At 73.6% G+C, this 56,547-nt stretch carries 54 protein-coding genes and 1 pseudogene (1 of these 55 only partly in view); 35 read left to right on the top strand and 20 right to left on the bottom strand.

Annotated elements, in window-relative coordinates:
- The 8 genes from Mco01_RS25690 to Mco01_RS25655 all read left to right on the top strand — a co-directional run.
- A protein-coding gene (locus Mco01_RS25690) for a DEAD/DEAH box helicase (protein ID WP_239103913.1) crosses the window boundary here: on the top strand, positions 1-1,352 show its 3' portion. Its footprint begins 190 nt before the window's first position; 1,352 of the gene's 1,542 nt are visible here — the last part of the coding sequence; the start codon falls outside the window, past its left edge; the stop codon is at positions 1,350-1,352.
- A 302-nt stretch (positions 1,353-1,654) separates the two neighbouring features.
- Positions 1,655-2,620, top strand: a complete 966-nt coding sequence (locus tag Mco01_RS25685; protein ID WP_204059439.1) for an acetylxylan esterase — start codon at positions 1,655-1,657, stop codon at positions 2,618-2,620.
- Positions 2,621-2,736: 116 nt separating this feature from the next.
- A complete protein-coding gene (locus Mco01_RS25680) occupies positions 2,737-3,000 on the top strand; it encodes a phosphoribosyl-ATP diphosphatase (RefSeq protein WP_036318526.1) in 264 nt (87 codons plus the stop codon).
- Between the two features lie 62 nt (positions 3,001-3,062).
- A complete protein-coding gene (gene hisG / locus Mco01_RS25675; RefSeq protein ID WP_204059438.1) occupies positions 3,063-3,908 on the top strand; it encodes an ATP phosphoribosyltransferase in 846 nt (281 codons plus the stop codon).
- 85 nt (positions 3,909-3,993) lie between these two features.
- Positions 3,994-4,878 (top strand): ABC transporter ATP-binding protein, encoded by an 885-nt coding sequence (locus Mco01_RS25670; RefSeq protein ID WP_204059437.1) that lies wholly within the window; start codon positions 3,994-3,996, stop codon positions 4,876-4,878.
- Positions 4,875-5,618, top strand: a complete 744-nt coding sequence (locus Mco01_RS25665) for an ABC transporter permease (protein WP_204059436.1) — start codon at positions 4,875-4,877, stop codon at positions 5,616-5,618. Before Mco01_RS25670 ends, Mco01_RS25665 begins: the two co-directional genes overlap by 4 nt.
- A gap of 31 nt (positions 5,619-5,649) precedes the next feature.
- The gene (locus tag Mco01_RS25660; protein WP_204059435.1) at positions 5,650-6,810 is read left to right on the top strand and encodes a sensor histidine kinase; all 1,161 of its coding nucleotides are present in this window, start codon (positions 5,650-5,652) and stop codon (positions 6,808-6,810) included.
- A 19-nt stretch (positions 6,811-6,829) separates the two neighbouring features.
- Entirely contained in the window at positions 6,830-7,435 is a 606-nt protein-coding gene (locus tag Mco01_RS25655; RefSeq protein ID WP_036322608.1) for a response regulator transcription factor, read from the top strand.
- Positions 7,436-7,463: 28 nt separating this feature from the next.
- Here Mco01_RS25655 and Mco01_RS25650 read toward each other — a convergent pair whose 3' ends face one another.
- On the bottom strand, positions 7,464-8,699 hold the full coding sequence (locus tag Mco01_RS25650) for an EAL domain-containing protein (protein ID WP_239103912.1): 1,236 nt from the start codon (positions 8,697-8,699) through the stop codon (positions 7,464-7,466).
- A 318-nt stretch (positions 8,700-9,017) separates the two neighbouring features.
- Here Mco01_RS25650 and menC point away from each other — a divergent pair, with 318 nt between their 5' ends.
- The 6 genes from menC (at position 9,018) to Mco01_RS25620 (ending at position 15,954) form a co-directional block, all read left to right on the top strand.
- Entirely contained in the window at positions 9,018-10,118 is a 1,101-nt protein-coding gene (gene menC, locus Mco01_RS25645) for an o-succinylbenzoate synthase (RefSeq protein WP_204059434.1), read from the top strand.
- A 67-nt stretch (positions 10,119-10,185) separates the two neighbouring features.
- Positions 10,186-10,839 (top strand): acVLRF1 family peptidyl-tRNA hydrolase, encoded by a 654-nt coding sequence (locus Mco01_RS25640; RefSeq protein WP_204059433.1) that lies wholly within the window; start codon positions 10,186-10,188, stop codon positions 10,837-10,839.
- A 167-nt stretch (positions 10,840-11,006) separates the two neighbouring features.
- Positions 11,007-12,605: an ABC-F family ATP-binding cassette domain-containing protein gene (locus Mco01_RS25635; protein WP_036318542.1), complete on the top strand. Its 1,599-nt coding sequence runs from the start codon at positions 11,007-11,009 to the stop codon at positions 12,603-12,605.
- A gap of 114 nt (positions 12,606-12,719) precedes the next feature.
- The gene (locus Mco01_RS25630) at positions 12,720-12,935 is read left to right on the top strand and encodes a helix-turn-helix domain-containing protein (protein WP_030904785.1); all 216 of its coding nucleotides are present in this window, start codon (positions 12,720-12,722) and stop codon (positions 12,933-12,935) included.
- Between the two features lie 198 nt (positions 12,936-13,133).
- Positions 13,134-13,988, top strand: a complete 855-nt coding sequence (locus tag Mco01_RS25625; RefSeq protein ID WP_204059499.1) for an enoyl-CoA hydratase/isomerase family protein — start codon at positions 13,134-13,136, stop codon at positions 13,986-13,988.
- 55 nt (positions 13,989-14,043) lie between these two features.
- Entirely contained in the window at positions 14,044-15,954 is a 1,911-nt protein-coding gene (locus Mco01_RS25620) for an ABC transporter ATP-binding protein (RefSeq protein ID WP_204059432.1), read from the top strand.
- Here the strand turns inward: Mco01_RS25620 and Mco01_RS25615 are convergent.
- Positions 15,932-16,810 (bottom strand): sulfotransferase, encoded by an 879-nt coding sequence (locus tag Mco01_RS25615; protein ID WP_204059431.1) that lies wholly within the window; start codon positions 16,808-16,810, stop codon positions 15,932-15,934. The two genes, Mco01_RS25620 and Mco01_RS25615, sit on opposite strands and share 23 nt — an antisense overlap.
- A gap of 154 nt (positions 16,811-16,964) precedes the next feature.
- Here Mco01_RS25615 and Mco01_RS25610 point away from each other — a divergent pair, with 154 nt between their 5' ends.
- From Mco01_RS25610 to Mco01_RS25600, 3 genes are all read left to right on the top strand, one after another.
- Positions 16,965-17,864 carry a S66 peptidase family protein gene (locus Mco01_RS25610; protein ID WP_239103910.1) on the top strand — a complete coding sequence of 300 codons (900 nt, stop codon included), beginning with the start codon at positions 16,965-16,967 and terminating at the stop codon, positions 17,862-17,864.
- Positions 17,865-17,917: 53 nt separating this feature from the next.
- Positions 17,918-18,814 (top strand): hypothetical protein, encoded by an 897-nt coding sequence (locus Mco01_RS25605; RefSeq protein WP_239103909.1) that lies wholly within the window; start codon positions 17,918-17,920, stop codon positions 18,812-18,814.
- 96 nt (positions 18,815-18,910) lie between these two features.
- Positions 18,911-19,579: a hypothetical protein gene (locus Mco01_RS25600; protein WP_204059429.1), complete on the top strand. Its 669-nt coding sequence runs from the start codon at positions 18,911-18,913 to the stop codon at positions 19,577-19,579.
- A 177-nt stretch (positions 19,580-19,756) separates the two neighbouring features.
- On the opposite strand, the gene Mco01_RS25595 is transcribed toward Mco01_RS25600, so the two are convergent.
- The 4 genes from Mco01_RS25595 to yczE form a co-directional block, all read right to left on the bottom strand.
- The gene (locus Mco01_RS25595; protein ID WP_204059428.1) at positions 19,757-20,431 is read right to left on the bottom strand and encodes a class I SAM-dependent methyltransferase; all 675 of its coding nucleotides are present in this window, start codon (positions 20,429-20,431) and stop codon (positions 19,757-19,759) included.
- A gap of 153 nt (positions 20,432-20,584) precedes the next feature.
- Positions 20,585-21,226, bottom strand: coding sequence for a PadR family transcriptional regulator (locus Mco01_RS25590; protein WP_239103908.1), 642 nt, complete (start codon positions 21,224-21,226; stop codon positions 20,585-20,587).
- Positions 21,227-21,316: 90 nt separating this feature from the next.
- Positions 21,317-23,071 carry a glycoside hydrolase family 15 protein gene (locus Mco01_RS25585; protein WP_204059427.1) on the bottom strand — a complete coding sequence of 585 codons (1,755 nt, stop codon included), beginning with the start codon at positions 23,069-23,071 and terminating at the stop codon, positions 21,317-21,319.
- Between the two features lie 9 nt (positions 23,072-23,080).
- Positions 23,081-23,686, bottom strand: coding sequence for a membrane protein YczE (yczE, locus tag Mco01_RS25580; RefSeq protein ID WP_204059426.1), 606 nt, complete (start codon positions 23,684-23,686; stop codon positions 23,081-23,083).
- Positions 23,687-23,750: 64 nt separating this feature from the next.
- On the opposite strand from yczE, the gene yczR reads away from it, so the two are divergent.
- The gene (gene yczR, locus Mco01_RS25575; protein WP_204059425.1) at positions 23,751-25,178 is read left to right on the top strand and encodes a MocR-like transcription factor YczR; all 1,428 of its coding nucleotides are present in this window, start codon (positions 23,751-23,753) and stop codon (positions 25,176-25,178) included.
- Positions 25,179-25,188: 10 nt separating this feature from the next.
- Here the strand turns inward: yczR and Mco01_RS25570 are convergent, their stop codons facing one another.
- Positions 25,189-26,703 (bottom strand): peptide MFS transporter, encoded by a 1,515-nt coding sequence (locus tag Mco01_RS25570; protein ID WP_204059424.1) that lies wholly within the window; start codon positions 26,701-26,703, stop codon positions 25,189-25,191.
- Positions 26,704-26,884: 181 nt separating this feature from the next.
- Between Mco01_RS25570 and Mco01_RS25565 the strand changes: the two genes are divergently transcribed.
- From Mco01_RS25565 to Mco01_RS25550, 4 genes are all read left to right on the top strand, one after another.
- Complete coding sequence (locus Mco01_RS25565; protein WP_204059423.1) at positions 26,885-28,726, top strand: AMP-dependent synthetase/ligase; 1,842 nt, start codon at positions 26,885-26,887, stop codon at positions 28,724-28,726.
- A gap of 88 nt (positions 28,727-28,814) precedes the next feature.
- Positions 28,815-29,738 carry a hypothetical protein gene (locus Mco01_RS25560; RefSeq protein ID WP_204059422.1) on the top strand — a complete coding sequence of 308 codons (924 nt, stop codon included), beginning with the start codon at positions 28,815-28,817 and terminating at the stop codon, positions 29,736-29,738.
- Positions 29,739-29,913: 175 nt separating this feature from the next.
- Positions 29,914-30,837 (top strand): hypothetical protein, encoded by a 924-nt coding sequence (locus Mco01_RS25555; protein WP_157099235.1) that lies wholly within the window; start codon positions 29,914-29,916, stop codon positions 30,835-30,837.
- A gap of 224 nt (positions 30,838-31,061) precedes the next feature.
- Positions 31,062-31,718 carry a response regulator transcription factor gene (locus Mco01_RS25550; RefSeq protein ID WP_204059421.1) on the top strand — a complete coding sequence of 219 codons (657 nt, stop codon included), beginning with the start codon at positions 31,062-31,064 and terminating at the stop codon, positions 31,716-31,718.
- A 33-nt stretch (positions 31,719-31,751) separates the two neighbouring features.
- Here the strand turns inward: Mco01_RS25550 and Mco01_RS25545 are convergent, their stop codons facing one another.
- The 8 genes from Mco01_RS25545 to Mco01_RS25510 form a co-directional block, all read right to left on the bottom strand.
- Entirely contained in the window at positions 31,752-33,452 is a 1,701-nt protein-coding gene (locus Mco01_RS25545; protein ID WP_239103907.1) for an ATP-binding cassette domain-containing protein, read from the bottom strand.
- Positions 33,449-35,335, bottom strand: coding sequence for an ABC transporter ATP-binding protein (locus Mco01_RS25540; protein ID WP_204059420.1), 1,887 nt, complete (start codon positions 35,333-35,335; stop codon positions 33,449-33,451). The genes Mco01_RS25545 and Mco01_RS25540 overlap by 4 nt, the downstream gene beginning before the upstream one ends.
- A gap of 109 nt (positions 35,336-35,444) precedes the next feature.
- Entirely contained in the window at positions 35,445-35,570 is a 126-nt protein-coding gene (locus Mco01_RS25535) for a SapB/AmfS family lanthipeptide (RefSeq protein ID WP_157099236.1), read from the bottom strand.
- A gap of 5 nt (positions 35,571-35,575) precedes the next feature.
- Positions 35,576-38,173, bottom strand: a complete 2,598-nt coding sequence (gene lanKC / locus Mco01_RS25530; RefSeq protein WP_204059419.1) for a class III lanthionine synthetase LanKC — start codon at positions 38,171-38,173, stop codon at positions 35,576-35,578.
- Positions 38,174-38,461: 288 nt separating this feature from the next.
- Positions 38,462-39,163 carry a sensor histidine kinase gene (locus Mco01_RS25525; protein WP_204059418.1) on the bottom strand — a complete coding sequence of 234 codons (702 nt, stop codon included), beginning with the start codon at positions 39,161-39,163 and terminating at the stop codon, positions 38,462-38,464.
- Between the two features lie 265 nt (positions 39,164-39,428).
- Positions 39,429-40,574, bottom strand: a complete 1,146-nt coding sequence (locus Mco01_RS39270) for an NAD(P)/FAD-dependent oxidoreductase (protein WP_239103906.1) — start codon at positions 40,572-40,574, stop codon at positions 39,429-39,431.
- Positions 40,571-41,143, bottom strand: a complete 573-nt coding sequence (locus Mco01_RS25515; protein WP_204059417.1) for an isoprenylcysteine carboxyl methyltransferase family protein — start codon at positions 41,141-41,143, stop codon at positions 40,571-40,573. The genes Mco01_RS39270 and Mco01_RS25515 overlap by 4 nt, the downstream gene beginning before the upstream one ends.
- A 15-nt stretch (positions 41,144-41,158) precedes the next feature.
- On the bottom strand, positions 41,159-42,220 hold the full coding sequence (locus Mco01_RS25510) for a type III polyketide synthase (RefSeq protein ID WP_204059416.1): 1,062 nt from the start codon (positions 42,218-42,220) through the stop codon (positions 41,159-41,161).
- Between the two features lie 105 nt (positions 42,221-42,325).
- Between Mco01_RS25510 and Mco01_RS25505 the strand changes: the two genes are divergently transcribed.
- The 8 genes and pseudogenes from Mco01_RS25505 (at position 42,326) to Mco01_RS25475 (ending at position 45,807) form a co-directional block, all read left to right on the top strand.
- Complete coding sequence (locus tag Mco01_RS25505; protein WP_239103905.1) at positions 42,326-43,213, top strand: UbiA family prenyltransferase; 888 nt, start codon at positions 42,326-42,328, stop codon at positions 43,211-43,213.
- Between the two features lie 115 nt (positions 43,214-43,328).
- Positions 43,329-43,634, top strand: a complete 306-nt coding sequence (locus Mco01_RS25500) for a hypothetical protein (RefSeq protein ID WP_204059414.1) — start codon at positions 43,329-43,331, stop codon at positions 43,632-43,634.
- Positions 43,624-43,863, top strand: a complete 240-nt coding sequence (locus tag Mco01_RS25495; protein ID WP_204059413.1) for a hypothetical protein — start codon at positions 43,624-43,626, stop codon at positions 43,861-43,863. Before Mco01_RS25500 ends, Mco01_RS25495 begins: the two co-directional genes overlap by 11 nt.
- Positions 43,856-44,218, top strand: coding sequence for a hypothetical protein (locus tag Mco01_RS25490; RefSeq protein WP_204059412.1), 363 nt, complete (start codon positions 43,856-43,858; stop codon positions 44,216-44,218). Before Mco01_RS25495 ends, Mco01_RS25490 begins: the two co-directional genes overlap by 8 nt.
- A gap of 15 nt (positions 44,219-44,233) precedes the next feature.
- Positions 44,234-44,551 (top strand): annotated as a pseudogene (locus tag Mco01_RS40255) (DUF6085 family protein); the annotation flags it as partial.
- Entirely contained in the window at positions 44,548-45,177 is a 630-nt protein-coding gene (locus Mco01_RS25485; RefSeq protein WP_204059411.1) for a hypothetical protein, read from the top strand. The pseudogene Mco01_RS40255 and the gene Mco01_RS25485, both read left to right, overlap by 4 nt.
- A 16-nt stretch (positions 45,178-45,193) precedes the next feature.
- Entirely contained in the window at positions 45,194-45,469 is a 276-nt protein-coding gene (locus Mco01_RS25480) for a hypothetical protein (RefSeq protein WP_204059410.1), read from the top strand.
- A gap of 86 nt (positions 45,470-45,555) precedes the next feature.
- Entirely contained in the window at positions 45,556-45,807 is a 252-nt protein-coding gene (locus Mco01_RS25475) for a hypothetical protein (protein ID WP_204059409.1), read from the top strand.
- A 2-nt stretch (positions 45,808-45,809) separates the two neighbouring features.
- Here the strand turns inward: Mco01_RS25475 and Mco01_RS25470 are convergent, their stop codons facing one another.
- Positions 45,810-46,478, bottom strand: a complete 669-nt coding sequence (locus Mco01_RS25470) for an alpha/beta hydrolase (protein WP_204059408.1) — start codon at positions 46,476-46,478, stop codon at positions 45,810-45,812.
- 250 nt (positions 46,479-46,728) lie between these two features.
- Positions 46,729-47,640, bottom strand: coding sequence for an SDR family NAD(P)-dependent oxidoreductase (locus Mco01_RS25465; RefSeq protein WP_204059407.1), 912 nt, complete (start codon positions 47,638-47,640; stop codon positions 46,729-46,731).
- A gap of 60 nt (positions 47,641-47,700) precedes the next feature.
- Between Mco01_RS25465 and Mco01_RS25460 the strand changes: the two genes are divergently transcribed.
- On the top strand, positions 47,701-48,699 hold the full coding sequence (locus Mco01_RS25460; RefSeq protein ID WP_204059406.1) for an AraC family transcriptional regulator: 999 nt from the start codon (positions 47,701-47,703) through the stop codon (positions 48,697-48,699).
- 464 nt (positions 48,700-49,163) lie between these two features.
- On the opposite strand, the gene Mco01_RS39875 is transcribed toward Mco01_RS25460, so the two are convergent.
- Entirely contained in the window at positions 49,164-49,493 is a 330-nt protein-coding gene (locus tag Mco01_RS39875; RefSeq protein WP_275410571.1) for a PadR family transcriptional regulator, read from the bottom strand.
- A gap of 30 nt (positions 49,494-49,523) precedes the next feature.
- Positions 49,524-50,987 carry a DUF2079 domain-containing protein gene (locus Mco01_RS25450; RefSeq protein WP_204059405.1) on the bottom strand — a complete coding sequence of 488 codons (1,464 nt, stop codon included), beginning with the start codon at positions 50,985-50,987 and terminating at the stop codon, positions 49,524-49,526.
- Positions 50,988-51,282: 295 nt separating this feature from the next.
- Here Mco01_RS25450 and Mco01_RS39255 point away from each other — a divergent pair, with 295 nt between their 5' ends.
- Together Mco01_RS39255 and Mco01_RS25440 are read left to right on the top strand one after the other, a co-directional pair.
- Positions 51,283-52,527 carry a cellulose binding domain-containing protein gene (locus Mco01_RS39255; RefSeq protein WP_239103904.1) on the top strand — a complete coding sequence of 415 codons (1,245 nt, stop codon included), beginning with the start codon at positions 51,283-51,285 and terminating at the stop codon, positions 52,525-52,527.
- A gap of 65 nt (positions 52,528-52,592) precedes the next feature.
- Entirely contained in the window at positions 52,593-53,267 is a 675-nt protein-coding gene (locus Mco01_RS25440; RefSeq protein WP_204059404.1) for a cytochrome P450 family protein, read from the top strand.
- A gap of 264 nt (positions 53,268-53,531) precedes the next feature.
- On the opposite strand, the gene Mco01_RS25435 is transcribed toward Mco01_RS25440, so the two are convergent.
- Positions 53,532-54,686, bottom strand: a complete 1,155-nt coding sequence (locus Mco01_RS25435) for an RtcB family protein (protein ID WP_204059403.1) — start codon at positions 54,684-54,686, stop codon at positions 53,532-53,534.
- Positions 54,687-54,816: 130 nt separating this feature from the next.
- On the opposite strand from Mco01_RS25435, the gene Mco01_RS25430 reads away from it, so the two are divergent.
- Both Mco01_RS25430 and Mco01_RS25425 read left to right on the top strand, forming a co-directional pair.
- Entirely contained in the window at positions 54,817-55,785 is a 969-nt protein-coding gene (locus Mco01_RS25430) for an aminoglycoside phosphotransferase family protein (RefSeq protein ID WP_204059402.1), read from the top strand.
- 167 nt (positions 55,786-55,952) lie between these two features.
- On the top strand, positions 55,953-56,547 hold a 595-nt coding region (locus Mco01_RS25425), incomplete at its 3' end, for an MFS transporter (RefSeq protein WP_204059401.1).

Below are 56,547 nucleotides of genomic sequence, written 5' to 3'. Positions count from 1 at the left end.
ACGTCCTCGGCCGCGGCCAGACCGGCTCCGGCAAGACCCTCGCCTTCGGCCTGCCCACCATGGCGCGGGTCGCCGGCGAGAAGGCGCGGCCGCGGCATCCGCTGGCCCTCATCCTCGTCCCCACCCGCGAGCTGGCGCTCCAGGTGGCCGACACGCTCGAACCGCTCGGCCGCGGCCTGTCCCTGCGCACCAAGACCGTCGTGGGCGGCATGTCGATGGGCCGCCAGATCGAGGCTCTGCGGCGCGGGGTCGAGATCGTCGTGGCGACGCCCGGCCGCCTGACCGACCTCATCGAGCAGGGCGAGTGCTCCCTGGACGACGTGCGGGTGACCGTGCTCGACGAGGCCGACCACATGTGCGACCTCGGCTTCCTGCCCGTTGTGACGGCCCTGCTCGCGCGGACCCCGGCGGACGGCCAGCGGCTGCTGTTCTCCGCCACCCTGGACGGCGACGTCGACCGGCTCGTCAAGCGGTTCCTCGCCGACCCGATCGTCCACTCGCTCGACCCCGCCGTGTCCAGCGTCGAGACCATGGAGCACCACCTGCTCCAGGTGGCGTTCGAGGACAAGGTGGCGGTGACCGCGGAGATCGCCAACCGCGAGGGACGCACGATCCTGTTCGTCCGCACCCAGCACGGCGTCGACCGGGTGGTGAAGCAGCTCGCCCGGTCCGGGGTTCGGGCGGGCGGCCTGCACGGCGGCAAGCGGCAGAACCAGCGGACCCGCATCCTCGGCGAGTTCCGCGACGGCACGATCCCGGTGCTCGTCTGCACGGACGTCGCGGCGCGCGGCATCCACGTGGACGACGTCAGCCTGGTGCTGCACGTCGACCCGCCGTCCGACCACAAGAGCTACCTGCACCGCGGCGGCCGCACGGCCCGGGCCGGGGAGCGCGGCGCCGTGCTGACGCTCGTCCTGCCGAGCGAGCGCCGCTCCACGGAGCAGCTGACCCGCAAGGCCGGGGTCACGCCGGAGCGTCACCGCGTCGCCCCCGGGGACACGGTGCTGGCGGAGATCGCGGGCGCGCGGACGCCCACCGGCCAGGCGGTGCCCGTCTGGGAGCCGGACAGCCGTAAGCCGCTGCACTCCCGCGGGGAGCGGCCGAGGGACGGCCGGCGCCACGGCGAGCACGCCCGGGACGACCGGCCCCGGGGCGACCGCCCCCGCGGCGACCGGCATCGGGACGACCGTCCGCGCGACGACCGTCCGCGCGAGGCCCGCGCCGGCGGGTGGGGCGGCGGCCGCGCCGAGGGCCGCACAGGCGGCCGCACCGAGGGCCGCTCGGGCGGGTTCGCGGGCGGCCGGTCGGGCGCCGGGCGCGGCCAGGGCGGCCGGCGCATGAGCGGCCGCTGACCTCGGACAACCACGTACCACCGGCGATCCCCCGGGCTCCTCACGAGCCCGGGGGATCGCTGTGTTCCCGGCGTGGTCCGCGGCTCTCGACGGGCCCGGGGGAGCGCGTGGAACCGCGATTCCGCGCGACGGTCCCGGCGACCGGCGCACCTCTCCAGGCCCCATAGGGGAGACGAGCCGGCGCCGGTGCCGGACCGGCCGGATCTCCCCGACCGGGTCGGGCGGGTGCCGCTCTCTCATGACGCGCGTGTACCGTCGTCTCCTCACCACGGTCCTGTCCGCCCGTCCCCCGGGGAGCCCTCGTGTTCGTTGACATGCCACTCGACCAGTTGCGCGGCTACCTGCCGGAGCGCCGGGAGCCGGCGGACTTCGACGCGTTCTGGGAGCGCACCCTCGCCGGGGCGCGCGAGCACGACCTCGGCGCCGTCTTCGAGCCGTACGCCACGGACCTGGCGATGATCGACGTGTACGACGTGACGTTCGCCGGGTTCGGCGGCGACCCGATCAAGGGGTGGTACCTCAAGCCCGCCGCGCTGCCCGGCCCGCTGCCGTGCGTCGTGGAGTTCATCGGGTACGGCGGCGGCCGCGGCCTGCCGCACGACTGGCTGCTGTGGCCGTCCGCCGGCTACGCCGCGTTCGTCATGGACACGCGCGGCCAGGGCGGCGGCTGGCGGTCGGGCGACACGCCCGACCCGGCGCCGGGCACCGGCCCGCAGACCTCCGGCAAGATGACCCAGGGGATCTTCGATCCGGACGGCTACTACTACCGGCGGCTCTACACGGACGTGGTCCGTGCGGTCGAGGCGGCCCGGGCGCATCCGGCGACCGACCCCGGGCGGGTCGCGGTCGCGGGCGGCAGCCAGGGCGGGGCGATGGCGCTGGCCGCCTCCGCCCTCGTGCCCGACCTCGCGTACGCCTTCGTCAACGTGCCGTTCATGTGCCACATCCGGCACGCCGTGGAGATCACCGACGAGGACCCGTACGCCGAGGTCGGCCGGTTCCTCGCGGTCAACCGCACCCGGGTGGACCAGGTGTTCGCCACGCTCGACTACTTCGACGGGCTGAACTTCGCGGTCAGGTCGCGCACGCCGGCCCGGTTCTCGGTGGGCCTGCGGGACGGCGTCACGCCGCCCTCGACCGTCTTCGCGGCCTACAACCACTACGCGGGCCCCAAGGACATCTCGGTCTGGCCGTTCAACGGGCACGAGGGCGGCGACTCCCAGCAGGCCCTGGAGGTGCTGGCGGTCGCCCGCAAGGTCCTGGGCTGACCGGTGATCTCGGAGGGTGGACGGGGCGAGCGAGCGGCCCGCTCCCGCGGCTAACCTGGGTGGGCGTGTCCGGCGGATACCCTGGACACGCATGCCCGACGACTTCGAGAGAGACGATGAAGACCTTCGACGAGCTGTACGCCGAGCTGGCGGAGAAGGCGCGCACCCGGCCCGAGGGGTCCGGCACCGTGGCCGCCCTGGACGCGGGCGTCCACGCCATCGGCAAGAAGGTCGTGGAGGAGGCCGCCGAGAGCTGGATGGCGGCGGAGCACGAGTCGGCCGACCGGGCCGCCGAGGAGATCTCGCAGCTCCTCTACCACGTCCAGGTCCTCATGCTGGCCCGCGGCATCGGGCTGGACCAGGTCTACAAGCATCTGTAGCCGCGACCCGCGGCTGCTCGTCGACCTCGTCCACCCCGAACCGTGAAAAGGACCCTTCACTCATGCTGCGTCTCGCCGTCCCCAACAAGGGCGCGCTCACCGAGGCCGCCCAGACCATCCTCAGCGAGGCCGGATACCGGCAGCGCAGGGACAGCAAGGAGCTCGTCGTCGTCGACCCCGACAACGACTGCGAGCTGTTCTTCCTGCGGCCCCGCGACATCGCCGTCTACGTCGGCGAGGGCACGCTCGACGCCGGGATCACCGGCCGCGACATGCTCTTCGACTCCGGCGCCCCGGCCGAGGAGGTCGTGCCGCTCGGCTTCGGCCAGTCGACCTTCCGCTTCGCCTCCGCGCCCGGCGCCTACTCCGGCGTCGCCGACCTCGCCGGCCTGCGCATCGCCACGTCGTACGCCGGGCTGCTCGGCAAGTACCTGGCCGACAAGGGCGTGGACGCCCGGGTCATCAAGCTGGACGGGGCCGTGGAGACGGCGATCCGGCTCGGCGTGGCCGACGCCGTGGCCGACGTCGTCGAGACCGGCACCACGCTGCGCAACGTCGGCCTGGAGGTCTTCGGAGACCCGATCGCCCGGTCCGAGGCCGTGCTGATCAAGCGGGCCGGGTCGCCGGAGACCAACGGCTTCCAGCAGCTGATCCGCCGCCTCCAGGGCGTCCTGGTGGCCCGCGACTTCGTGATGATCGACTACGACATCCGGGCCGAGCGCATCGACGAGGCCATCGCGATCACCCCGGGCATGGAGGGGCCGACCGTCTCCCCGCTGCACCGCGAGGGCTGGGTGGCCGTGCGCGCCATGGTGCCCCGCAAGGGCCACCAGCAGGTGATGGACCAGCTCTGGGAGATCGGCGCGAAGGCCATCCTGGTCACCGCCATCTACGCCTGCCGGCTGTAGCCCGGGCGGCGATGACAAATGTCATCGCCGATGCCGGAGGTCGGCCACTAATCGATCTCCCTCCGCGCGGCCTACCGTTGGCGACATGAATGCCATCGCCTTCACCGACGTCACCAAGAGCTACGGCAGCGTGCTCGCGGTCGACGGCCTGACCCTGGAGGTCCCGGCGGGGAGCACGGTCGCCCTGCTGGGGCCGAACGGGGCCGGCAAGTCCACGTCGATCAACATGCTGCTCGGCCTCCTGCGGCCGACCAGCGGTGACATCCGGGTCTTCGGCGAGACCCCCGCGGAGGCGGTCAGGCACGGGTCGATCGGCGCCATGCTCCAGGAGGGCACGCTGATCCCCGAGCTGACCGTCGCCGAGACGGTGGAGTTCATCCGCCGTCTCTACCCCGACCCGCTGCCGCTGGAGGAGATCCTCCGCCTGGCCGACCTGACCGACCTCGCCAAGCGGCGGGCCGACAAGCTGTCCGGCGGCCAGACCCAGCGGGTGCGCTTCGCGCTGGCCGTCGCCGGCGCCCCCAAGCTGCTGCTCCTCGACGAGCCCACGGCCGCCATGGACGTCGAGTCGCGCCGCTCCTTCTGGGACAACATGCGCGCGTACGCGGCCCAGGGCCGCACCATCCTGTTCGCCACCCACTACCTGGAGGAGGCGGACGAGAACTCCGACCGCGTGGTCGTCGTGGCCCGCGGCCGGGTCGTCGCCGACGGCACGGCCGCCGAGATCAAGGCGAGCGTGGCCGGCCAGTCCGTCAGTTTCCGGCTGGGCGACCAGTCCGTCTCCGGGCTCGACGGGCTCCCCGGGATCACCGGTGTGGAGCTCCAGGGCGGGCGGGTCACGCTGCGGACCGCCGACGCCGACGCCACGCTCGACGCGCTGTACCGCAAGACCACCCTCGACGTCCGCGATCTCCAGATCCACGGGGCCGATCTGGAGGACGCCTTCCTCGCCCTGACCCAGGAGGCATGACCATGCTGAGCTACATCAAGGTCGAGATGTTGCGGATGCTGCGCAACAAGCGCTACATCATCTTCGTGGTGGCCTTCCCCCTGGGCTTCTACCTGCTGTACTCGAACCTCTGGGGCAACCAGGTCGACCAGTCCACCGGGGTGCGCGGCAGCATCATCCTGATGGTCTCCATGGGCGCGTACGGCGCGCTGGCGGCCTCCATGATGTCCACGGCCGTCCCGTGGTCGCAGGAGCGGCACAGCGGCTGGCTGCGGCAGCTCCAGATCACCCCGCTGACCAGCTGGGCGATCATCGTCACCAAGCTCGTGGCGGCCCTGCTCCTCGTGCTGCCGTCGCTGCTGCTGGTCGGGCTGGCCGCCGTGCTGACCCAGCACGTGTCGCTCACCGCCGGCGAGTGGGCCGGGCTGCTGCTCGCCATGTGGATCGGCACCATCCCGTTCGCCGCGCTCGGGCTGGCGATCGGGTCGGTGCTGCCGCCCGACACGGCGCAGCCGGCCGCCATGATCAGCATGTTCGGGCTGGCGCTGCTCGGCGGGCTCTGGGTCCCACTGGAGGTCATGCCGTCCACCATGCGGTCGGTGGCCCAGGTCCTGCCGTCGTACGACTACGCGAGCATAGGGTGGCGGATCGTCGCGGGCCACGCGCCCGAGGCCGGGCCGGTGGCCGGCATCCTCGGCTGGGCCGTCGTCCTCGGCGCGCTCGCCGTCGTGGCCTACCGCCGGGCCACCGTACGGGCCTAGGGTCGGGGCGCGGGACGGAGAGGGGAGCGGGATGAGCCGGCTGAGCAGCGTCTTCACCTTCGGCGGGGCGGACGACCGCCCGTCCCGCCTCCGGCGCCTCATGGGCATGTCGCTGGGGCTGGTGTACCTGTTCTACCCGATCGCCGACATGACCGGCGGGAAGGTCCCGTCCGGCCAGATCCCCTGGCAGGTGGCCGGGCTCGCCAGCTTCGTGGTCTTCTACGTGGCGACCGCGATCAGCCCCCGCGACACCGACGACTGGAGCCGCTGGACGCTGCCCCTCCTCGTCGTCACGACGGCGATGGCCGTCGTGTACCCGCTGGTCTTCGGGGACGGCTGGCTGGCCCTGCCGATCTACCTGACCGTCGTCTACTCCATGGCGCTGCCGCCCCGGCCCGCCCTGGTCGCCGTGCTCTGCATGATCGCGATCGTCGTGGTCGAAGGGAGCATCATGGGCGCGGACGGCGGGGTGATCGCGCTGCTGGTGCTCCAGGTGATCACGCTCGGCGTCCTGTTCATCAGCGTCCGGAACACGCGGATGCTCGTCGTCAGGCTCCGTCACGCCCAGGAGGAGGTGGCCCGGCTCGCCGCCACCGAGGAGCGCCTGCGGATCGCCCGCGACCTGCACGACCTGCTCGGCCACAGCCTCTCGCTGATCGTCCTGAAGAGCGAGCTCGCCGGGCGGCTCGCCGAGCAGGGCTCGGCGCGGGCGGCCAAGGAGGTGGCCGACATCGAGTCGGTGGCCAGGAAGGCGCTCGAGGAGGTGCGGGAGGCCGTGACGGGCTACCGCAGGTGCGCGCTGCCGGAGGAGCTCGACGGGGCGCGCAGGACCCTCGACGCCGCCGGGGTCGCGCTGACCGTCCGCACCTCGGGCACGCCGCTTCCCGACCCCCTCGACGGGCTGTTCGGCTGGGCGGTGCGGGAGGCGGTCACCAACGTCGTCCGGCACTCCCACGCCACCCGGTGCGACATCGACCTGTCGTACGGCGACGCCGGAGCGGTGCTGGAGGTGGCCGACAACGGGCGGGCCGGGCCGTACACGCCGGGCAGCGGGCTCACCGGGCTGGGGGAGCGGGTGGTCGCGGCCGGGGGCGCGGTCACGGCCGCCCCCACGTCCGCCGGGTTCCGCCTGCGGGTCGTGGTCCCCCGGGCGGCCGCCGAACGGCTCCCCGTACGTCCGGCGGCGGTGTGAGCACCGGTAGGTTGTGCGCGTGATCAGGGTGATGCTGGCCGAGGACCAGGGCATGGTGCGGGGGGCCCTCGCCTCCCTGCTCGGGCTGGAGCCCGACATCGAGGTGGTGGGGGAGGCGGCGACCGGGCCGGAGGCCCTGGCCGTGGCCGAGCGCGTGCGGCCGGACATCGCGCTCCTCGACATCGAGATGCCCGGCATGGACGGCATCACGGCGGCCGGGGAGATCCGGCGCCGGGTGCCGGAGTGCCAGGTCATGATCCTGACCACCTTCGGCCGGCCGGGCTACCTGCGCAGGGCCATGGAGGCGGGGGCGGCGGCGTTCCTCGTCAAGGACAGCCCGGCCCGCGAGCTGGCGGCGGCCATCCGGCGCGTGCTGGGCGGGGAGCGGGTCATCGACCCCGGCCTCGCCGCCGCGGCGCTCAGCGCCGGGCCCAACCCGCTGTCCCCCCGCGAACGGGAGGTCCTGGGCGCCGCGGTCGACGGCTCCACGATCAGCGACATCGCCGACCGGCTGCACCTGTCCGAGGGGACGGTGCGCAACTACCTGTCCTCGGCCATCCAGAAGACCGCCGCCCGCAACCGCATCGAGGCCGTGCAGAAGGCACAGCTCCAGGGCTGGCTCTGACCGCCCCATCCCACGGCGGGGGGCGGCGTCAGCGGCCGGTCCGGAGCTCGGCGACGTGGCGGATCAGGTCGCCGACCCGCACCACGCCCATGCAGCGGCCGACCTCGTCGACCACCACCAGGTCGTCGTACACGCGGGCGTTGTCCCGGCCCGCCACCTGCATGGCCGCTATCGCCGGGGTCGTCTTGGCCACCACCTTCGCCTGGTCGGCCAGGCGCCCCGCCGGCTTCTTGGCGTGCAGGGCGTGGCCGTACGCGCCGGCCATGAACAGCAGGAAGCGGCTGCGGTCGATGCTGCCCTGGGGCCGCTGGTACTCGTCCACCAGGATCACGCTGGTGACCGAGGGCTCGGCGCTGAACACGGCCACGACCTCCTCCGCCGTGGCCTCGGCGGACAGCGTCACGGCCGGCAGCAGGAACTCCTGGACCCGCGGGCCCAGCAGGACGTTCGCCGTGGTGGTCTCGGGCACCGGCAGCGGCACGTGGACCCGGCCGTGGCCCTGCGACGGACGCCAGTCGAGCGGCGCGAGCAGCGGCCCCTGGGCGAGCCGGATGCCCCACCCGCGCACCGCGGCCAGCTGGGCCTCGTCCCGCAGGCCGGGCGCGAGCACGTGGGCGCCGGCCCCCTTGGCCATGCCGACCAGCGACTCCACCAGCGCGCCGCGCCGCTGGTCGCGCGGCACCCGGCCGACGAGGTCGCCCGAGAGCACGATCACGTACGGCGAGGCGTCGGCCAGCAGGTCGAGCGGCAGGTGCGCGGTGCCGAGGCCGCCGAACGCGATGAGGTACCCGACCGCGCGCAGCCCGTCGACCCCCGAGAGCAGGGCGGCGCGGTCGGCCGGCGCGACGTGGCCCTCGATCATGAGGATGACCTCGCGGGGCCGGCGGCGGCACACCCGCATGGCCTCGTGCAGCGGCGCGAGCCCGGCCGAGCCGCCGATCACCGAGGAGACCGGGATCGGGAGCACCAGCGGAAGCAGCGCCTCCTCGCGGGCCGCCGCGAGCACGGCGTTGACGGTCGCGGCGAGCGGGGGGTCGCCTGGCCGGGGCTCGGCGGCCACCTCGACGGCGACGACCCCTCCGGTGTCGAGGTCCACGATCGGCAGGAACGCGGGCCCGCCGGGACTGCTCTGCGGGCCGGGCCCGCCGTACCCGGGGGCGGCCGCGGGCATGGGACCGGACGCGTGCGCCCCCCCGAACTCGGCGGGCATGGGGACGGACGCGTGGAACCCCGGCGTCCGGAGGTCCGCGGGGATCACGGGCATGGAGCCGGACGCCTGGACGTCCGGGGCGGCCGTGGCTGATGGCGCGGAGAGCGGCACCGCCGATGGTGAAGGGACCGACACGATTGAATTCTGGGACCATTGGGAAGGCCCTCCGACCACGGCAAACGGAAATTCATCTACATTTCCCCATAAGTTGTGGGGATTCCGGAACTTCTGTCTGATCCCTCGGGCTTCCGAGTGTCCCCCGGACGGATCCGGACCCCCGGCACGCGCGGGCGCGGCCCGCACGGCATCGTTGGACGGGTCGCCCACCGGCGACGACGGCGAAGGGAGAGGCGGCGCAGGCCGCACGGCACCATGAAGATCACTGGAATCGAGCTGCGGCGGATCGCGATGCCCCTGGTCGCCCCGTTCCGCACGTCCTTCGGCACCGAGACGCGGCGCGACGTCCTGCTGCTGCGGGTGGTCACGCCGGAGGCCGAGGGCTGGGGCGAGTGCGTGGCGATGTCCGGGCCGCTCTACTCCTCCGAGTACGTGGACGGCGCGGCCGACGTCCTGCGCCGCTTCCTGATCCCCGCTCTGCCACCGGCCGTGGACGCGTACGGGGTCGGCCGCGCGCTGCGCCCGTTCAAGGGGCACCGGATGGCCAAGGCGGCGCTGGAGGCGGCGGTGCTGGACGCCCGGCTGCGGGAGGCGGGCCAGTCGCTCGCGTCGTTCCTCGGCGCGTCCGCCGAGCGGGTCCCCGCGGGGGTGTCCGTGGGGATCATGAACTCGGTTCCCGAGCTCCTCGACGCCGTCGCCCGGTACCTGGACGAGGGCTACATCCGCATCAAGCTCAAGATCGAGCCCGGCTGGGACCTGGAGCCCGTCCGCGCCGTACGGGACCGGTTCGGCCCGGATGTGCCGCTCCAGGTGGACGCGAACGCCTCCTACACGCTCACCGACGCCCCGCACCTGGCCCGGCTCGACGAGTTCGGCCTGCTGCTGATCGAGCAGCCGCTGGCGGACGACGACATCGTCCAGCACGCGCAACTGGCCCGGAGGGTGTCCACCCCGATCTGCCTGGACGAGTCGATCCACTCGGCGGCCGACGCGGCGGCGGCCGTCTCCCTGGGCGCCTGCTCGGTGATCAACATCAAGCCCGGCCGCGTCGGCGGCTACCTGGAGGCACGGCGGATCCACGACCTGTGCCGGGCCCACGGCGTCGCCGTCTGGTGCGGCGGGATGCTGGAGACCGGCATCGGCCGCGCCGCCAACGTCGCCCTCGCCGCCCTGCCGGGCTTCACCCTGCCGGGGGACACCTCCGGGTCGCGCCGCTACTACACGACCGACGTCACCGCGCCGTTCGAACTGCGGGACGGGCACCTGGACGTGCCCACCGGGCCGGGCATCGGCGTCGAGCCGGTCCCCGAGGTCCTCGACGAGGTCACCACGGCCACCGAGTGGATCCCCTTCTGACCGGGGACGCCGTACCCGCGGCCCGCAGGCCGCCCGTGGAGGGCGGCGGGCGGTAGGGTCGGCTGCCATGACGGCACGGCCGGCGGCGGGAGGCGGCAGGTGGGTGTCGGTGGCCCCCGAGCGGCTCGCCGGCTGGATCGCGGGGTTCGCCGCCCGCCACGGCCCGGCCGTCGCGACGGCCGGGCCCGATCTCGTACGGCTGGAGGCGGCCGACGGGGCGGCGGCCGAGTGCCATGTGCCCTTCCCGCCCCTCGATCCCGGCGGGGACGAGCCGGTCGGGTCCCTCGTCGCGCACGCGTGCCGCACGAGGACCGTGGGCGTGCTGCTCGTACGGCTCGGCGGCTACGCGGCCGGCGTCTTCGAGGGGGAGCGGCTGGTGGCCTCCAAGGTCGGGTCCCGGCAGGTCCACGGGCGCAGCGCGGCAGGCGGATGGTCGCAGCAGCGGTTCGCCCGGCGGCGCGACAAGCAGTCGGCCGAGGCGCTGCGGGCAGCGGCGGACGTCGCCCACCGGGTGCTCGTGCCCCGGGCGCCCGCCCTGGACGCCGTGGTGCTCGGCGGCGACCGGCGGGCGGTCGACGAGGTCAGGGAGGACCGGCGCCTGGCGCCGCTGCTCGCGCTGGAGGCCGGGCCGTTCCTCACGGTCCCCGACCCCCGGCTCGCCGTGCTGGAGGACACGCCCCGCCTGTTCCGCGCCGTCCGCGTCCGCGTGCTGGACCCGTGACCGCACCCCTGAGCGTGGGCGCGGCGGGAGGGAAGGGGACGCGCCTGGGAGCGCGCGTCGCCCGTGAGGGGCCGGGCCGGGACTAGAATGGCGGCCATGCGCACTCCCCATTGATCGACTCCTCCGCCGATCCCCGCCTGTCTCCTCACGGGAGTGTCCCACTCATCATGATCATCGCCACCGACGTCGAACTGCGCGCGGGTTCCCGCCTGCTCATCGAGGCCGCCGGCTTCCGGGTCAACCCCGGCGACAAGATCGGGCTGGTCGGCCGCAACGGAGCGGGCAAGACCACGCTCACCAAGGTCCTCGCGGGCGAGGGCATCCCCGCCGCGGGCACGGTGACGATCACCGGCAGCGTCGGCTACCTGCCGCAGGACCCCCGCACCGGCGACCTGACGGTGCTCGCCCGCGACCGCATCCTGTCCGCCCGCGGCCTCGACGAGGTCCTGCGTGACCTGCGGGAGGCCGAGCTCGGCATGGCCGCCGACGACCAGCGGGTCAGGGACCGGGCGGTCCGCGCCTACGGGCGGCTGGAGGACCGCCTCCACGTGCTCGGGGGGTACGCCGCGGAGTCCGAGGCCGCCTCGATCGCGTCGAGCCTCGGGCTGCCCGACCGCGTCCTCGGCCAGCCGCTGGCGACGCTCTCCGGAGGCCAGCGGCGGCGGGTGGAGCTGGCCCGCATCCTGTTCAGCGGAGCGGAGACTCTCCTGCTCGACGAGCCCACAAACCACCTCGATGCGGACTCGATCGGGTGGCTTCGTGATTTTTTGCGCTCCCACCAGGGCGGGTTGGTGATCATCAGCCATGACGTCAACCTTCTTGAAGCGACGGTAAACCGCGTCCTGCACCTCGACGCGAACCGCTGCGTGATCGACACCTACAACGTCGGCTGGAAGGCCTACCTGGAGCAGCGCGAGACCGACGAGAAGCGCCGCAAGCGCGAGCGGGCCAACGCCGAACGGCAGGCCTCGGCGCTGCTGTCGCAGGCCGACCGCATGCGGGCCAAGGCCACGAAGGCCAAGGCCGCGCAGGACATGGAGCGGCGGGCCCGGCGCCTGCTCGCCGGCGTCGAGGGCGAGCGGCGCAGCGACCGGGTCGCCAAGCTGCGCTTCCCCGACCCCGCGCCGTGCGGGAAGACGCCGCTCACCGCGCACGGCCTGTCCAAGTCCTACGGGTCGCTGGAGGTGTTCACCGACGTCGACGCGGCCGTCGACCGGGGCTCCCGGATCGTGATCCTGGGCCTGAACGGCGCCGGGAAGACCACGCTGCTGCGCCTGCTCGCGGGCATCGAGAAGCCCGACACCGGCGAGGTGCGGGCGGGCCACGGGCTCAAGATGGGCTACTACGCCCAGGAGCACGAGACGCTCGACGCGGAGCGCACGGTCCTGGAGAACATGCGCTCGGCCGGGCCCGACCTCGCCGACGTCGACCTGCGCAAGGTGCTCGGCTCGTTCCTGTTCTCGGGCGACGACGTCGACAAGCCCGCGGGGGTCCTTTCGGGCGGCGAGAAGACCCGTCTCGCGCTCGCGACGCTGGTGCTGTCGAGCGCCAACGTGCTGCTGCTCGACGAGCCGACGAACAACCTCGATCCGGCCTCACGGGACCAGGTGCTGTCGGCCCTGGGCTCCTACACGGGCGCGATCGTGCTGGTCACACATGATGAGGGGGCGGTTGAGGCACTGCGGCCCGATAGGGTGATTCTGTTGCCAGACGGAGTCGAAGACGCATGGAGCGACGAATTTTCCGATCTTGTGGCACTTGCCTGATCTTAATTTGAGCGGGTAGGGATCTTTTCCCGCGGAGTAGGTAGCCGATCCCGTCGAAATGACTGATCATGGCTGAAGTAACGCTGCGGAAGTCTGGCACTACAGGAGGTACTCGTGGCCGAGACTCTCAAGAAGGGCACCCGGGTGACCGGGGCCGACCGTGAAAAGCTGGCCAGTGATCTCAAGAAGCGCTACTCCGCGGGTGAGAGCATCCGCGCTCTGGCGGCTTCGACCGGCCGGTCGTACGGGTTCATCCACCGCATCCTCAGCGAGTCCGGCGTGACTCTGCGCGGGCGCGGCGGGGCGACCCGGGGCAAGTCCAAGCGCTAGATCCGCCTCAGCACACGCGACCGCAGCCACACGTTCCCGCTCGAAGGAGTGGTCGCGTCGCCGGGCCAGAACCTTGTTCGGTAGGCTCTGACGCGATCGGGCAGACAGGAGCGCGGCCGCTGGGCACGGACGGGACGTCGCACCGGACCCGTCGTGCGAGCGGACGAGGGCTCCACCGGAGGCAGGAACGGCAGGGGCATGGCGGAAGCGGCACATGGGGGGCACGAGGAGCACACCGACGCGGTGCGCGACCTCTCGGATTCGGAGTCGATCTCGGCGGCCGCGCCGGCCGAGGTCGGACTGCGCTTCGAGGTGGACGGCGAGATCGCGACCGTGACTCTGAACCGGCCGGAGAAACGCAACGCTCAGACGTTCGCGACCTGGTCGGCGCTGGCCCGGATGGGGGAGACCCTGCCGGACCGCGTGAGAGTCGTCGTGATCCGAGGTGAGGGGCCGTCCTTCTCAGCGGGTATCGACCTGCGCATGTTCACACCGGAGGGGGTTCCAGGACAGGGGTCGTTCGCGACCGCGGCCGCCCTCGACGACGGGGCGTTCGAGCGGCGGATCGCCGAGGCGCAGCGGGGTTTCCTGTGGCTGCGCCGGCCCGACATCGTGTCGATCGCCGCGGTTCAGGGCCACGCCATCGGCGCCGGGTTCCAGCTCGCGCTCGCGTGCGACCTTCGGGTCGTCGCCGACGACGTTCAGTTCTGCATGAAGGAGCCGGCCCTCGGCCTGGTGCCCGACCTGACCGGGACCAAGCCGCTGGCCGACATCGTGGGGGTTCCGCGTGCGATCGAGATGTGCCTGACGGCGCGCTCGGTGGGGGCGGCCGAGGCGCTGCAGCTCGGCCTGGCGGAGATGGCGGTGCGCCGCGAGGAGCTGGACCAGGCCGTACAGGACCTGGCCGCGGCGCTGCTGGCCACCGACCGGGCGGCGGCCACGGCCACCAAGCGGCTGCTCCAGGCGGCGCCCGGGCGCACGCTGGAGGACCAGGCCGCCGCCGAGCGCGCCGAACAGGCGGCGCGGATCAGGGCGCTGTTCGCTTCGAGCTGACGGAGGAATCGGGGGCCTCCTCCCGGTGCTGGACCTGCGGGAGGATGGACGACATATGGCGATGATGAACGGGGGCTACGGCTTCCAGGTGATGCGGTCGTTACGGCGGGACAGCTCCGTGACGAAGGAACGGATCGCGCCCGGGACCGTCCGGCGCATCGCCGGCTACGCGCGCCCGTTCAAGTGGCAGATAGCGGGGTTCCTCGCCCTCGTGGTGGTGGACGCGGTCATCGTGATCGCCAACCCCCTGCTGATGAAGGCGATCATCGACGACGGCATCATCCCGCGGCGGACCGACCTCGTCGCCGCCCTCGCGGCGGCGATCGGCCTGCTGGCCGTGCTCGACGCCGGCCTCGGGCTCGTGCAGCGGTGGTTCTCCGCGCGGATCGGCGAGGGCCTGATCTACAACCTCCGCACGGAGGTCTTCGACCACGTCCAGCGCATGCCGGTGGCGTTCTTCATGCGGGCGCAGACCGGCGCGCTGGTGTCGCGGCTCAACAGCGACGTGATCGGGGCCCAGCGGGCCCTCACCAGCACGTTGTCGTCGGTCGTGTCGAACGTCGTGAGCCTCGTCATGGTGCTCGGCGCGATGCTCGTGCTGTCGTGGCAGATCACGCTCGTCGCCCTCGTGCTGCTGCCGATCTTCATCTTCCCGGCCAAGTGGGTGGGCCGGCGGATGTCCGTGCTCACGCGGGAGCAGATGCAGCTGGACGCCGAGATGAGCTCGGTGATGACCGAGCGGTTCAACGTCGCCGGGGCCATGGTCGCCAAGCTGTACGGCCGGCCCGAGGACGAGGCCGTCCACTTCGGGGGACGCGCCGGCCGCGTCCGCGACGTCGGCGTCACTGTGGCCATGTACGGCGCGGTCTTCCGGATCGCGCTCGGCCTCGTGGCGGCCCTGGCCACCGCCCTGGTGTACGGCCTCGGCGGCACCCTGGCCATCTCCGGCGCGTTCGCGCTCGGCACGCTGGTCGCCTTGTCGTCGCTGCTCATGCGCCTGTACGGCCCGCTGACCAGCCTGTCCAACGTCCACGTGGACGTGATGACGGCGCTCGTGAGCTTCGACCGGGTCTTCGAGGTGCTCGACCTGAAGCCGATGGTCGCCGAGCGGCCCGGCGCCGAGGAGGTCCCCGGCGGGCCGGTGACGATCGAGTTCGACGACGTGCGGTTCCGCTACCCGGCGGCCTCCGAGGTGTCGCTGGCGTCGCTGGAGTCGGTGGCCCGGCCGGACACCGGGCCGTCCCAGGAGGTGCTCAAGGGCGTCGTGTTCACGGCGCGCCCGGGGGAGCTGGTGGCCCTCGTCGGCCACTCCGGGGCCGGCAAGACCACGATGACCTCGCTCGTCTCCCGGCTGTACGACGTGAACGAGGGCGCGGTGCGCCTGAACGGCCTCGACGTGCGCGACGCCACGCTCGCGAGCATCAGGGACACGGTCGGCGTCGTCATGCAGGACGCGCACCTGTTCCACGACACGATCGGCAACAACCTGCGTTACGCCCGTCCCGAGGCGTCCGACGAGGAGGTCTGGGAGGCGCTGCGCGCGGCCCAGATCGCCGACCTGGTCAAGGCCCTGCCCGAAGGGCTCGACACGGTCGTCGGGGACCGCGGCTACCGGCTGTCGGGCGGCGAGAAGCAGCGCGTCGCGCTGGCCCGCCTGCTGCTCAAGGCCCCCCGGGTGGTCGTCCTCGACGAGGCCACGGCCCACCTCGACTCGGAGTCCGAGGCGGCCGTGCAGAAGGCGCTGAGGACCGCCCTTCGGGGGCGGACCTCGCTGGTGATCGCCCACCGCCTGTCCACGATCCGGGAGGCCGACGCCATCCTCGTGATCGAGGACGGCCGGGTGGTCGAGCGGGGCCGCCACGAGGACCTGCTGCGGCTGGGCGGCGCCTACGCCGAGCTGTACCGCACCCAGTTCAGCGAGAGCCCGAGCCCGGAGGGCCGCGTCATCGGTAGCCGAGGCGCCTGAGCTCCTCCCGGGCGACCTTCTCCACCAGCTCGGCGTCGGCCGGGGACAGGCGCTTGCGCCAGGTGCCCGGCGCCGGCCGGGGCGCGCCGTACAGGGCGATCGTGCTGACCTTGGCCTCCAGGAAGGCCGACACCGCGTCGATGGCCTCTCCGGGGGAGGACAGCATGTCCTCGTACCGCAGGGTGAGCAGGTGCTCGGCGGGCAGCTCTCGCCGCAGGGTGGCGCTGAGCCGCACCGCGCCGCGCCAGCGAAGCGCGCACTTGCCGGCCGCCGGCATCGCGGTCCAGCGCTCCCGGTGCTCGGCCGCCCGCACGCCGAGGAACGGGTTGGGGAACTCGGCGTCCTCGCCGAGCATGTGGGGCTTGAACCAGGCCAGGCACGTGGGATCGGCCAGCATGTCGGCCACCACGTCGCGGCCGTCCCGGATGATCTGGATGAGCCGGGCGTCCGGGAAGGCCTGCAGCAGCACCGGCGCGCTGTAGAGCAGGTCGGGGCCGGCGTCCCCGAACCGCGACAGCGCCCCGGGCCCCGCGCACGGCCCCGACCCCACGATGCCGCCCGCCTCGCGGCAGGCCGTCGTGCACTCGGCGCAGGCTCCGGGGACGATCTGCCACGCCTCGGCCAGCACGTCGCGCAGCACCCGGGGCGCGCCGCCGCTGCGGGCGATCGAGGGACGCCGGGCGAAGGCGTACACGACGCGGGCCACCGGGCCGCGCCCCATCGTGATGTGGAAGCCGGGGGAGCGCTTGAGGGCACGGCCCAGGAGGTCCGCGCCGGAGTGCGGGGCCGCGATCACGAACACCGGCCGGCGGACCTTGACGCCGTTGACCACGAGTATGTGCGTCGGAGGTCGCATAGGTACGGCTAAGTCTGACACCCTTTGGGGAGTGAGCGAGCGCATCGGGGGCGGGGCGGCCGGTGACGCCTCTGTAACGGTCCCACGGGGGGCTGACGGGCCGGGCGCGGCAGGGGCGGCGCGGCTTCCCCGGAGGCTGCGGCCGGGCGACACCGTGGCTCTGATCGCGCCCTCCGGGCCTGCCGATCCCGTACGGCTCGAACGTGGGGCCCAGGTGCTGGGGGGCATCGGCCTGGAGGTGGTCGAGGGCGCCGGGGTGCGGGGGAGACAGGGCTACCTCGCCGGGCCGGACGCCGCGCGTGCCGCCGACCTCCAGGACGCGTGGTGCGACCCCGACGTGGCCGGCGTGTTCTGCGTCCGGGGCGGGTACGGCGCGACCCGGCTGCTCGGCCTGCTCGACTGGGACGCCATGGCGGAGGCCGAGCCCAAGATCCTGCTCGGCTCCAGCGACGTCACGGCGCTGCACCGGGCCTTCGCCACCCGGCTGGGCGTGGCGACGCTGTTCGGTCCGATGCCCGCGTGCGCCACGATCAGCGACCCCGAGGGCCCGGAGCCCCGGACGTTCGCGCACCTGCGGGAGGCGCTGTTCGAGGGGGAGACCCTGTCGCCGGTCCTGGGCGACCGCGTCCTCGTCCCGGGCAGCGGGGAGGCGGCGGGGGAGGCAGTGGTGCGGGGGCCCGTCACGGGCGGCAACCTGACGCTGCTGGCCGCCCTGTGCGGCACGCCGTACGCGATGGAGGCCCGGGGGCGGATCGTCCTGCTGGAGGACGTGAGCGAGGAGCCGTACCGGATCGACCGGATGGTGACGCAGCTGCTGCAGGCCGGGTGCCTCGACGGCGCGCTGGGCGTCGTGCTGGGCTCGTGGGTGGACTGCGGCGACCCGCTTCCCGTCCTCGCCGAACGGCTGGAGCCTCTCGGCGTGCCCGTCGTGGCGGGCCTTCCCGTCGGCCATGGATCACCACAGTTCTGTGTGTGGTTGGAGGCAGATGGGGTTATTGTGACCGAATCGTGTTCTCTGACTGGCATGTTCCGCAACCCTGACCAGGCAACCTGAAACGCGCCCCGGAACGGTCCGGGCGGCGGCGGAGGGACGGTGCATTGGGACTCTTGCGGCGACTGCTCGGCCGGACACGGCCCGACCACCCCGCCCCGAGATCCGTCGAGGACGTCGACCTCGACTCCCTGCTCGCCCTGGTCGCCGAGACGATGGGCTACACGTGCGGCTTCGCCGCCGACGGCGCGTCGCTCACGCTGACCTCGCCGGAGGGGGAGCGGGTCGTCAACCTCGTGGGCCTGCGCCGCGAGGCCGGCCGCCGCTCACGCGAGGACTGGCCGATGCTCGTCTCCGAGCACCTGTCCCACGCCGTGTCCGGCGAGCCGTTCGACGCCTGCAACCTCACGCCGATCCGCCCGCTGCTGCGCACCCGCCTGCACGCCGCCGACGACCCGGCGATCCCCGACCCGTCCCGGATCATCGGCCGCCATCTGAGCGCCGACCTGATCGAGGTGCTCACGATCGGCGCCCGTCCGGTACGGCCGGAGGAGGCCTTCTGCTGGCCGATCCCGCCGGCCCGCGCCCTGGACGTGGCGGTCGGGAACGCGCTGGCCGACGAGCGGCCCACCGTGTCCTCGATCGATCTCGGCGGCACGGAGGTGTCGCTGCTGGCCGCCCCCAGCGCCGCCGCCCACCTGCGCCGCCTCGCCGAGCACGTCCCCGTCCCCGCGGACGGCATGCTCGCCACCCTGCCCCACCGGGGGATCGTGGCCGTCCACCCGGTCGCCGGGATCGGGGTGGTGCGGGCGATCGAGCGGCTGCGGATGTTCGGCCAGCGGGAGTACGCCGCCCGGCCCGACGGCCTCAGCCCCCACGTGTACTGGTGGCACCGCGACCGGCTCACCCGCATCCAGGCGGACCTCGTCGCCCACGACGGCCAGACCCGCCTCGTCGTCGCCCCGCCGCCCGAGTTCGCCCGCCTCCTCGCCCGCATCGCCGGGCAGTCGTAGACCGTCCCGTCCCCGTCCCGCTCCGTCCAGCGGGGTTCCCGTCGGCCCGTCCTCGCGCGATCCTGGGACGACGGGCGGACGACGAGGAGGACGGCGATGGCGGCGATCGCGCGGCGGCGCGCCGAAAGGGGGCGCCGGCGGTACGCCGGTCCCCGGCTGATCGGGTTCCTCACGGCCGTCGTGGGTCTGGCCGGAGCCGTCGCGGCGCTGGGAGGCGTGGCGTACGCCGTCAACGGCGCCACGCAGGCGGGCGCCGCCGTGACCGTACCGGTGACGATCAATGCGACGGCGGTCGACGTGCCGCCGGTGCGGGTCCCGGGAGCGACGCTTCCGCGGAGCGCGCGGCTGGAGCCTCCGGGAGGCGCGCTGGACCTGGTGGCGTGGGACTCGACGGTCGCCGAGCAACTCCTCTCGCGCGGGGACGCCGCAATCGCGGGCCTGTGCCTCGGGGCGGCCGCGGCGCTCCTGCGCCCGCTGCTGCTGTCGGTGCGGGCCGGCACGCCGTTCCGGCGCGGGGACGCGGCACGCGTCGCCGGGCTCGGCGCCCTGCTGGTTGTGGGAGCGGCGGCCGGACCGGCGCTCCCGCACGTGGCGGCCGCCATGGTCGTGGACCGGCTGCGCCTCCAGGCGACGCTCGTGACGCCCTGGCGGCTCCCGCTGTGGCCGGTCCTCGTGGGCCTGCTCCTGCTTGTCGCGGCCGAGGCGGTCCGCAGGGGCGCCGAGCAGGCGGGGAACGTCCCGGGGAACGTCTCCGGGACGACCTGAGCGGCTCGCGGGCATGCGCACCGAGGCAGCGAGGCACGCCGGCGGGACGGCCTCAGGGGATCGCGCGTGGGGGAGTGAGGCATGCGCGGCGCGCCGGTAGGCGGCCGGAGGGGGTCGCGCGGGTGAGCGCGGGGAGGCGCCGGCTCCCGCGACACGGCAGCCGGCGCCCGTCGTCCGTCAGGAGGCGCGCCTGGTCAGCCGCACCTCAAGGCTGATGCCGTCGGTCCTGATCTCGCAGCCGCGGAAGCGGCTCTCGGCCGCCAGCCGTTCGAACCGCTGTCGCGAGTAGGCCCGGCGCCGCAGCCCGCGCAGCGGCACCCTGGTCAGGAACGAGTTCACCGCGTTGAGATCCATCCCCCGGACCTCCTCGGCGATCTCCGCGTCGGTGGCGTCCCGGTTCATGTCCTGGATCACGGCCGTGCCGCCGGGCCGCAGCACCCGGTGCATCTCGTTCAGCGCGTCCACCGGCCGTCCGAAGTTCTTGAACGCCGCCTGGCAGACGATCAGGTCGAACGTGCGGTCGCCCAGGGGCAGGTCGGCCGCGTCCCCGTGCCGCAGGTCGATCCGGACCCCGGCCCGGCGCGCCTCGGCCGCGGCGATCTCCAGGAACGTGCGGCTGAGGTCGAGCGCGGTCACCGCGAAGCCGAGCCGGGCCATCTCCACGGCCAGGTAGCCCGGGCCTGGGGCCACCTCCAGCACGGCGGCCCCCGCCGGGAGCCCTGCGGTCACCTCCCGGGCGTACCGCCGGACGGCGGCCAGTTGCGGCGCCGAGCTGCGCTGGCGGGCGTACCACCGCGCGACGACGCCCTCCATGCCGGGCGCCTGGGTCTGGGTGTGACGGGTCTTCTCCATGTGTCTCCTCCGGTTCCGGATGCGTGTCCGAACCGGCCGGGGACGGAGCCCGGCTATTGTTGCGGTTGCCACCTCGTGGCCGGGTTCCGTTCCGCGGGATCGGTTCGAGGATGAGACCCCGGCGGGGTGTTGCAGCACCTCGCCGGGGTCGACTCACAGGTGGGGGTCCCCTTCCGGGAGGTCGGGCGGCGTCTGCCCGGTGTCGTGCCACCGGCGCCACAGGTCGAGTCCGGGGAACGTGCCGTCGGCGAGCTCGCCGAGCAGGGACCGGGTCCAGGAGGCCTCGGCCTCGCGCATCGCCAGGTCGTACTCCGCCTCCACCAGGAACAGGCGGGGAACGTCCCGGCGCCACCCGGCCAGCGCCTCCCTCCGGCCGGCGATCTCCTCCTCCAGCAGGGCCACCCGCCGCCGGAGCAGGCGGGCGACCTCCTCCGGCCGCAGGATGCCCCACACCGACAGGGCCGCCTTGAACCTCGGCTGCTCGGGCTCGGGCGTGCCGAGGAGCTCGCGCACCCAGTCGGCGTACTCGTCCCGGCCGGCGTCGGTGATCCGGTAGATCGTCCGCTCGGGGTGGGCGCCGTCCCGGGAGCTGCCGGCCACCTCGATGAAGCCGTGCTTCTCGAGGTTGCGGACGACGGTGTAGAGCGACCCCCACTTGATGGCCATGTCGTCGTCCTTGCCGCGCGCCTTGAGCGCGGCCGCCATCTCGTACGGGTGCATCGGCTTGGCCACGAGCGTGGAGAGCACGGCCAGCCCGAGCATGTTGCTCACCTTCCGCCGCCTGGCCACCCTCACCACCCCCACCTCAATACTCGTACGCGAGTATACGCACGCGAGTAGTACGGAGGGAAGGGCCGGGCGCCGGACGGCCCGATCGGCCCGGGGTCACTCCAGGGCGAGGGCCGTCCGGATGAGGTGGATGTGGCTGAAGGCCTGGGGGAAGTTGCCGAGCTGCCGGGCGAGCTGGGGGTCGTACTCCTCCGACAGCAGTCCGACGTCGTTGGTGAGCGCCAGCAGGCGCTCGAACAGCGCGACCGCGTCGTCCCGGCGGCCGATCATGGCGAGGGCCTGCGCGAGCCAGAAGCTGCAGGCCAGGAAGGCGCCCTCGCCGCCCGGCAGGCCGTCCACGGCGTTGTCCTCGGAGAGCGGGTAGCGCAGGACGAGCCCGTCGACCATGAGCTCCCGCTCGATGGCCTCGACCGTGCCGACGACGCGGGGGTCGTCGGGCGGCAGGAAGCCGACGATGGGGATCTGCAGTAAGGCGGCGTCCAGCTCGCGGGAGCCGTACGACTGGGTGAAGGTGCCGCGGGCGGGGTCGAAGCCCTTCTCGCAGACCTCGGCGTGGATGCGGTCGCGCAGGGCCTTCCACCGCTCGACCGGTCCGGTGCGCCGGAGCTCCTCGACGACCCGGACCATCCGGTCGGCCGCCACCCAGGCCATGACCTTGGAGTGCACGAAGTGCCGCCGCGGGCCGCGGACCTCCCACAGGCCCTCGTCGGGCCGGTCCCAGTTGTCCTCCAGGAACTCCATCACCTTGCGGATCATCGCCCAGGCGTGGTCGTCGGGCGGCATCCCCTGCTTGCGCGCCTGGTAGAGGGCGTCGACCACCTCGCCGTAGATGTCGAGCTGGAGCTGCCCGGCCGCGCCGTTGCCGATGCGGACCGGGCGGGAGTCCTCGTAGCCGCGCAGCCAGTCCAGCTCCAGCTCCGGCAGGCGCCGCTCGCCGGCCACGCCGTACAGGACCTGGAGGTCCTCGGGACGGCCGGCGATGGCGCGCAGGAGCCAGGTGCGCCAGGCGCCGGCCTCCTCGATGTACCCGGAGCTGGTCAGCGCGTCGAGGGTCATGGCCGCGTCGCGCAGCCAGCAGAACCGGTAGTCCCAGTTGCGCACCCCGCCCAGGTTCTCCGGCAGGGACGTGGTGGCCGCCGCGACGATCCCGCCCGTGGGCTCGTACGTCAGGGCCTTGAGCGTGATCAGCGACCGGACGACCGCCTCGCGCCAGCGGCCGGTGTACCGGCAGCGGGAGACCCACTCCTCCCACATCCGCGTTGTCTCGGCGAGCTGCTCGACCGGGTCGATCGGCTCGGGCTGCGGCCGGTGGGAGGGGTGCCAGGTGAACACGAAGGGCACCCGCTCCCCGGCCGACACGGTGAACGCGGCCCGGTGCCGGAAGTCGCCTCCCCTGAGGGGGACGCCGGAGTGGATCCAGACCGAGTCGGGCCCCCCGATCGCGTGCAGGTGCCCGTCGCGGCGGCGGACCCAGGGCACGATCCGGCCGTAGTCGAACCGGATGCGGATCTCGGTCTCCATGTCGACCGTCCCGGACAGGCCCTCGACGATGCGGACCATGTCGGGGCTGGCGTGGCGGGGCGGCATGAAGTCGATCACCTTGACCGCTCCCGTCGCCGTCTGCCAGACCGTCTCCAGGACCAGGGTGTTCTCGGCGTACGCCCGCCGGACGGGCCGCTCCACACCGGCAGGGGCGAGCCGCCAGAAGCCGTTGGACTCGTCCCCCAGCAGCCGGGCGAAGCACGCCGGGGAGTCGAATCTCGGCAGGCAGAGCCAGTCGACCGAGCCGTCCAGGCCGACGAGGGCGGCCGACTGCATGTCTCCGACGAGGGCGTAGTCCTCGATCCGCATGCCGCAACGCTACCGGTCCCGGCGCCCCATCTTCATGAACACCTGGGTGGCCGGGCCGATGGTGACGGCGAAGACGATCGTCCCGATGCCGACGGTGCCGCCGAGCAGCCAGCCGGCGGCGAGCACGGTGAGCTCCACCAGCGTGCGGGCCAGCCGGATCGACAGGCCGAGGCGGTTCAGGCCGGTCATCAGGCCGTCCCGGGGGCCGGGCCCGAAGCCGGCGTTGATGTACAGGCCGGACGAGGCGGCGATCGCGAGGATGCCGCCCAGCAGGAACGCCCACCGGACCGCGAGCGGCGCGGGCGGGGGCACCAGCCACATGACCAGGTCGGCGCAGGTGCCGACCAGCAGCACGTTGCTGATCGTGCCGAGCCCGGGCCGCTGCCGCAGCGGGATCCACAGCAGCAGCACGAGCGCCCCGACCAGGTTGATGCACAGCCCCATCGACCAGCCCAGGCGGACGGAAAGGCCCTGGTGGAACACCTCCCACGGGTCGAGGCCGAGGTTCGACCGGACGAGCAGGGCGATGCCGGCCCCGTAGCCGGCCAGCCCGGCGTAGAGACGGACGAGGCGGCCCGGGAGCGCGCCGAAGCGGGGAAGGGAGAGCTCGGTCATAGTGGACGCAAGTCTTCCGGCCGCCCCCTTGCCAGGAAAGGGCCAATCCGGGAAATTGGCCTGCATGGACCGGTACCTCAGCGCCCCGCAGCTCGCCCGGCTCGTCCGCGTCCCGGCGGACGCCCGTCCGTACTACCGGGCGCTGGCGGCGCAGGTGCGGGAGCTGATCCTGGACGGGCGGCTGCCGGTGGGGGTCCGGGTCCCGGCCGAGCGGCACCTGGCCGAGGCCCTGGGCGTCAGCCGCACCACGGTCACGACGGCGTACGACCGGCTCCGCGAGCAGGGATACCTGGAGAGCCGCCAGGGGTCGGGCAGCCGCACGGCCCTGCCCGACCCGGGCGCCCTCGGGACCGACAACCCGTGGATCGCGCCCGACGACGACGGCCTGCTGCCCATGCACTCGGCCGCGCCGCCCGCGACGGCCCTGCTGGGCGAGGCGATCGAGGAGGCCGGGCGCGGCTACCACCGGTACGCCCTCGGGATGGGCTACCACCCGGCGGGGCTCGCGCCGCTGCGGGAGGCGATCGCCCGCCGCTACGGCGAGCGCGGCCTGCCGACCCGCCCCGAGCAGATCATCGTGACGAGCGGGGCGCAGCAGGCCGTCCACCTGCTGATGGCGGCGCTGGCCGGCCCGGGGGACCCGGTCCTGGTGGAGTCGCCGACGTACCCCCACGCGCTCGACGCGGCCCGGATGCGCGGCGCCCGGCTGGTGCCGGTCGGCATCCCGGACGACGGCTGGCACATCGACCTGGTGACGTGCGCCCTGCGGCAGTCGTCGGCCCGGCTCGGGTACGTGATCCCCGATTTCCAGAACCCCACCGGGCACCTGATGAGCCGAGAGGACCGGGTGGCGCTCGTGGACGCCGCCCGGCGGTACGACGTCACGCTCCTCGCCGACGAGAGCTGGGCCGAGACCGCGCTGGACGAGGCGGAGACCCCGCCGCCGCTGGCCGCGTTCGACACCGACGGCCGGGTGGTGAGCATGGGATCCGCCTCGAAGCTGTGGTGGGGCGGGCTGCGCGTCGGCTGGGTGCGGGGGAGCGCCGCGCTGGTCCGCCGCCTGGCCGTCCTCCGGTCGGCCGTCGACATCGCGACGCCCGTGTTCGAGCAGCTGGTCGTGGCGCGGCTGTTCGAGCGCATCGAGGAGACCCGGGCGGAGCGGCGGCGCACCATGGGCGCGTCGCGCGACGCGCTCGCCGCCGCCCTGCGGGAGGCGCTGCCGCGCTGGTCGTTCCGGCTGCCGCGAGGCGGCGGCTCGCTGTGGGTGCGGCTCGACGCCCCGGCGGCCACGGCGGTGGCGGAGGCCGCGGCGGCGCGGGGCGTCCGGCTCGCGCCCGGTCCCTGGTTCGGCGTGGACGGCACGCTGGAGGGCCACCTGCGGCTTCCGTTCACCCAGCCGCCGCAGGTGGTGACGGAGGCCGTGCGCCGCATCGCGGGCGGCGTCCCCCAGCAGGGCTACCGCCCGCGCGAGCCCCTCACCCCGACGCTCTGACCGGGCGGACTCAGGCGGGAGGGGCGCCGGCGAGACGGGCGGCCGGCCGGTCGGCCATCAGGGCGTGGACCCGGCGGGCGAAGGCCAGCAGCAGCAGGCCGCCGGCCACGGCGGCGAGGGCGAGGGCGAGGTAGTACACCGGCATGGGCACCACGGTCGTCAGCCGGTAGACCTGGCCGCCGACCGAGTCGCCGACGGCGATGGCGAGGTACCACACGCCCATCATCTGGTTCTCGAACGCCCGGGGCGACAGCTTGTTGGTCACCGACAGCCCAGCCGGGCTGAGGAACAGCTCGCCGATCGTCTGGATCATGTAGACCGACAGCAGCCAGAGGATCGACACCCGGGAGCCGTCCGAGGCGACCGACGCGGCCATCGACATGACGACGAAGCTCAGGCCCACGAGCACCAGCCCGACGGCGAACTTGACCGGCGCGGTGATCCGGTCGCCCGCCTTGAGGAACAGGTCGGCGAACACCGGGGCGAGCACGACGATCGCGATCGAGTTGCTGTTGGCCACCCAGCCTGGCGGGATCGTGTAGCCGAGGATGTCGAGGTCGGTGTTCTTCTTCGCGAACAGCAGCAGCGCGCTGCCCGCCTGGTCGTAGATCAGCCAGAAGAGCGCGGCGGCCAGGAACAGCCAGACGTACGCGACGAGGCGGGTGCGCTCCTCAGGCGTGATCTCGTGCGACCCCCTGAACAGGAACACGAAGTACGCCAGCGGGACGGCGGCCGTGACGACCGTGAGCGCCAGGGCGAACCGGTCGACCGTGAACGTGCCACTGAGGGCCCACAGGGCGAGGCCCGCGGCCAGGGCGCCCAGCCCCCAGCCCGCGACCCGCTTGAACCGCCGCTCCTCCTCCGGGGTGAGCCGGTGGTCGGGCTCCTCGCCGGCGCCCCCGAGGTGCCGGCGGCCGAGGACGTACTGGGTCAGCCCGACGGCCATGCCCGCCGCCGCCGCGCCGAACGCGAGGTGCCAGTGGCCGCCCGTCTGGAGCCAGGGCACCACCATGATGCCGACGAAGGCGCCGAGGTTGATGCCCATGTAGAACAACGTGTAGCCGGAGTCCCGGCGGGCGTCGTCGCCGTGGCGGTACAGCTCGCCCACGAGCGCCGCGATGTTGGGCTTGAGCATGCCGCTGCCGAGCGCGATCAGCACGAGCCCGAGCCAGACGAAGGTCCCGCCCGCCGGGACGGCCATGCTCAGGTGGCCGGCCATGATGACCGACGCGCCGTACAGGACGGTCCTGCGCGGGCCGAACAGGCGGTCGGCGAGCCAGCCGCCGGCCAGCGCGAGCAGGTAGACCGAGGCGATGTACACGCCGTACACGCCCACGGCGGTCGTCTCGGAAAGGCCCATGCCGCCGCGCACCTGGGGCGCCGACAGGTACAGCACGAGGATGGCGCGCATGCCGTAGTAGCTGAACCGCTCCCACATCTCGGTGCCGAACAGCGTGGCCAGTCCCCGCGGATGGCCGAAGAACTCGCGCTCCCGCACCGGCGGCTCGGACAGTCCCGATGTCATGCGCTTCCCCCCGATGACATAATTTCCCTGTACCTTACCTGGCTTAATGTCCGTTTTGTCCGATTCAAGGGTTCTTTACGGACCGACCGGTCGGACTTCTCACTTCCAGGCTCTTGTCGGTCGTGATCAGGTGTGGTGCGATGCATCCCAATCGTGCGACTGGGCACCATTGGGAGGCGCGATGGGCGGCGTTCTTGACGAGCGGGCCGCGATCGAAGGCGAGATCGCCGGCAGGACCGTGTGCGAGCAGTTGAGGTGGGCCGCCGGCGAGCATCCGGACGCCCCCGCCTACTCCGACCCCGCCGGGGACGGCTGGACGACGCTCACGTACGGCGAGGCGCGGGAGCAGGTCCTCCGGATCGCGGCCGGGTACGCCGCGCTGGGCGTCGGCCCCGGCGACGCGGTCGCCCTCATGCTGGTCAACCGCAGCGAGCACGTGCTCGCCGACCTCGGCGCGGTGCACGCGGGCGCCGTCCCCTGCTCGGTCTACGCGACCTTCGCCCCCGACCAGATCGCGTTCGTCGCGAACGACGTCGCCGCCCGGGTCGCCGTCATCGGCGGCCCCGCCGAGCTCGCGCGCTGGGAGCCGGTGCTCGGCGAGCTTCCGTCGCTGGAGCGGATCGTCATGCTCGACGGAGCACCCGAGGGCGACGACCGGTTCCTGAGCTGGACGGACTTCCTCGACCTCGGGGCGCGCGCGCTCGCCGCGGACCCGGGGGCCGTCGAGGCGCGCTGGCGGTCGGTCGCCCCTAACGACGTCCTGACCGTCCTCTACACCTCGGGCACCACCGGGAACCCCAAGGGCGTGCCGCTCACGCACACCAACGTGCTGTTCGAGGTGGAGTCGACGCAGCGGGTCATCGACCTGCCCCCGCAGAGCACTCAGATCTCCTACCTCACCTACGCGCACATCGCGGAGCGCGTGCTGAGCCTCTACCTGCCGCTGTTCAAGGTCAACCACGTCCATTTCTGCACCGACCTCGCGAACCTCGGCGCGACGCTGGCCCAGGTCAGGCCCGTCATGTTCTTCGGCGTACCCCGCGTGTGGGAGAAGATGGCCGCCCGGCTGCAGGCGCTGCTCGCCGTCCAGCCCGAGGAGCAGCAGGAGAAGGTGCGCGCCGCCATGGCCGCCGGGCTCGCGTACGTCGAGGGCCTCCAGCACGGCCACACGGTCACCGACCAGGTCCGGGCCGCCTACGAGCAGGCGGACGCGGCGCTGCTGTCGGTCATCCGCTCGCTCGTCGGCCTGGACCGGGCCCGATGGCTCGCCACCGCCGCCGCCCCCATGCCGTCCGAGGTCCAGCGGTTCTTCGCCGGCCTCGGGCTCAAGGTCATCGACGTGTACGGCATGACGGAGACGACCGGCGCCTTCACCTGCAACACGCCCGACTCGTTCAAGCTGGGCACGGTCGGCCGGGCCCAGCCGGGCGTCGAGGTGCGGATCGCCGGGGACGGCGAGATCCTCACCCGCAGCCCCCTGAACACGCGGGGCTACCTGAACCGCCCCGAGGCGACGGCCGAGCTGCTGGACGACGAGGGCTGGCTGCACACCGGCGACGTGGGGTCGGTCGACGAGGACGGCTTCGTCCGCATCGTCGACCGCAAGAAGGAGATCATGATCACGGCCGGCGGCGAGAACATCTCCCCGGCCAACATCGAGAACCACCTGAAGGAGCACCCGCTCGTGGGCCAGGCTCTCGCGTACGGCGACGGCCGGCCGTACCCGGTCGCGATCCTCACCCTCGACGGCGAGGTCGCGCCGGGGTGGGCGCAGGCGCGGGGCGTCGCCTTCGAGTCGCTGGCCGACCTGGCGACGCACCCGGACGTGCTCAAGGAGGTCGAGGCGGCGGTGGAGGCGGCCAACGCCAAGCTGGCCCGCGTCCAGCAGGTGAAGAGGTGGCGGCTGCTGCCGGTCGAGTGGACGGCCGAGAGCGCGGAGCTGACGCCGAGCCTCAAGCTGAAGCGCCGCGTGATCCACGCCAGGTACGCCGGCGTGATCGACGAGATGTACGCCGGCTCCTGACGGCCCCCGGGACCTTGGCCGAACCATTGCCCTGCGGGGAGTGTGTCGAGGCCGGGCTCCCGGCTCCCGGTGCGTACGGTCTCGGGGCATGATGAGACGCACCCTTGCCGCGTTGGCGGTCCCGGCCGCCTGCCTGCCCGCCTCCCCGGCGCCGGCCGCGGCCGCCGCGGAGCCCGCGATCCGCTCGATCACGGTGCGGCCGGTCGACCCGGTGGTCGGGCCGACAGGCTCGGTCAGGCTGGTCGTCGACGTCTCTGCCCGCGACGCCGACCGGGTCTCGGTCGTCGTCGAACCCGGCCGCGCGCGCTCGCCCAGGCCCACGGAGCCGGGTGAGCCGTCCGAGCCCGGGGAGCCCGGCGAGCCCGGTGAGCCCGGGGACGACGGCGACGGGGACGGCGGCGAGGCCGGCGACGCCGGGAGCGACGCGGCGCAGTCGGGCGACGCGGGACCGGTGGTGCCGACGTCGCCGTACGGCGCCGAGGCCCCCCGGACGGCCCTCGACGGGTTTCCGCCGATCCTGGGCGGCGCCCTCGTCCCCGGCCGCGTGGTCCGGCGGACGGCGGCCTGGGACGGCGCCTGGGAGACCTGGCGCTTCCTGCCGCAGAAGGCGCTGTCGCGGTGGTACCCGTGCGGCGCGTGGACCGTCACCGCCACGGCCAGGGGCGCCGACGGCGCCGAGACGACCGCGCGGACCGTCTTCTACCTCCGGCGCGCCACGGAGCTGGACGGGGTCAAGGTCGCGCGGGACGGCGACGGGGTGCGGGTCACCGGCACTCTGATGCGGGTCGACCCCCTCGGGCGGGTGGACTACCGGCCGTACGCCGGGCAGCGGGTCGCGATCCGCTTCCGCCCCGCGGGCTCCGGCGACTGGCGGCAGATGGACACGGCCGTCACCAGGAAGGACGGCTGGTTCAGCGCCCGCGCGCACGGGCGGGGCGACGGCCAGTGGCGCGCCGAGTACGCCGGCAGCACCCGCTACGCCCGGGCGGTCAGCGCGGGCAGACGAGTATAAATTGCTCAAATCGGCCATAAAGCCATAAATGCCGATAAAATACAGAAGCCGACAGTTGCCGAATTGTGATATTTATTTTGGAGGTTGACGCAACTTTTCTCTCCCTTCGGGCGTCTATGACGTAGGCGTGCCCCACCCCCGGGGCGCGCTCGATTCACGGGGAGAGGATTACCTCATGGTGAAACGAATCGCTACCGGCCTGGTAGCGGTCGCCATGGGCGCCATGGCGCTCGTGGCCGCGCCCGCGTATGCGGACGACGCCACGCCTTCGCCGTCGCCCACGCCCACCCCCACCGCAGGGGACGACGCCAAGCACGGTTACCTGCCCGACCCCAAGATCCTGTCGATCGACGTCAGCCCGAGCACGGTTGTCGTCAATCGGCATGGGTCCGTCGAGGTCACCGCCACGGTGCGGACCAAGGACGTCAAGAGTCTCTCCATCGACGTCTGGGAGCCCAAGGAATACCACCACGGCGGCGGCGACGGCGACGGGCACTGGTTCTCCAAGAGTGACGGTCCCGGCTACGACAAGGCGAAGTACGACGTCACGTCGAAGTCCTGGACGTTCACCTGGAGCCACAAGACCGGTCTGTGGAAGGTTCACGTCGAGGCCGTCGGCGTGAACGGCGCTCAGCTCTCCGCCGAGCGCGGCTTCTTCGTGAAGCACCAGGAGTGGGCGCCGCGGCCGAAGGGCCCGAAGGCGACCCGCATCGTGGGCTTCGACGCCACGCCGGAACCGGTGCGCAAGGGCCACAAGCTCGCCCTCCAGGGCAAGCTGCAGGTCGCCCAGTGCTACGGCGACTGGTACTACGAGTGGGACAGCTACGTCAGCGTCCACGGTGGCGACGACTACTGCCAGGACAGCCGGGACTACTGGCACGACTGGCACTGGCTCGGCCAGCAGGACATCGACGTCTACTTCCTGCCCAGCGGCTCGCACAAGTGGAAGTACGTCGGCACGACGGAGAGCGACCCCGACGGCAGCTTCTACACCAAGGTCCGGGCGCTCAAGTCCGGCACCTGGGGTGTGAGGTTCGACGGCACCAGCCGCCTGAAGGGCTCCGAGGCGTACGACTACGTGAAGGTCGTCCGCCACTAGGAGTGTCCCCGGCACCACCCTTGAACGCCCGGCTCCGCACCTGGAGCTGGGCGTTCTTGTGTCAATGCCGCAATTTCTCGCTATATCAGGTTTCTCTGACGTTGTTTTCTGATTAAAAGTGACAGTTGGGGTAGGGAGCACCCGGCGATCCCGCCAATCGTTCATAGTGACTGGAGCCGGCCATGACAGGGTGCGTGCTCGACAGGCGTGTAGGGGGACCGAGAGTGATCCGTTTGCTGCTGGCCGAGGACATGCACCTGATCAGGAAGGCCCTGATCGCCCTGCTGTCGAGCGAGGACGACCTGGAGGTCGTCGCCGAGGCCGACAAGGGAGAGGACATCGTCCGCCTGGCCTGCCTGCGGCGGCCCGACGTCGCGCTCCTCGACATCGGCATGCCGGGCGTGGACGGCCTCACCGCCGCCGCCGAGCTGCACAGCCGATTACCCGCCTGCAGGACGGTGATCCTCACCGGTCTCGGCACCCCCATGGCCCTGCGGCGGGCGCTCGACGCGAACGTGCGGGGCTTCGTGGTGAAGGACGCCCTGCCGAGCCACCTCGTGGACTGCATCCGCCGGGTCGCGCGGGGGGAGCGGGTCATCGACCCCGAGCTGGCCGTCGCCGCCCTCGACGCCGACAGCAACCCGCTGACCGCCCGCGAGCTCGACGTCCTGGAGACGGCCGCCGCCGGCGCGACCGTGGGTGAGATCGCGGACCGGCTGTGCCTGTCGCGTGGAACGGTCCGTAACTACCTGTCGCGCATTCTCAGCAAGGTGGGCGCCCGCTCGCGCGTCGAGGCCATCCAGATCGCCTCGGAGTCGGGCTGGCTGTGGCCCGCCGCCGGCCGCGACCTCGGCGTCCTGCGCTACCGCGCCCGCCGCTGACCGTCCCGGGCGCCCGGCGTCCGGGAGACCGGTTCAGGAGACGCGGCCGAGGTCCCGGGACTCCCAGTGGCCGACCAGGTCGGCGTACAGCGGGGACGCCTCGGTCATCTCCTCGTGCGTCCCGGCCAGGACCCGGGCGCCGTCCATGACGAGCACCCGGCGGGCCCGCAGCGCCGAGGAGATCCGGTGCGCGATCACGACGAGCGTGCCGCCCCTGGCGGCGAAGGCGGCCTCCGCCCGCGCCTCGGCGGCCGGGTCCAGGTGACAGGTCGCCTCGTCGAGCACGGTCAGGCGGGCCGGGGACAGGTACGTCCGCGCCAGCGCGACGAGCTGCCGCTCGCCGGTGGACAGCCCGGCCGGGTCGACGTCGGCGTCGAGACCGCCGCACCGCCGGGCCAGCCCGTCGAGGCCGAACAGCGCCACCGCCTCCTCGACCGCCCCGGACGGCGCCCCGGGCGCGAGATGCGTGAGGTTGTCGCGCAGCGTGCCGTGGAACACGTACGCCTCCTGCGGGATCAGGGCCCGGGCGTCGGGCCGGACCTCGGCGGCCGGGACGCCGCCCACCAGCACCGCGCCCGCCGACGGCCGGAGCAGGCCCGCGACCAGGGCGGCCAGGGTGGACTTCCCGATGCCGCTGGGGCCGACCACGGCCAGGTGGTCGCCCTCGGGCACGACCAGGTCGAGGCCGTCGATCACCGGCTCGGCCGCCGGCCCGTACGCGAACGTCACCCCCTGGAGCTCCAGGCGGACCCCGTCGGGCGCGGTCTCCCCGTGGCGGACCGGCGGCCCGGCCGCGCCCAGGACGCGCTCCAGCGTCACCACGAGCCGGACCCCGCTCACGCCCAGCCCCTGGATGAGCCCGCCGAGCGCGGGCGTGAGCGACTGCGTGACGTAGGTGAGCGCGCCGAGGACGACGCCCGCCGTCAGGCCCCGGTCGAGCAGCCAGGGCGCGCCCGCGAGCAGGAGCAGGACGGGCAGCAGGCCGCCGACGGCGAGCGAGAGCGTCCGGGTCGCGGTCACGGCGGCCAGCGACCGGGCGGCCCGCGCCTGCCGGGCGACCTCCCGGCCCACGCTCTGGGCCACGCGCGTCTCGCCGCCGCAGGCCGTCACGTCCCGCAGGCCGCCGGCCATGGCCGCGACCGCCGCGGTGGTCCGCTCGTCGGCCACGATGAACGCCCGCTGCCGCCGCGCCAGGGCGGGCAGGGACGCCAGGAACAGGCCGAGTCCCGCGAGCACCGGGGGCAGCACGAGCGGCAGCACGGCCGGGGACAGCGTGGCGATCCCCAGCGCCACGCTGACCAGGGTGAACGCGAACGAGCGGACCACGGTGACCACCGCGCCGAAGGAGTCCCTGGCCAGCTCCACCTGGTGGTTCATGCGGGCCACCGCCGCGGCGTCGCCGCCCCGTCCCGCCCGGAGCGCGCCGGCGACCACGCCCTCCACCAGGTCGTCGCGGAACGGCTCGACGATCCCGGCGATCTCCAGCAGGACCCGGCGGGCGCCCACGGCCGCCACCGCCCAGGCCCCGCCCAGCACGGCCAGCCAGGCGAGCCCGGTGAGCGGGCGGCCCGCCGCGAACCCGTCGTCCACCGCCCGCGCCACCGCGTGGCCGCCCGCGAACGCCGGGGCCGCCTCCGCCAGCGACCAGCCCGCCAGGCGCGCCAGCCGGCGCGGCTCGCGCAGCAGCGCCCGCCTCACCGCGGCCCGGACGGCGGGCGGCACGACGGCGCTCACGGCGTCCCCGCCTCCCCGGCGCCGGTGAGCGCCGCCCCCGCCCCGGCGTCCCGCCGCGCGCGGTCGTCCCGGGCCTCGTCGTGTCGCGGTGTGTGCTCGCGCGCCGTGTCCTCCCGCGCCCGGTTCTCCCGCGCCGTGTCCTCCCGCGCCCGGTCCTCCCGCGCCGCGTTCTCCTGGGCGGGGTCCTCCTCCGGCGGGGGCGGCTCCTGGAAGACGGCCCGGTAGCCGGCGTCCTCCCACAGGGCCTCGTGCCGGCCCGTGGCCCGGACCCGGCCGTCCTCCAGCCAGACCACCAGATCGGCCCGGGCGGCCGTGGCCACCCGGTGCGCCACGACCAGGCGGGTGCGGTCGCCGAGGCTGCCGGTGAGGGCGCGGGCGACCTGCCGCTCGGTCGCCGTGTCGAGACTCGACATGGCGTCGTCGAGGATCAGCAGCCGCTCGGCCTGGGCGAACGCCCGCGCGAGGCCGATCCGCTGCGCCTCGCCCCCCGACATCGGCGCGTCCGCCACCGGGGTGAAGTAGCCGAGCCGCAGCCGCCGGACGAAGGGATCGGCGCAGGCCGCCCGGGCCGCCTCGAACGTGCGGCGGGCGTCGTGTACGGGCTGCCCGAAGGCCACGGCGTCGCCCAGGGTCTCGCCGAACAGGGCGGGCCGCTCGAACGCGTAGCCGACGGCCCGCCGCAGTTCCCGCCGCCCGATCTCCGGCAGCGGCACCCCGTCGAGCAGCACGGTCCCCCGCTCGGGGTCCACCAGGCGGCCCGCCACCGCGGCCAGCGACGACTTGCCCGACCCGGAACGGCCGACGACGGCCACGCAGGCTCCGCCGGGCACCACGAGGTCGACGTCGCGCAGCAGCGTCGCCCCGTCCTCCGCCCGGACGGTGACGCCGCGCAGGTCCAGGCGCCCCGGGCCGGGCGGCAGCGGGCGGGAGCCGTACGACGGGGGCGGCACGGACAGCAGGCGCTCGATGCGCGCGGCGGCCGAGCGGGCCCGGGCCAGGCGGGCCGCGTACCCCACGGCCGAGCCGAGGCCGGCGCCGAGCACGACGTAACGGGCGGCCGCCAGGAGCTCGCCCACGGTGAGGCCGCCGGCCGACAGCCGCAGGCCGCCGACGGCCAGCACGGCGGTCTCCAGCAGCGGGACGACCACGGCCGCCTGGACGCCCGCCCGGGCCTGGAGCCGCCACAGGTCGAGGCCGTGGGCGCGCAGGCGGGGGAGCGGGGCGAGCACCCGCCGGGCCTCCTGCTCCTCGACACCGGCGGCGGTGATCGTGCGCGCGCCGGCCAGCGCGCCGACGAGGCGGGCGGCGATCTCGCCCTGGGCCTGCTGGTAGCCGCCGGAGGCGGCCGTGGTGCGCCGGACGAACGCCCGCAGCACGCCGACGATCAGCAGCAGCCCGGCGACGAGCGTCGCGGCGAGCCAGGGATCGATCAGAGCGAGCGCGACGACGCTCCCGGCGGACGGGACGACGAGGGCCGCCGCGGTGACCACGGCCTCCGGGGTGCGCCCGGCCTCCTCGACGTTGACGCCGGCGCGGGTGACGATCTCGCCCGGGGCGGCGTGCCGGGTCATGGCCGTGCCGACGGCGAGGGTGTGCGCGACGACCCGGCGGCGCAGCCACAGGGCCGAACGGGCGCCGCTCACGCCCGAGGCGAGGACGCCGGTCGCGTCGCAGGCCGCGACGAGGACCACGAGCAGGGCAGAGACGGTCAGCCACCGGCCGCTGCCGGGGCCGCCGGCCACGAGCGCGTCGAGCGTGCGGCCGAGGGCGAGGGGGAGGAGCAGTTCGGCGGCCGCGCCGAGCAGCGCCGTCGCGGCGAGGGCGGCCAGCCAGGGACCGGCCTGCCGTACGGCCCTGATGACGAGCAGATCCGCCGGGGACACGCCGTCCTCACCTCCTCCCTCGACGAGGTCCCGGCCGCGGCGAGGGCGGTCCGGAGACGAGGAAGAGCCTGGGCGGCCGCCGAGGCCGCCCAGGGCTCCCTGAATATCACTAGTTGCCGCAGAGAACGCTGAGGCTGCTGTTCTCGTGCGGGGTGCAACCGAGCAGGCTCAGGTTGCTGCCGCCGCCACCACCGCCGGTGGGGGCCTCGAGGGTCTGCAGGTCGAGGAGCGCCATTACGTTCACCTCCTTCCAGTGCTGGTCGGGACATGAGACCCGGCGGCGGTACGCAGGGGCCCCTGCGCCTGGGACCGTCCGGGGGGCTCGAGGAACGGGAGGCTCACCGGCTCGTCGTGCAGCGCGGTGCCGAGCGCGAACAGCACGCCGGCGCTCCCTGTGGCGAAGTCCATGGAGAGGCGGAGCAGCTGGGCCCCGGGAAAGGCCAGCCCGCCGCGGTAGGGGATCTCGTGCCAGGCCAGCAGCCGGATCTGCTCGGCGGCGGCCTCCCGGTCGGGCCGGGTCCCGTGACACAGGCAGGCGATCATGCCGGCCCGGCCCGCGAACAGGCCCGACTGGATGTAGTAGGAGAGCCGGCCGACCGGCCGGATGGCGGCCGACGCCTCGGCGAACCGCCCGTCGTCCCGGTGCGCCAGGTAGCGGTCGAGGACGAGCCCGATGCCGGCCGACCCCTCGTCCAGGTACGGGTTGGTCCGCCAGCCCTGCTGCACCTGGAGCTGCCCGTCGTCCCTGGTGACGCAGCGGCGCAGGTCCTGCCGGAGGGCGGTCGCCGCGAGGTCGAGCAGCCCGGCGTCGCCGGTGCGCTCGTAGGCGTGCAGGAACATCAGCGCCGGGCCCGACGAGCCGTACATCAGCCCGGCGTGCGGGTTCGCGCCGCCGCTGACCTCCGGCACGTCGTCCGGGCCGCCGAGGCGGTCGGCCACGGCCTGGACGAGGCGGTCCGCCTCCTCGCGGAAGCCGGGCTCGCCCGTGGCGTCGTGCAGGTGGAGGAGGGCGAGGGCCACGCCGGCGAGCCCGCGGTAGAGGCTGAGGTCGAGATGCTCCCAGCTCTGCCGTCCGCACAGCTCGGCCACGTCGAGCGCGTCCTGCCGCCGTCCGAGCGCCTCCAGCGTGTACGCCACGCCGTGCAGGCCGTTGTAGAAGCCGATGCCGGGACCGGGCTCCTTGGCCCGCCTGACGAGCCACTCCTCGTGCTCGGGGAACCGCCCGGCGCCGGTCGCGGCGAGGGCGTGCAGCACGCCGGCCGCGCCGTTGGCCAGGCCGACCCCGCCGCCCGGCTCGAACTGCACGATGTCGCCGGGGAAGAGCCGGTCGTCCCGCCCGGGGGTGGCGGAGGCGAGGATCGCGGTCGCGACGGCGTCCCGCAGGGCCGGCCAGTCGCGTCCGAGCGGGCTCGGCTCCGGATCGGGCGGCTCGTGGCCGAGGATCGTCCGGACGGCGTCGCCGACCAGCCGCGGCTCCACCGGGAACGTCTCGGCCACGAGCCGGCCGATCCCGGCGGCCTTCGGCCGGTGGAGCGGCAGCATCATGGTCGCCATCGGGGCGAACATCCCGAGGTGCAGGCAGGCCAGCGCGTACTCGTCGGCCTCGACGCCGAGGCGGTCGGGCGGCGGGACGAAGCCGGGGTTGGCCAGCGTGGGCCGCCGGCGCTCCTCGGCGAGCGAGGACACCTCGAAGTCGATCAGCACGACCCGCTCGCCGGCCACCAGGACGTTGAAGGGGTGCAGGTCGCCGAAGACCACGCCGCGCCCGTGCACCTCGGAGATGGCCCGCCTCACCCGGGCGAGCATCCCCGTCGCCCATTCCGTGTAGTGGGCGACCATGCGCGAGGTCAGGTCAGCCCGGGTGAGGGGGTGCTCCTGGGCGACGAGCTGGCTCAGGGTGGTGCCGTCCACGTACTCCTGGACCAGGAAATGGTGCTCGCCGAGGGTGAAGTAGTCGCGGAGGGCGGGCACGGCGTCGAGGCCGTCGAGCCGCCGCATGATGTCCGCCTCGTGCCGCAGGCGGCTGACCGCGTCGCGGCCGGCGGCGTCCAGCCCGGCGTGCGGGCGGCCCTCCTTGAGCACCACCTGCGCGCCGTCGCGCACGTCTCGGGCCAGGTACACGCCGCCGCCGTTCGAGAAGTGCAGCACCCGTTCGACCCGGTACGGCAGGCCCTCGAGCGTGACGGCGTTGCGGGCGGCCAGATGAGGCTCCAGGAAGGCGGGCAGGGTCACCCACGCGGGCAGCGCGAAGCCGGGGCCGCGGACGTCCGGGACCAGCCGGCCCTCCGGGTCCTCGATCGCGAGCACCCGCTCACCGTTCTCGCCGGCGCAGTGGCGCTCGGCGAACCCGCCGTACCGGACGAACAGCGGGCCGGGGCCGTACCGCAGGTCGCTGAGGATGTACGGCCCCTCGACGCCGTCGAGGATCTCGGCGAGCTCCTTCAGGACCAGTTCGAGCTGGGCCTCGTCCACCGGGTAGATCGTCACGAGCTTGCCGCTGGACCCCCGGAAGGCGTACTTCGAGTTCTGCATCAGCATCACCCGCCGGCCGCGGAGGAACTTGAAGGCCAGCCCGCGGGGGACGCAGTAGTCCCACGCCGCCGAGATGACCCGCTCCGCGTCGTCCGCGCAGGAGGAGATGTGGATCTTCCAGCCCTGGGTGGGCAGGTCGGCGCCGGCCGGCGCGTAGTGGAGCCACGTGTCGGTCGCCAGGTGCGCCCACCCGCTGGGAACGGGCCGCTCGGCGACGGTGAAGTCGGGGTGCTCCGCGCGCTTGCTGTCGAGGGTGTCGTAGAACAAGGGATCTGCGAGGCAGTAAATCTCGTACTTACTAATCACCAGATGTCCCCTTAGGCCGGTCACATCAAAGAATTCCGGAAATGGAGGCGTGAGCCTAGTTACGCCCGTCAACGGCCATATATGGGATCTTCACATAAGGAACCGTGATCCCGGTCACGGGTGACGGGTGATCCGGTTCACGGGGGCGGCTGTGCGGTTATCTGTCAATGGCGAGGTCAATGCCGGTGCGCCATTCCCGGCGGGCGGCGTCGCATTCTTTATGTAATACCGGCAGGTTGGGTAGGGAAATGGATTCACGCCGGCCCGTTCATGGAGCGATGTGGGTCTCTAGCGAGCCGGCCGGGCGGGGATCTCCGCGATCAGGCGGAACCAGCCGTCCGGGTCGAGGACGGTCCCGACCATGCCGTTCACGGCCGCCGCACGGCTGCGCAGGCTGTCGATGCCGCTTCCCTCGCCGGCCGGCGCCGTGGGGTCCGCGCCGTCGTTGGCCACCACGAGCGACACCAGGCCGCCCCGCACCGTCACCTCGATCGCGCACAGGCTCGCCCGGCTGTGGCGCAGAACGTTGGTCACGGCCTCCCGCACCATCACCGCGAGCACCGCGTCGAGCTCGGGCGGCAGGTCCGCGTCGTCGAGCCCCACCTTGCAGTCGGCGCCGTACGCCTTGAGCACGGCGCGGGCGTTCGCCAGCTCGGAGGCCAGCGAGATCTCCTGGTACGACCTGGTGACGTCGCGGATGTCGGTGGCCGCCTGGCGGATCGAGCGCAGGGCGTCGGCCAGGGCGGCCCGCACCGGGGAGTCCTCGTCCGCCAGGCGGTAGGCGATCTCGCACTTCAGCGTGGCCAGCCACAGGCGGCTGCTGACCAGGTCGTGGACGTCCCTGCCGAACTGCTCCCGCGCGTCGAGGGCCGCCTGTCTCACGGCCTCGGCCTGCATGGCCCGCAGCCGCCGCAGGCGGCGCAGGAGCAGGGCCGCGCACAGCAGCGCACCGAGCAGTGAGAGGACGGCGAGTATCGGGGAGCTGGGCAAGTGAGGATCCTCCAGTCATCCTCGCCGGAAGCTCGGCCTCGCCTTTCGGTACACACGCTAGATCCTGGCATAGAAATCTAGAAATATGGCCACTCGCAGCGTGTCGAATTCTGTTCTATTCCGCGCGGCCCTTGGATGTGCGTGTTGAATCGGGGCCAGCGAAATTCGAATTCCGGCCATGAACATCGCATGACCTGCTCTCACACCACGCCATTGCCCTATGTGAACGGATGTCTCACCCGTGTCCGGCCGGGGCGCGCGGCCGTCAGGCGAGGGCGCGGACGGCGGCGCGGAAGACGGCGGGGAGTCGCTGGGCCGCCGGGACGACCAGTCGCGCGCAGGCGGGGTGGCGGCGCGCCTCCAGCAGGGCCGCCGTCAGCAGCCGGGAGCGCAGCGACAGCCGTCGCCAGGCCGCCTCGTAGGCGTCGGGACGTCCGTCCCGCAGGCACCGCACCAGCGCCCCGGCCGACAGCAGCGCGAGCGACAGCCCCTCGCCGGTGAGGGCGTCCACATAACCCGCCGCGTCGCCGACCAGCAGCACCCGCCCGGCGACCCGTGACCGCACCCGCTGGCGGAGCGGCCCGGCTCCCCGCACCGGCGTGGCCGCCGGGCCGTCCAGCCGGGCCAGCAGGTCGGGGAACTCGGCGAGGTGCTCGTCGTAGCCGCGCCGCCGGGTGCTCAGGACGGCCACGCCGACCAGGTCGTCCCCGACCGGGGTGACGTACGCCTCACCGCCCGGGGCCCAATGGACCTCCACGAAGTCGGTCCAGGGGGCGATCCGGTAGTGGCGGCGCAGCCCGTACCGGCGCTGCCGGGACACGGGCAGGCCGAGCCCGAGGGCGGCGCGCACGGGGGAGTGCAGCCCGTCCGCCGCCACCAGCCACCGCGCCTCCACAACCTCGGAAGCCCCCTCCACCGCTCCGCCCGGGGAGTCGTCGCGCGCGCCGTCCGGGCCGTCCGCGTGGGGCGCGCGCAGGCGGCGGGCCTCCTGCCGGCTCTCGACGGCGGCGCGGGCCGGCCCGCGGACGGCGACGGCCACCCGGTCCGGCTCCTGGCGCAGGCCGTCCACCCTGCCCCGCACGACGCGGACGCCCGTCTCCTCGGCCCGCCGGAGCAGGGCGGCGTGCAGCGCGGTGCGGCGCACGCCGAGGCCTGGGCCGTCCCGGAACAGGGCCTGCGCCCGGTGCGCCCCGTCCACGTAGCGGATGCCCCGGAACGGAACGCCCTGGGGGACCGTCACGCCGAGGTCCCGCAGAGCGGCCGCGCCGGTCGGCATCAGGCCCTCGCCGCAGGCCTTGTCCAGCGCGCCCGCGCGGGGCTCGACGACCACGGCCTCCAGGCCCGCGAGCGCCGCGTGGATCGCCGTGGCCAGCCCCGCGGGTCCGCCGCCCGCCACCAGGACGTCGATCACGCCGGCGTCTCGCCGGAAACGGCGGGGGAGCGCCCCGGCCGTCCGGGCTCGTGGGCGAGGGCGGCGAGGGCCGCGGTCTCGCTTCGCAGCCGTACGACCATGAGCGGGGCGTTGAGCAGCGTGAACGCCACGGCGGTGATCCACGCGGTGTGCACCAGCGGCAGCGCCGCGCCCTCGACCGCCACCGCCACATAGTTCGGGTGCGGCAGCCAGGAGAGCCGGTACGGCCCCCGGCGCACCAGCGGCAGCCCCGGCACGACGACGACCTGCGTGTTCCACTGGGGTCCCAGCGTCGCGATGCACCACCAGCGCAGTCCCTGGGCGGCGGCGACCAGGGCGACCATCGGCCAGCCGAGGGCGGGCACGAACGGCCGGTCCGCCAGCCACACCTCCAGCAGGCAGCCCACGAGAAGCGCGGTGTGCAGGACGACCATGAAGGGGTAGTGGCCGCGCCCCGACACGACCCCTCCCCGTTCGAGGCTCCAGCGCAGGTTGCGCCGGGCGACGACGAGTTCGGCGAGCCGTTCCAGGCCGACGAGCGCGACGAGCAGCGTGTACCAGGGCGACACGACGTCCTCCGGTCCCTACCAGCGCAACAGGACGAGTTCCGAGCAGAAGCCGGGGCCCATCGCCATGAGCAGCCCCGGAGTGCCGGGCGGCGGCGGCCGCAGGGCGAGGGTGTCCCGCAGCACGTGCAGCACCGACGAGGACGACAGGTTGCCGATGTCGGCGAGCGAGCGCCACGTCAGCTCGAGGGCGCCCTCGGGGAGCCGGAGCGTCTCGGCGACCGCCTCCAGCACCTTCGGCCCTCCCGGGTGGCACACCCAGGCGGTGACGTCGTCGCCGGTCAGGCCGTGGTCGGCCAGGAAGTCGCGCACGTCGCCGCCCAGGTGGGCGCGGACCACCCCGGGCACGCCGGGGTCGAGCACGACGCGGAACCCGGTGTCCCGGACGTCCCACCCCATGACGCGCTCCGAGCCGGGGTAGAGCCTGCTGCGGGTCGCCACGACAGCCGGCCCCGCGCCGGGAGCGCCGGGGTGGTCGTCGCCGAGCGCCACGACCGCGGCCGCGCCGTCGCCGAACAGCGCCCCGGCCACGAGGTTCGCCATCGAGGAGTCGTCTCGCTGCAGGGTGAGCGAGCACAGCTCGACCGACAGCAGCACGGCGGCGTGGCCCGGCCAGCCGCGCAGGTAGTCGTGCAGCCGGGCGATGCCGGCGGCGCCCGCCACGCAGCCGAGGCCGAACACCGGCACCCGCTTGACGTCCGGGCGCAGGCCGAGGCGGTTCACCAGGCGCGCGTCGAGCGACGGTGTGGCGATCCCCGTGACGGACGTGCACATGATCATGTCGATGTCGGCCGGGTCGAGGCCGGCGGCGTCGATGGCGCCGGCCACGGCCTCGGCGCCGAGGTCGAGGGCCGCCTCGATGAAGATGTCGTTCGCGGCGCCGAAGCCGTCGAGCTTCCCGTACTGGTCGAGGGGGAGGACGAGGTTGCGGTGACCCACGCGTGCGCTCGCGTGCAGCCGGTCGAGGACCCGCCGGTCGGCGCCCGCCGGGAGGCACACCCGGGCCACGGTGTCCGTGATCTCTGCCTGCGTGTAGCGGTTGGGGGGAAGAACACCATGGACAGCCGCGATTCGCGTCATTCGACATCCCCCGGGCAGGTGACAGCAGTCACTATCCCTTTTGCCCGTCTTGGCCTTCCGCATGCCTCATGCGCCGCACGCGTCCTCCCGGTCTACTCTCGTCTGGTGACGGACAGCGGGACCGCGCGCGACAGCGCCCTGGGCCGGGAGCGGCGGCGGCCGTCGCGGGCCGTGGCCGGGCTCGCGCTCGCCTGCCACCCCGGGCCGGCCGTCGCGGTAACGGCCCTGGTCACCGCGCTCGCCGCGATCGGCGGACGGGGCGCCGCCGGCCTGCCGGTCGTCACCGCGGCCGTCCTCACCGGCCAGCTGTCGGTCGGCTGGTGCAACGACGCCGTGGACGCCCCGAGGGACGCCGCGACCGGCCGCATGGACAAGCCCATCGTGACGGGGCGCGTGGGCGCGGGCACGGTCCGGGCCGCCGCGTTCGCCGCGCTCGCCCTCTGCGTGCCGCTCTCGCTCGCGTGCGGCGTCGTCGCGGGCCTCGTCCACCTCGCCGCCGTGGGCGCCGCCTGGGCCTACAACCTGCGGCTCAAGAGCACGCTCCTGTCCTGGCTGCCGTACGCCGTGGGGTTCGGGGCGGTCCCCGCGTTCGTGGCGACGGGGCTGCCGGGCCGTCCCTGGCCCGCCTGGTGGGCGGTGCTCGCCGGCGCGCTGCTCGGCTGCGGCGCGCACCTGGGCAACGTGCTGCCGGACATCGCCGGAGACATGGCGACCGGGGTGCGCGGCTGGCCCCAGCGCCTCGGCCCCCGCCGGGTGCGGATCCTGCTGCCCCTGCCGCTGCTGGCCGCGTCCGTCCTGCTGGTGCTGGCGCCTCCGGGGCCCGCGGGGCCGGTCAGATGGGCCGCGCTCGGCGTGGTCTGCCTATGCACGGCGGCCGGGGCGCTGCTCGGAGGGCGTTCGCCCCGGGTGCCGTTCGCCGCCGCCGTCGCGGCCGCCGCCGTGGACGTCGCGCTCCTGGCGGCCACCGGGACGGGCGTCCTCACCACGTCCTGAGGCCGCCGGTCAGCCCGGTTCGGCGGCCTGCCGCACGGGGACGGGCGGCAGCGCCTGGCCGTTCATGAGCACACCATGGCCACGCCGGGCGTGGTGATGCTGCCGGGGGGCGGTCATGGGTAGGCCGGACGAACCGCGGAAGGCGTGGCAGCAGACCGGGGTCAAGGTCCTGGTCCCGGAGGAGGCGCTGTCGGGGGCGCGTCTCGCCCGGGCCGTCGAGGCCCTGCCCCTGGGCGAACACCTGTGGGTGTGCGTGACCATCCATCGCGTCGACCCCGAGCGGATGCTCGACCCCGAACACACCACCTACTTTGACAACGAGAACCTCCTCCAGGGCGGCGCGACCGGCTGCCTCGTGTGCGAGGGCCCGTACGAGCTGGTCAAGGACCGGCCCTGCCGAGGAGGCGGCGGTGCTTGGTAGCCCCCTCCTCGCCGTGTACGTCCTCGGCGCCTACGGCTGGCTCGTCTTCGCGGTGGCGGGCATGGTCCTGCAGCCCTACGTCGTCGACATGCTGGCCCGAGAGGCCGGCCTGCCCCGGACGGCCTTCATGGCGCTAGTGCTCGTTTCGTACAGCGTGCTGTGGCCATTGACGGCCTGCGCGATCCTCGCCCAGGCCCTCAACGACCGGCGGGGAGGCGGGGATGGCTGACGACCTGGCCCTGTTCGACGTCGACCAGCCCGCCCTGCCGCCGCCCGCGCCGGCGGAGTCCGAGGGTGTGAAGCGCAGCAGGCGGCAGGCTGCCATGCTCGCCGCCGGGCTGCACCCGCTGTCCGCCGTGCTGTCCTCGCCGCTCCGGCTCCACGCCGAGGCCGGGCCCGCCGACGACCGCACGGCGGACGGGCGCCGTTGCGGAAACTGCCAGTTCCGGAAGCTGCTCGGACACCACAACCGCCGCTACCCCAAGTGCATCTACGGCGACGGCCGGATCTCCCACGGCGAAGCCACCGACGTGCGCAAATGGTGGCCCGGGTGCATGAACCACGAATGGAGGACCGATGGCTGACATCTCGCCGGGTACTGCCCCATGGGCTGCGGCCGGACCCTGTTCGTCGCCGACGGCGGTTACATCACGTGTTCGTACCTCCATTGTCCTCGACCAACAGCGGTCGCCGATCTGCTGGAGGACCGGGAGACAGAGCACATTGTGCAGTTCCATGCCGAGACCTTCACCGTCCGGCATCCGTTGCGGGAACGACTGGACGACGCCCTGATGAGCTGCGACCTGCACGACCACATTCACGGGCTCGACGGCCCGCCAGTGCGCCCGGGTCGGTACCGGGCGCGGAACAGTGACGGCCGCTGGACCTGGGAAGTGCTTCCTTCGGAGGGTCCGTGACCCCTGCCGAGGAGATCCCCGCCCTCGTCGCCGAGCTGAAGCCGCTGCTCGCCCAGCTCCAGGAGTTGCTCGCCGAACCCGTCGCCGACGCCACCAAGGGGAGCACGCAGCACCATAAGGTGTCCGGCAGCCCGGCACCCTGGCACGCCGAGGCCGGGCCGCTGCTCATGACCATCCACGCCGGGGTCCGCGAGCTGGAGCGTGATCTCCGCTACCACGTGACCGGACGCCTCGCCGAGGACCGGGGCGGGTCCGACAGCAACACCACGGCGGCGCTCGACGCGATCGCCCGCCTGGTCCACGGCGTCCCCGACGACCTCGCCCGACGAGCCCGGAACGAGCTCGACACGTGGGTGAGGCAGGCCCGCGAGGTCCGCGACATCGGCGAGTCCGAGCGCTGGGTCCCGATCCGCGTCAGCAAGGGCCTGCCGCCGGCCTGGCCGTACTGCAAGACGTACTCGCTGCGAATGACGCGGGAGTCTGGCCGGGTCGCGTGCTCGAACGCGAAGTGTGAGGACTCGCGCGGGGAGCGGCCGCGTGGCCGGATCGACAAGAACCGGCTCGATGGTTCGGCCATGCTGGTCTGGGCTGACGGCCGCACCATCTACTACGGAGAATCAGCATGAGAGACGGGAGCAAAGCATGATCCGCCGTTACCGTGAGAAGACGCCGCAGCCGCAAGAGGTCGAGGCGTTCGAGTGGGACGGGACCAACGCGGCCGAGGCCGTCGAGTTCGTCGGGGTCGACGCCTACGCCGGGATCCGTAACGACAACGGCGTGCCGGTGCTGCTGATCGGCAACCCGGACGGCACGCTCACCGCCATCCAGCCGGGGACGGTGCTCAGCCGCCCAGCTCCCGGCCCGACGTCATGGTCATCCACGGACTTCGCAGCGGCCTTCGATCCCGTGAGCCCGTGACCGGGAGCTCGGGAGAGCCGGCGCTCCGCACCGAGGACCACCCCGCCGAGCAGATCCGCGAGCACGTTTCACCTGGAGGACCAGCCGTGGCCGGCGGCACCGACGTGCATCAGGGGCCGATCCTCTGGGAGGAGTTGGTCGTCGGCGGTGATCACGATGGCCATTGGGAACATATGAGCCACCGCCACCCAGGGGATGTCGTCTGCTCGTGCGGCGAGATCACTGGCTGGGGCTGCGGTGATTTCATTAATGGTGGCTGCCCGCCGTATTACTGCGAGATTTGCAAGGCGCGCAAGCTGAGGGAGTGGGCGATCCATGATGGTCCCCAATCCGGGTAGGTTCAGGCCGTCCGTACGATCTCGTCGATGAGGGTGGCCAGCCGGCGCGGCTGGGACAGGAACGGCGAATGACCGCCAGGGAGCCGGTGAATCTCGGCCGCTTGGGCTGCCATCTGCTCCTGCAGCGCAAGAGGGATGGCCTTGTCCTGCTCCGTGATGATGTAAGTGGACGGGATGCTCCGCCAGGCGGCTACGTCGACCTTCTCCGCGAACGATCGGATGGTCTGGTTGACCAGCTTGCTCACCGCCTGCTCGGCCTCTCCATCGGGCAGATCGCCATAGAGCGAGACACGCGGCTCGTTGCTGAGCGGGAACAGGCCGCTTGTTTCTTCGGGATCGGGGAGGCCGTGGATGGCGTACATCGACTGTCCTTTGTCCGGCATGTAGGCAGCGAGGTAGATCAGCCGTTCAACATTGCTCGCTCCGGCGGCGGCCTCGGTGATCGGGATGCCCCCGTAGGAATGCCCGAGCAGCACGACCGGTCCTGCGATCGACGCCAGTTCCGCAGCCAGTACGGCGGCATCGTCATGCATACCTGCGGTGGGATGTTCGCCAGCGCTCGGGAGCCCCGGCGTGTGCGTGCCATAGCCGAGAGCGTGCAACTCGGCCTCAAGCCGCGCCCAACTGCTCGGCTGGTGCCAGGCGCCGTGGACAAGCATCACAGTAGTCATGAATGGTGCTCCAAAGTTCTCGTACGACCTATCGGACATGGTGACGCTCCTGTGCCTGTCGACCTGCCGCCGGAGCCCCCGACGGCCGTCGGCGAACCCGTACTCGTGATCGGTGCGGCGCGGACTCGGCCTCAGGGGTTTCTCTAGACAGCGGCCAGCCACGCTGATGACGGCCGCTTTGTGGGGTGCGTCTGCCGACGCTAGGCGATCGGCGAGCGCGGCTGGGACGTGCCGGTGACGACGCTTCGGTTCAGTGGTCCGCTGTCGCTGTGAGCGCGTAGGCCCAGAGACGGTCCGCGGCGGCCGGGTCCACCGACCAGGCGGCGACGCCTGCGGTCGCGCCCGGACCGCCCCGCACCACCTCAGCCTCCTGGTTCTCGGAGGAGAAGAACCGGCCCGTCACGCCGTCCAGCAGCGGCGACCCGGCGAGCAGCACCGAGGTGGCGGCGCCCTGCTCCGGGGTCTTGTAGTAGTCGGGGGTCAGCAGGTTCCCCTCGTCGTCCATCGCGCCCGCTGCTCGCATGGTGGCGTCGTCGAGGTGCCGCTGCAGGTTGGTGTGAATGTAGCCGGGCGCGAGCGCGTTCGCGGTGATTCCGTCGGCGGCCCAGCGCCGGGCGGCGCCGACCGCGAGCAGCACGTCGGCCGTCTTCGACTGCGCGTACGCGACCCACGGGTCGTACGGGCGGCGCTCGAAGTGCGGGTCGTCGAAGTCGAACGGCGCGTGCAGCTGAGCGCCGGAACTCACCATGACCACCCGCGCGTCGCCGGCCTGCCGCAGGTTCTCCCGCAGGCCGGTGATCAGTGCGAAGTGCCCGAGAAAGTTCGTCGCCAGCTGCAGCTCCCAGCCGTTGGCGGCGACCTGGCGGGCAGGCAGAGCCATGATCCCGGCGTTCGCCACGATCACGTGCACCGGCCCGCTCCAATCGTCCACGAACGCGCGCACCGAGCCGAGATCGCTCAGGTCCAAGGCTCGCTGGCCGCCGGTGGGGTTGCGGGTAGCGACGGTGACGTCAGCCCCCGCGCCCTGCAGCGCCCGGACGGTCTCCAGGCCGATCCCGGAGGCTCCGCCGGTGACGATGATCCGCCGCCCGGTGAGGTCGATACCGGTGAGGATCTCGTAGGCGGTGGTTTTGGCGTTGAACGGGGTGGACTTACGTGTCATGACAGCAACGGTAAGGAGCGGCGTTTGGACTTGGAATGGTTAAAGGTCCAACATAGTTGAGTGAGCGTCCAGCAAACCGATCCCCTCGAAGACGTCCTCGCCCTCGTCGGCACGACCAGCCGCCTGTCCGTCAGGCTGGTGGCTGGCGGCGAGTGGGCGCTGTCGTACGAGCCGCCGCCGGCGGTCAAGTTCGTCGCGGTGCGCCGCGGCGGCTGCCTGCTCAGCGTCGACGGCGTACCGGAGCCGATAGAGCTGGCCGAGGGCGATTGCTTCCTGCTCACCCGGCCACGCGCCTTCACCATGGCCAGCGGTCAAGGGCTGCGGCCGGTCCCTGCCGGCCCGGTCTTCGCGTCGGCCACCGACGGAGTTGCCCGGGTGGGGACCGGCGAAGATGCGGTCTTCATCGGCGGCCGGTTCGACTTCGGCGAGCGGGCGCGCGAACTGCTACTCGACGTGCTGCCGCCAGTGATCCATGTGCCCGGCCGCACCACCGAGGCCGCGACCGTACGCTGGGCGCTTGAGCGAATCGACGCAGAACTGCGCGACCAGTCGCTGGCCTCGACACTGGTCACTGAGCACCTCGCCCTGATCATGCTGATCCACCTGCTGCGCCTGCACCTGGCCGTCGCCGGGGCAAGCGCGGCGTCCGGCTGGATGGCCGGGCTCACCGACCCGATCGTGGCCCCGGCGCTCCAGGCCATGCACGCCCGTCCGGCCCACACCTGGACGGTGGCGGAACTGGCCGAGACCGCGGCGGTGTCCAGGTCGACACTCGCGGCCCGCTTCAAGCAGACCGTCGGGCAGAGCCCGCTGGACTACCTGACCGGCTGGCGGGTCGAACTGGCCACCGACCGCCTGCGCCGCAGCGACGACACGGTGGCGACGATCGCCCGCAAGGTCGGCTACGGCTCGGAGAGCGCACTGAGCAACGCGTTCAAGCGGGTCACCGGCGCGTCCCCGCGCGAGTACCGCCGCCGGATCAGAACGGCGCGCGGTGGTCAGAGCGTGCGCAGGGCTGGTCCGGCCTTGGCGCGCAAGGGCCCCATCGCGGAGTCTTGACTCGGATGCAGGGCGGCCCCTCCCGCACCCCCAACCATTCGGATCTTCGCATCTGGGCCGAAGAGCCGCTTCGCGACGTCTGCGACGTCGTCGGTCTCGCCGAGGGGACTGGATGGACCAGGAAACCCCTGACGGCGAATCGCCTGTTCCAGACCCGTACGAGGTCACCAAGCGCGAGGTCCGCTACTCGTTCATGAGCGAGGACGACGACACCCCGACCCTGGGAGCCGGGGCCGCCCAGCCGGACCCGTATGGCGAGGGCCGCGACGCTCGCCACCTCCGGCCAGCGCGGGCGGGCGTTGTCCCCGGCCCCCGGCGAGCCCTCGAGGAACGCGGCGACCATCTCCTCCTCGCGGCCCTCCCGGTAGGAGGCCGGCAGCAGCCGCAGCACCCGGCGGTAGGGGTCCTCCAGCAGGCTCACGACGCCACCTCCCCGGCCGCCCGGCGCGGGTGGGACGCCCGGGTCAGGCGGCGCCTCCGGCGTACCGGGCGCGCAGGCGCTCGCTCGCCCGGCGCGCGTCGGACGCCAGCCGCGCGGCCTCCTCCTGCGGGACCAGGGCGTCCTCGTCCGTCAGGCGGTAGTAACGGCGCAGCCGCCCCTGCCGGAGCTCCTCGCGGTCGAGCGCCACCAGCTCGTCGGCGGCCAGCCGGTCGAGCACGCCGTACAGCGTGCCCACCTTGAGCTGCACCCGCCCCTCGGAGAGCCGCTCGACCTCCTGCGCGATCCCGTAGCCGTGCCTCGGCTCGTCGACCAGCGCGGTGAGGACGAGGAAGGCGGGTTCCGTCATCGTCATGGCCCCGGGACATATCGGCAGGCATGACGTTCAACGGGGGCGGAGGTCGCGGGTGAGGACCCGGTAGCCCGCCTCCCGGAACACGACGCGGTAGCCGTGGCCGAGCAGGCTCCTGACCCGGGCCGCCTGCTCCTCGCGCGACGCGAAGGGAAAGGTCCGGCGGCGCACGTCCGCGACCACCCACGGCGCCCACCGCGGGGTCCGGTCCCACAGCAGGGTCCGCGTACGGGCCGACAGCGCAGGAGCCAGGTTGTCGGTCGCCTCCACCAGCACGCCGTCCGGCACGGCCGCCACGGCCCGCGCCGCCGCGAGCGTCCGGGGCGTCCGGGCGTAGAAGGCGGGCGACAGCAGCGGGCCGAAGGCGAAGAACGGCACCCCGGCCAGGCAGACGGCGAGCGTGAGCCCGGCCCACCACCTGACCGCGAGGTCCGGCCGGGGGAAACGGCGGGCGAGGCGCCGCGCGCCGTCCACGCCGCCCGCGAAGGCGACCACCACGACGAACGCGTTGTAGTGGTAGTGGAGGGACCACCAGTTGGGGAACCCCGACGCCAGCAGCCGTTCCAGCAGCGGCGGGAGCAGGGCGAGGGTGATCGGGGACAGCAGCGGCGTGAGGAGCGCCGGGGCCACCAGGAGCAGCGCCGTGGCCGCCTTGGCCGGCGGCGTCGCGAGCAGGGCCAGCGCGTCCCCGGGGTGCGCGACCGCGTGGGCGAGCGCCTCGCCCGGTCCGCGGCCGAGCGGCCCGTACGCCCAGTAGTAGCCGGGCCGGCCTCCGGCCGCGGGGATGAGCACCCACGTCGTCAGCCACAAAGCGGCCGCCCCCGCCGCGACGAGGAGCGCCCCGGCGCGCCGTTCCCCGCGCCTGGTGAGAAGGACCAGCCCGATCCCGGCCACCAGCAGGCCCATGTCCTCCTTCACGAGCAGGAGGCCCAGCGCGGCGGCGGCCGCCGCGCCCCGGCGGCCGGCCTGGTGGCGTTCGAGGGCCGCGGCCGTGAGCAGGGGCACGAACGCCACCTCGTGGAAGTCGAACGCGACGGCCTCGGCGACCGGCCACGACAGCGCGTACGCGACGGCGGTGGCGTACGCCGCCCACCGCGCGGCGGGCGTCCCCCCGAACGCCCGATGGGCGTAGGCCCACAGGAACGGCACGGCCAGGGCGAACAGGACGGCCTGGGCCACGAGCAGGGTCCGCGGCCCGTCGTGCAGGCGGTAGAGCGGCGCCAGCGCCGCCAGGGCCGGCGACCAGTGGTCCCCCAGCACGGAGAAGTGCGGGCCGAACCCGTTGTGCACACCCTTCAGGGCCGAGATCGGTTCCCCGAGGCGTGAGTATCCCCGGACCGCCTGGTCGAAGATGACGAGGTCGTACGCGCCGGCGCGGAACCGCGCGAAGGCCTCCAGCGACCGGAACGCGTACATGGCGGCCGCGAGCGTCGTGACGAGCGCCACCGCGACGGCGTCCCGCCGGTCCGTGAAAGGCGGCCGCGCGTCCCCGGGCATCCCTCTCGTGAGCTGTCGGAGGCTGGAGAGGCCCACCGTATCGGGCCGCCTGCCTCACGTATCCGCTGATGACCGCGCCGTTGCCGACCCCGTCCGGTCACATGACCGTTCGGCCGCCGGGCCTCGGCGGGTGAAAGTTTCAGCCCCGTCCCGCGGGATCGGGCGCGAGGCGGGGGCGCCTTTGACGGGCGGCCGGACCGCACGGATGATCCGGAAACGAGCACCGCGGAGGCGGACGTCCATCGGACGTCCATCTGGCTTTCGTCGGGCCAGCCACAGACGAGGTGAGCCGTTCATGAGACTTCCCAGGGCCGGCGCGTGGGCGACCGCGGCCGCTCTCGCCGCCGCGCTGCTGACGGGCGCCGCGGCACCCGCCGCGCTCGCGGCGACCCTCCCGCACTCCGCGGCGGTCGCGGCGCCTCTCGCGCGCCCCGCGGCGGTCGCGGCGCCTCTCGCGAACCCCGAGGCGGTCCTTCCGCACCCCGCGGCGGTCCTTTCGCGCTCCGCGGCCGCCCAGGCCACCGACGGGCCGTCTCCGAGCCCGTCGCCAGGCGGGGACGTGACGCCGCCGTCCCGGCCGTCCGGCATCACGCTGTGCCCGCCCCCGCTCCCGGCCGGGGACACGCGCGGCGTGGTGGGGCTGTGCTGGAGCGCCTCGACCGACGACGTGGGCGTGACCGGGTACGAGGTCTACCGGCTCGACACCGGCGGGTTCGTCAAGGCGGCGTCCCCGACCGGGACGATCACCGTGATCAGCGGGCTCATCCGCAGCCGGGTCTACACCTTCTACATCGTGGCCAAGGACGCCGCGGGCAACACCAGCGAGCCGTCCGCGCTCGTCAACGCCGCCGCGGTGACCGGCATGTACGTGTCCCCCACCCCCACTCCGGGGGACACCACGCCGCCGAGCAGGCCGGCCGGGCTGCGCGACTACTGCGCGTACGACTTCCGGGGCACCTCGTTCTGCTGGAACCCCTCCACCGACGACGTCGGCGTGACCCGGTACGACGTCTACCGGCAGACCGCGACCGGATACCTCAGGGTGGGCACCACGACCTCGACGTTCTTCATGGAGGGCGGCCTCGTCACCGGGCGGAGCTACACCTATTTCGTCGTCGCCGAGGACGCCGCGGGGAACCTCAGCCTGCCGTCCGACCTGCTGGCGGCCCTGGCGCGGGAGGGCTTCCCCACCCCGAGCCCCTCGCCCAGCCCCACGCCCCCGGGCTGCGCGGTGACGTACGCCGACACGTCCTGGAGCACCGGCTTCACGGCCTCCGTCACGATCACCAACACCGGGACCGCCCCGATCGACGGGTGGACGCTGCGCTTCGCCTTCCCGTCCACCGGGCAGCGCCTCACGCAGGGCTGGTCGGCCACCTGGTCGCAGTCCGGCTCGGCCGTGACCGCGGTGAACATGCCGTGGAACGCGGTGATCCGGCCGGGGGCGTCCGTGCAGATCGGGTTCAACGGCGCGCACACCGGCACCGACCCCCATCCGGCCGCGTTCACGCTCAACGGGACGGCCTGCTCCGCCGCCTGAGCGTTTCCCGCCCGGGGAGGCGGGCAGGCACGACGCATGCGTCTGCTCGACACACGCTCACCCTGTTGCTCGAAGGCTACGCGTGGCTGCCCGCCCTCCGGCGGCGCTCCGAGGGCGACGTGGTGCACACCCGCGTGATGGGTCAGCGGGCCGTCGCCCTCCTCGGCCCCGACGCGGCCCGCTTCTTCTACGACGAGGACCACGTGCGGCGCGCCCCGGCACTGCCCGAGCCGGTCAAGAGCACGCTGTTCGGCCACGGCGCGGTGCACTCGCTCGACCGGGACGACCACCGCGCCCGCAAGGCGGTGTTCGTGTCGCTCATGACGCCGCAGCGGGTGGCCGGGCTGACCGAGGAGGTCGCGGCGGTGTGGGAGCGGACGACCGTCTCGTGGCCGGCGGGGCGCGCGGTGGTGCTCTTCGACGCGGCGGCCGAGATCCTCACCGAGGGCGTGTGCCGCTGGGCCGGGATCCCCCTGGACGCCTCCGAGGTGCCCGGCCTGGCCGCCGACCTCGTCGCCATGGTCGACGGCTTCGGCTCGCCGGGCCCCCGCCACTGGCGTGCCAGAGCCGCCCGGAGGCGGCGCGAGGAGTGGCTGACCGGGATCGTCGAGCGGGTCCGCGGCGGCGCCGTCACCCCGTCGCCGAACTCCGCGCTGGCCGCCGTCTCCGCCCACCGCGACCTCGGCGGGCAGCCGCTCGCCGCCCGGATCGCCGCCGTGGAACTGCCCCGTTCGACCTGATCCCGCAGGGCGGCGGCGACCCGGCGACGGGCCACCGCTGCCCCGGTGAGCCGGCCACCGTCTCCCTGCTGGAGGACCTGTCCGTACGGCTCGCCCGGCTGGACCACGCCGTCCCCGCGCAGGACCTGACGATCTCGCTGCGGCGCGTCCCGGCCCGGGTGGCGAGCGGGTTCGTCCTGACGCCCGGGGTCCGGGCCGGGACCGGGTCCCCCGCCGCGGCGAGGGACCGGCGGCCTCAGCCCCTGTAGCCTCGGCCTCGTAGCCTCAGCCCTTGTAGTTGAACACCTGGCGCAGCGTGTGCCGGACCTCGACCAGGTCCTTCTGGTCGTCCATCACCTGGTCGATCGGCTTGTAGGCCTCCGGGTGCTCGTCGACCAGGAAGGCCGCCCGGTCGGCGTTCCAGGTCCGGCCGCGCATCGCCTCGGCCAGCGACGCGGCGGACAGCTCACGCTTGGCCCGCCCGCGCGACATCCTGCGTCCCGCCCCGTGCGAGGAGGAGGCGTACGACGCGGGGTTGCCGAGCCCGCGGACGATGTACGACCGGGTGCCCATCGACCCCGGGATCACGCCCTCGTCGCCCACGTCCGCCTTGATCGCGCCCTTCCGGGTGATCCACAGCTCCCGGCCCAGGTGCGTCTCGCGCTGGGTGAAGTTGTGGTGGCAGTTGATCGTGCGGACGCGGGCGCCGCCGCCGGCCACCCGGAACAGGGCGTCGACGAGCGCCCGGTCCATGCGGGCCCGCGACGCCATCGCGTACCTCTGCGACCAGAGCATGTCCTCCACGTAGGCGGTGAACTCGGGCGTCCCCTGCACGAGGTAGGCCAGGTCGGGGTCCTCGAGGCCGATGAGCTGCCGCTTCATCAGCTTCTTCGCGCCGGTGATGTGGGCGGTGGCGAGCTGGTTGCCGATGCCGCGCGAGCCGGAGTGCAGCACCGTCCACACGTGGTCGCGCTCGTCGAGGCAGACCTCCACGAAGTGGTTGCCCGAGCCGAGCGTCCCGAACTGGACCGCCACCGTCTTCTCCTGCTTGGGGGTGAGCGCGGTGTGGGGCCGTCCGAGCTCGGCCAGGGCGCGGTCGGCCGCGCGGTCCTCGTGACCCCTGCCGACGCCCGCCGGGATGCGCCGCTCCACGAGCGGCATGAGCGCGTCCAGGGTGTCGGGCAGGTCGGCGGCGGTGAGCGTCGTCTCCGTCGCGACCATCCCGCAGCCGATGTCGACGCCGACCGCGGCCGGGATGATCGCGTTCTCGGTGGGGATCACCGAGCCCACCGTGGCGCCGATGCCGACGTGCGCGTCGGGCATGAGCGCCACGTGCCCCGCCACGAAGGGCAGGCGGGCCGTCCGCGCGGCCTGCTCGACGGCTCCCTCGTCGATCTCGCTGGCCCACGACAGAAGGTTGTGCGCTACCTGCTTCGGCATGATGATCTCCTCGATCGGTCGAGATCCACTGTGCCGACGTCCGCGTGGGATCCCAACCGATTATTCAACCGGCTCCGGGCCTCCGGGAATTCGATTGCGCAGGTCCGCGGCCTCCGCCCATCATGCGGGGATGAGCGACGAGGCATCGGTGGGCGTGACCGCCCCGCCCGCCGCCGGCGTACGGCTGGCCTGGGCCGCGCTGCCCGCCGGCACGCGTGAGGAGGTGGAACGGCACCTCGGCGACCGCGTGGCGGAGGCGGTGAGCCAGCCCGGCGGATTCTCCCCGGGGGTGGCGGCCCGGCTGCGGCTGGCCGGGGGCGGCAGGGCGTTCGTGAAGGCCGTCAGCGCCGCCCAGAACCCGGACAGCCCCGCGATGCACCGCAGTGAGGCGCGGATCGCGGCGGCGCTGCCGCCCGGCGTGCCCGCGCCCCGCCTGCTCACGTCGTTCGACCGGGACGGCTGGGTGGTGCTGCTGTTCGAGGACGTCGAGGGGCGGACGCCCGCCATGCCGTGGGATCCGGCAGAGCTGCGCCGCGTGCTCGACGCGCTTACCGAGCTGACCGGCGCCCTCACGCCCGCGCCCGTCCCCGTGACCGCGGCGGCCGACCGGTTCCGGGAGGAGTTCCAGGGGTGGCGGCGGCTCGCGGCCGACCCGGACGAGGGCCTCGGCCCCTGGGCGCTGCGCCACCTCGACCGGCTCGCGGAGCTGGAGGCGGGCTGGCCTGTGGCGCTGAAGGGGGACACGCTCGCCCACGCCGACCTGCGCGCCGACAACATCCTGCTGGCGCAGGACGGGCGGGTGCTGTTCGTCGACTGGCCGTGGGCCTGCCCCGCCCCGCCGTGGTTCGACCTGCTCGGCATGCTGCCCAGCGTGGCCATGCAGGGCGGCCCGCCGCCCGCCGAGGTCTTCGGCCCCCACCCGGTGGCGAGGGGCGCCGACCCCGATGCCGTGACGGCCGTCCTCGCCGGGCTGACGGGCTTCTTCCTGGAGTTCGGCCGCCGCCCGCCGCCGCCCGGCCTGCCGACGCTGCGCGCGTTCCAGCGTGCCCAGGGGGCCGCCGCGCTGGCCTGGCTGCGCGAGCGGACGGGCTGGCGCTGAGGGGGACGGGCTGGCGCTGAGGGGGACGGGCTGGCGCTGAGGGGTGCCTCGCGGACGGCCGGGCCCCGCCGCCCGGGACCGTGGCGCCCGGCGCGGGCCGTTAGGCTGCTGCGGCCCATGCGTGATCCCCGGGGGATCGCGTTCCCCCCTTCGACAAGGTGTGACCCGTGTCCTATGCCGGCCTGCTCCGGAAGCCGTCGGTGGTGCGTGCGCTCGGAGGCTCCCTGGTGGGCCGCCTGCCCACCGCGATGACCGCGCTCGCCATGACGCTGACGCTGCGCGAGCAGGGGACCGACTTCCGGTTCGCCGGGCTCGCGACGGGCGTGCTCGCCGTGAGCGGCGCGCTGGGCGGGCCGCTGCTCGGCCGGATGGTGGACCGCTGGGGCCAGACGCACGTGCTGGTCGTCAGCGCCCTGCTGTCCTGCCTCGGCCTGGTGCTGATCGTGGCCGCCCCGTCGTCCAGGGGGCTCGTGCTGGCCGGGGCGGTGGTGTGCGGCGCTTCCACGCCGCCCCTGGAGCCGTGCCTGCGGACGCTGTGGCCGGTCCTGGTGGGCCAGGAGAACCTGCGGCAGGCGTACGCGCTGGACGCGGCGGCGCAGGAGCTCGTGTTCATCGGCGGGCCGCTGATCGTCGCGGCCGCGGTGGCCGTGGCCCCGCCGGAGGCGGCGCTGGTCCTCGCCGCGGTCCTGTGCGTCGCCGGTGTGCTGACCCTCGCCACCGCCCGCCCGTCCCGCGAGTGGCGGGGCGAGCCGGGCCCGCGCG

It is taken from the genome of Microbispora corallina, from assembly GCF_016863035.1.
GTDB classification, from domain to species: Bacteria; Actinomycetota; Actinomycetes; order Streptosporangiales; family Streptosporangiaceae; genus Microbispora; species Microbispora corallina.
Note: the sequence above shows the minus strand (reverse complement) of the source record. Positions and strands in the feature narration are given on the sequence as shown.

What these genes read in the sequence shown, in the direction of transcription:
- Mco01_RS25680 (WP_036318526.1), top strand. Translation starts at nt 2,737, where the DNA reads ATGAAGACCTTCGACGAGCTGTACGCCGAGCTGGCGGAGAAGGCGCGC.
- hisG (WP_204059438.1), top strand. Translation starts at nt 3,063, where the DNA reads ATGCTGCGTCTCGCCGTCCCCAACAAGGGCGCGCTCACCGAGGCCGCC.
- Mco01_RS25670 (WP_204059437.1), top strand. Translation starts at nt 3,994, where the DNA reads ATGAATGCCATCGCCTTCACCGACGTCACCAAGAGCTACGGCAGCGTG.
- Mco01_RS25665 (WP_204059436.1), top strand. Translation starts at nt 4,875, where the DNA reads ATGACCATGCTGAGCTACATCAAGGTCGAGATGTTGCGGATGCTGCGC.
- Mco01_RS25660 (WP_204059435.1), top strand. Translation starts at nt 5,650, where the DNA reads ATGAGCCGGCTGAGCAGCGTCTTCACCTTCGGCGGGGCGGACGACCGC.
- Mco01_RS25650 (WP_239103912.1), bottom strand. Translation starts at nt 8,699, where the DNA reads ATGCCCGTGATCCCCGCGGACCTCCGGACGCCGGGGTTCCACGCGTCC.
- menC (WP_204059434.1), top strand. Translation starts at nt 9,018, where the DNA reads ATGAAGATCACTGGAATCGAGCTGCGGCGGATCGCGATGCCCCTGGTC.
- Mco01_RS25640 (WP_204059433.1), top strand. Translation starts at nt 10,186, where the DNA reads ATGACGGCACGGCCGGCGGCGGGAGGCGGCAGGTGGGTGTCGGTGGCC.
- Mco01_RS25635 (WP_036318542.1), top strand. Translation starts at nt 11,007, where the DNA reads ATGATCATCGCCACCGACGTCGAACTGCGCGCGGGTTCCCGCCTGCTC.
- Mco01_RS25625 (WP_204059499.1), top strand. Translation starts at nt 13,134, where the DNA reads ATGGCGGAAGCGGCACATGGGGGGCACGAGGAGCACACCGACGCGGTG.
- Mco01_RS25620 (WP_204059432.1), top strand. Translation starts at nt 14,044, where the DNA reads ATGGCGATGATGAACGGGGGCTACGGCTTCCAGGTGATGCGGTCGTTA.
- Mco01_RS25615 (WP_204059431.1), bottom strand. Translation starts at nt 16,810, where the DNA reads ATGCGACCTCCGACGCACATACTCGTGGTCAACGGCGTCAAGGTCCGC.
- Mco01_RS25600 (WP_204059429.1), top strand. Translation starts at nt 18,911, where the DNA reads ATGGCGGCGATCGCGCGGCGGCGCGCCGAAAGGGGGCGCCGGCGGTAC.
- Mco01_RS25595 (WP_204059428.1), bottom strand. Translation starts at nt 20,431, where the DNA reads ATGGAGAAGACCCGTCACACCCAGACCCAGGCGCCCGGCATGGAGGGC.
- Mco01_RS25585 (WP_204059427.1), bottom strand. Translation starts at nt 23,071, where the DNA reads ATGCGGATCGAGGACTACGCCCTCGTCGGAGACATGCAGTCGGCCGCC.
- yczE (WP_204059426.1), bottom strand. Translation starts at nt 23,686, where the DNA reads ATGACCGAGCTCTCCCTTCCCCGCTTCGGCGCGCTCCCGGGCCGCCTC.
- yczR (WP_204059425.1), top strand. Translation starts at nt 23,751, where the DNA reads ATGGACCGGTACCTCAGCGCCCCGCAGCTCGCCCGGCTCGTCCGCGTC.
- Mco01_RS25570 (WP_204059424.1), bottom strand. Translation starts at nt 26,703, where the DNA reads ATGACATCGGGACTGTCCGAGCCGCCGGTGCGGGAGCGCGAGTTCTTC.
- Mco01_RS25565 (WP_204059423.1), top strand. Translation starts at nt 26,885, where the DNA reads ATGGGCGGCGTTCTTGACGAGCGGGCCGCGATCGAAGGCGAGATCGCC.
- Mco01_RS25560 (WP_204059422.1), top strand. Translation starts at nt 28,815, where the DNA reads ATGATGAGACGCACCCTTGCCGCGTTGGCGGTCCCGGCCGCCTGCCTG.
- Mco01_RS25555 (WP_157099235.1), top strand. Translation starts at nt 29,914, where the DNA reads ATGGTGAAACGAATCGCTACCGGCCTGGTAGCGGTCGCCATGGGCGCC.
- Mco01_RS25535 (WP_157099236.1), bottom strand. Translation starts at nt 35,570, where the DNA reads ATGGCGCTCCTCGACCTGCAGACCCTCGAGGCCCCCACCGGCGGTGGT.
- Mco01_RS25510 (WP_204059416.1), bottom strand. Translation starts at nt 42,220, where the DNA reads ATGACGCGAATCGCGGCTGTCCATGGTGTTCTTCCCCCCAACCGCTAC.
- Mco01_RS25500 (WP_204059414.1), top strand. Translation starts at nt 43,329, where the DNA reads ATGGGTAGGCCGGACGAACCGCGGAAGGCGTGGCAGCAGACCGGGGTC.
- Mco01_RS25490 (WP_204059412.1), top strand. Translation starts at nt 43,856, where the DNA reads ATGGCTGACGACCTGGCCCTGTTCGACGTCGACCAGCCCGCCCTGCCG.
- Mco01_RS25480 (WP_204059410.1), top strand. Translation starts at nt 45,194, where the DNA reads ATGATCCGCCGTTACCGTGAGAAGACGCCGCAGCCGCAAGAGGTCGAG.
- Mco01_RS25470 (WP_204059408.1), bottom strand. Translation starts at nt 46,478, where the DNA reads ATGACTACTGTGATGCTTGTCCACGGCGCCTGGCACCAGCCGAGCAGT.
- Mco01_RS25465 (WP_204059407.1), bottom strand. Translation starts at nt 47,640, where the DNA reads ATGACACGTAAGTCCACCCCGTTCAACGCCAAAACCACCGCCTACGAG.
- Mco01_RS39875 (WP_275410571.1), bottom strand. Translation starts at nt 49,493, where the DNA reads ATGACGATGACGGAACCCGCCTTCCTCGTCCTCACCGCGCTGGTCGAC.
- Mco01_RS25450 (WP_204059405.1), bottom strand. Translation starts at nt 50,987, where the DNA reads ATGCCCGGGGACGCGCGGCCGCCTTTCACGGACCGGCGGGACGCCGTC.
- Mco01_RS39255 (WP_239103904.1), top strand. Translation starts at nt 51,283, where the DNA reads ATGAGACTTCCCAGGGCCGGCGCGTGGGCGACCGCGGCCGCTCTCGCC.
- Mco01_RS25435 (WP_204059403.1), bottom strand. Translation starts at nt 54,686, where the DNA reads ATGCCGAAGCAGGTAGCGCACAACCTTCTGTCGTGGGCCAGCGAGATC.
- Mco01_RS25430 (WP_204059402.1), top strand. Translation starts at nt 54,817, where the DNA reads ATGAGCGACGAGGCATCGGTGGGCGTGACCGCCCCGCCCGCCGCCGGC.